The organism is Methylobacterium sp. ARG-1 (genome assembly GCF_001262595.1).
Lineage (GTDB): Bacteria > Pseudomonadota > Alphaproteobacteria > Rhizobiales > Beijerinckiaceae > Methylobacterium > Methylobacterium brachiatum.
On the sequence record NZ_LHCD01000040.1, the window covers coordinates 1 to 53974 of the forward strand.

62 protein-coding genes and 2 pseudogenes (1 of these 64 cut by a window edge) are annotated in these 53974 nt (G+C 66.8%); 25 read left to right on the forward strand and 39 right to left on the reverse strand.

Going from position 1 to position 53974, the window contains the following annotated elements; translation table 11 throughout:
• Positions 1–28 precede the first annotated feature (28 nt).
• Positions 29–1131, reverse strand: a protein-coding gene (locus AKJ13_RS25835) for an IS3 family transposase (protein WP_144426392.1) whose coding sequence is annotated in 2 segments (ribosomal slippage) — positions 29–870 and positions 870–1131 — 1104 coding nt in all. Because the reading frame shifts where the segments join, the coding sequence is not laid out codon by codon here.
• A gap of 439 nt (positions 1132–1570) precedes the next feature.
• Between AKJ13_RS25835 and AKJ13_RS25845 the strand changes: the two genes are divergently transcribed.
• From AKJ13_RS25845 to AKJ13_RS33175, 3 genes and pseudogenes are all read left to right on the forward strand, one after another.
• Positions 1571–3199, forward strand: coding sequence for an inorganic phosphate transporter (locus AKJ13_RS25845; protein WP_050735900.1), 1629 nt, complete (start codon positions 1571–1573; stop codon positions 3197–3199).
• Positions 3200–3362: 163 nt separating this feature from the next.
• Positions 3363–3839, forward strand: a pseudogene (locus tag AKJ13_RS33170) (CorA family divalent cation transporter); the annotation flags it as partial.
• A 157-nt stretch (positions 3840–3996) separates the two neighbouring features.
• Positions 3997–4128, forward strand: coding sequence for a hypothetical protein (locus tag AKJ13_RS33175; protein ID WP_280137130.1), 132 nt, complete (start codon positions 3997–3999; stop codon positions 4126–4128).
• Between the two features lie 15 nt (positions 4129–4143).
• On the opposite strand, the gene AKJ13_RS25855 is transcribed toward AKJ13_RS33175, so the two are convergent.
• Positions 4144–5634 (reverse strand): carbohydrate porin, encoded by a 1491-nt coding sequence (locus tag AKJ13_RS25855; protein ID WP_050735901.1) that lies wholly within the window; start codon positions 5632–5634, stop codon positions 4144–4146.
• 98 nt (positions 5635–5732) lie between these two features.
• Here AKJ13_RS25855 and AKJ13_RS25860 point away from each other — a divergent pair, with 98 nt between their 5' ends.
• Positions 5733–5984, forward strand: a complete 252-nt coding sequence (locus tag AKJ13_RS25860; RefSeq protein ID WP_144426393.1) for a hypothetical protein — start codon at positions 5733–5735, stop codon at positions 5982–5984.
• Between the two features lie 220 nt (positions 5985–6204).
• On the opposite strand, the gene AKJ13_RS30870 is transcribed toward AKJ13_RS25860, so the two are convergent.
• Positions 6205–6447 (reverse strand): hypothetical protein, encoded by a 243-nt coding sequence (locus AKJ13_RS30870; RefSeq protein ID WP_082317130.1) that lies wholly within the window; start codon positions 6445–6447, stop codon positions 6205–6207.
• Positions 6448–6963: 516 nt separating this feature from the next.
• Positions 6964–7437, reverse strand: coding sequence for a CYTH domain-containing protein (locus AKJ13_RS25865; RefSeq protein ID WP_050735903.1), 474 nt, complete (start codon positions 7435–7437; stop codon positions 6964–6966).
• A 474-nt stretch (positions 7438–7911) separates the two neighbouring features.
• On the opposite strand from AKJ13_RS25865, the gene AKJ13_RS25870 reads away from it, so the two are divergent.
• The 10 genes from AKJ13_RS25870 to AKJ13_RS25900 all read left to right on the forward strand — a co-directional run bounded on the left by AKJ13_RS25870 (position 7912) and on the right by AKJ13_RS25900 (position 15754).
• On the forward strand, positions 7912–9057 hold the full coding sequence (locus tag AKJ13_RS25870; RefSeq protein WP_244471731.1) for an adenylate/guanylate cyclase domain-containing protein: 1146 nt from the start codon (positions 7912–7914) through the stop codon (positions 9055–9057).
• Positions 9058–9178: 121 nt separating this feature from the next.
• Positions 9179–10252, forward strand: coding sequence for an acetylhydrolase (locus tag AKJ13_RS25875; RefSeq protein WP_050735904.1), 1074 nt, complete (start codon positions 9179–9181; stop codon positions 10250–10252).
• A gap of 93 nt (positions 10253–10345) precedes the next feature.
• Positions 10346–10735 carry a hypothetical protein gene (locus tag AKJ13_RS31655; RefSeq protein ID WP_144426394.1) on the forward strand — a complete coding sequence of 130 codons (390 nt, stop codon included), beginning with the start codon at positions 10346–10348 and terminating at the stop codon, positions 10733–10735.
• A gap of 56 nt (positions 10736–10791) precedes the next feature.
• Complete coding sequence (locus AKJ13_RS32880; RefSeq protein ID WP_244471732.1) at positions 10792–11118, forward strand: hypothetical protein; 327 nt, start codon at positions 10792–10794, stop codon at positions 11116–11118.
• A 57-nt stretch (positions 11119–11175) separates the two neighbouring features.
• Positions 11176–11808, forward strand: a complete 633-nt coding sequence (locus AKJ13_RS32885; protein ID WP_244471733.1) for a hypothetical protein — start codon at positions 11176–11178, stop codon at positions 11806–11808.
• A 436-nt stretch (positions 11809–12244) separates the two neighbouring features.
• Positions 12245–12640, forward strand: a complete 396-nt coding sequence (locus tag AKJ13_RS25885; RefSeq protein ID WP_050735905.1) for a hypothetical protein — start codon at positions 12245–12247, stop codon at positions 12638–12640.
• A 93-nt stretch (positions 12641–12733) separates the two neighbouring features.
• Complete coding sequence (locus AKJ13_RS25890) at positions 12734–13102, forward strand: DUF3768 domain-containing protein (RefSeq protein WP_050735906.1); 369 nt, start codon at positions 12734–12736, stop codon at positions 13100–13102.
• 64 nt (positions 13103–13166) lie between these two features.
• A complete protein-coding gene (locus tag AKJ13_RS33180) occupies positions 13167–13292 on the forward strand; it encodes a hypothetical protein (RefSeq protein ID WP_280137129.1) in 126 nt (41 codons plus the stop codon).
• Between the two features lie 250 nt (positions 13293–13542).
• Positions 13543–13935 carry a hypothetical protein gene (locus AKJ13_RS25895; protein WP_050735960.1) on the forward strand — a complete coding sequence of 131 codons (393 nt, stop codon included), beginning with the start codon at positions 13543–13545 and terminating at the stop codon, positions 13933–13935.
• Positions 13936–14503: 568 nt separating this feature from the next.
• Positions 14504–15754: an NAD(P)/FAD-dependent oxidoreductase gene (locus AKJ13_RS25900; protein WP_050735907.1), complete on the forward strand. Its 1251-nt coding sequence runs from the start codon at positions 14504–14506 to the stop codon at positions 15752–15754.
• 98 nt (positions 15755–15852) lie between these two features.
• On the opposite strand, the gene AKJ13_RS25905 is transcribed toward AKJ13_RS25900, so the two are convergent.
• The 18 genes and pseudogenes from AKJ13_RS25905 to AKJ13_RS25990 all read right to left on the reverse strand — a co-directional run bounded on the left by AKJ13_RS25905 (position 15853) and on the right by AKJ13_RS25990 (position 33375).
• On the reverse strand, positions 15853–16785 hold the full coding sequence (locus tag AKJ13_RS25905) for a glyoxylate/hydroxypyruvate reductase A (protein WP_082317131.1): 933 nt from the start codon (positions 16783–16785) through the stop codon (positions 15853–15855).
• Positions 16782–17237: a type II 3-dehydroquinate dehydratase gene (locus AKJ13_RS25910; protein ID WP_050735908.1), complete on the reverse strand. Its 456-nt coding sequence runs from the start codon at positions 17235–17237 to the stop codon at positions 16782–16784. Before AKJ13_RS25910 ends, AKJ13_RS25905 begins: the two co-directional genes overlap by 4 nt.
• Positions 17238–17299: 62 nt before the next feature.
• A complete protein-coding gene (locus AKJ13_RS25915; protein ID WP_050735909.1) occupies positions 17300–18247 on the reverse strand; it encodes a LysR family transcriptional regulator in 948 nt (315 codons plus the stop codon).
• A 59-nt stretch (positions 18248–18306) separates the two neighbouring features.
• On the reverse strand, positions 18307–18981 hold the full coding sequence (locus AKJ13_RS25920; RefSeq protein WP_050735910.1) for a DUF1028 domain-containing protein: 675 nt from the start codon (positions 18979–18981) through the stop codon (positions 18307–18309).
• Entirely contained in the window at positions 18978–19400 is a 423-nt protein-coding gene (locus tag AKJ13_RS25925) for a RidA family protein (RefSeq protein WP_012320171.1), read from the reverse strand. Before AKJ13_RS25925 ends, AKJ13_RS25920 begins: the two co-directional genes overlap by 4 nt.
• A gap of 447 nt (positions 19401–19847) precedes the next feature.
• Positions 19848–20456: a glutathione S-transferase N-terminal domain-containing protein gene (locus tag AKJ13_RS25930; protein WP_050735911.1), complete on the reverse strand. Its 609-nt coding sequence runs from the start codon at positions 20454–20456 to the stop codon at positions 19848–19850.
• Complete coding sequence (locus AKJ13_RS25935; RefSeq protein ID WP_050735912.1) at positions 20453–21679, reverse strand: ABC transporter ATP-binding protein; 1227 nt, start codon at positions 21677–21679, stop codon at positions 20453–20455. The genes AKJ13_RS25930 and AKJ13_RS25935 overlap by 4 nt, the downstream gene beginning before the upstream one ends.
• Complete coding sequence (locus AKJ13_RS25940; RefSeq protein WP_050735913.1) at positions 21660–22478, reverse strand: ABC transporter permease; 819 nt, start codon at positions 22476–22478, stop codon at positions 21660–21662. Before AKJ13_RS25940 ends, AKJ13_RS25935 begins: the two co-directional genes overlap by 20 nt.
• A complete protein-coding gene (locus tag AKJ13_RS25945; protein ID WP_082317132.1) occupies positions 22478–23341 on the reverse strand; it encodes an ABC transporter permease in 864 nt (287 codons plus the stop codon). The genes AKJ13_RS25940 and AKJ13_RS25945 overlap by 1 nt, the downstream gene beginning before the upstream one ends.
• Before the next feature lie 36 nt (positions 23342–23377).
• Complete coding sequence (locus AKJ13_RS25950; RefSeq protein WP_144426396.1) at positions 23378–24409, reverse strand: ABC transporter substrate-binding protein; 1032 nt, start codon at positions 24407–24409, stop codon at positions 23378–23380.
• Positions 24410–24841: 432 nt separating this feature from the next.
• A pseudogene (locus AKJ13_RS25955) lies at positions 24842–26052 on the reverse strand (alpha-hydroxy acid oxidase).
• Positions 26053–27088: 1036 nt separating this feature from the next.
• Complete coding sequence (locus AKJ13_RS25960; protein ID WP_050735914.1) at positions 27089–27364, reverse strand: hypothetical protein; 276 nt, start codon at positions 27362–27364, stop codon at positions 27089–27091.
• 1012 nt (positions 27365–28376) lie between these two features.
• Positions 28377–28823 (reverse strand): hypothetical protein, encoded by a 447-nt coding sequence (locus AKJ13_RS25965; RefSeq protein ID WP_064774672.1) that lies wholly within the window; start codon positions 28821–28823, stop codon positions 28377–28379.
• A gap of 293 nt (positions 28824–29116) precedes the next feature.
• The gene (locus AKJ13_RS25970) at positions 29117–29377 is read right to left on the reverse strand and encodes a hypothetical protein (RefSeq protein WP_050735916.1); all 261 of its coding nucleotides are present in this window, start codon (positions 29375–29377) and stop codon (positions 29117–29119) included.
• A gap of 130 nt (positions 29378–29507) precedes the next feature.
• Positions 29508–30398 carry an ImmA/IrrE family metallo-endopeptidase gene (locus tag AKJ13_RS25975; RefSeq protein WP_050735917.1) on the reverse strand — a complete coding sequence of 297 codons (891 nt, stop codon included), beginning with the start codon at positions 30396–30398 and terminating at the stop codon, positions 29508–29510.
• A 194-nt stretch (positions 30399–30592) separates the two neighbouring features.
• A complete protein-coding gene (locus AKJ13_RS25980; protein WP_003600567.1) occupies positions 30593–30775 on the reverse strand; it encodes a DUF3606 domain-containing protein in 183 nt (60 codons plus the stop codon).
• A 95-nt stretch (positions 30776–30870) separates the two neighbouring features.
• Entirely contained in the window at positions 30871–31131 is a 261-nt protein-coding gene (locus tag AKJ13_RS25985; protein ID WP_050735918.1) for a hypothetical protein, read from the reverse strand.
• Positions 31132–31170: 39 nt separating this feature from the next.
• Positions 31171–33375, reverse strand: a complete 2205-nt coding sequence (locus AKJ13_RS25990; RefSeq protein ID WP_200905706.1) for an ATP-dependent RecD-like DNA helicase — start codon at positions 33373–33375, stop codon at positions 31171–31173.
• A 155-nt stretch (positions 33376–33530) separates the two neighbouring features.
• On the opposite strand from AKJ13_RS25990, the gene AKJ13_RS25995 reads away from it, so the two are divergent.
• On the forward strand, positions 33531–34379 hold the full coding sequence (locus AKJ13_RS25995) for a hypothetical protein (protein ID WP_050735920.1): 849 nt from the start codon (positions 33531–33533) through the stop codon (positions 34377–34379).
• Between the two features lie 288 nt (positions 34380–34667).
• On the opposite strand, the gene AKJ13_RS31660 is transcribed toward AKJ13_RS25995, so the two are convergent.
• The 3 genes from AKJ13_RS31660 to AKJ13_RS26005 form a co-directional block, all read right to left on the reverse strand.
• The gene (locus AKJ13_RS31660) at positions 34668–34805 is read right to left on the reverse strand and encodes a helix-turn-helix domain-containing protein (RefSeq protein WP_244471734.1); all 138 of its coding nucleotides are present in this window, start codon (positions 34803–34805) and stop codon (positions 34668–34670) included.
• Between the two features lie 79 nt (positions 34806–34884).
• Positions 34885–36180 carry an MFS transporter gene (locus AKJ13_RS26000; protein ID WP_050735964.1) on the reverse strand — a complete coding sequence of 432 codons (1296 nt, stop codon included), beginning with the start codon at positions 36178–36180 and terminating at the stop codon, positions 34885–34887.
• A 90-nt stretch (positions 36181–36270) separates the two neighbouring features.
• A complete protein-coding gene (locus AKJ13_RS26005) occupies positions 36271–37863 on the reverse strand; it encodes a gamma-glutamyltransferase family protein (RefSeq protein WP_050735965.1) in 1593 nt (530 codons plus the stop codon).
• Between the two features lie 290 nt (positions 37864–38153).
• Between AKJ13_RS26005 and AKJ13_RS33320 the strand changes: the two genes are divergently transcribed.
• The 5 genes from AKJ13_RS33320 to AKJ13_RS26030 all read left to right on the forward strand — a co-directional run bounded on the left by AKJ13_RS33320 (position 38154) and on the right by AKJ13_RS26030 (position 41139).
• On the forward strand, positions 38154–38438 hold the full coding sequence (locus AKJ13_RS33320) for a hypothetical protein (RefSeq protein WP_348270977.1): 285 nt from the start codon (positions 38154–38156) through the stop codon (positions 38436–38438).
• Positions 38439–39355: 917 nt separating this feature from the next.
• Positions 39356–39616, forward strand: a complete 261-nt coding sequence (locus AKJ13_RS26015) for a hypothetical protein (protein ID WP_050735921.1) — start codon at positions 39356–39358, stop codon at positions 39614–39616.
• Between the two features lie 343 nt (positions 39617–39959).
• A complete protein-coding gene (locus tag AKJ13_RS26020) occupies positions 39960–40277 on the forward strand; it encodes a hypothetical protein (protein ID WP_050735922.1) in 318 nt (105 codons plus the stop codon).
• An 84-nt stretch (positions 40278–40361) separates the two neighbouring features.
• Entirely contained in the window at positions 40362–40553 is a 192-nt protein-coding gene (locus AKJ13_RS26025) for a DUF3606 domain-containing protein (RefSeq protein ID WP_007567267.1), read from the forward strand.
• Between the two features lie 262 nt (positions 40554–40815).
• Positions 40816–41139: a hypothetical protein gene (locus AKJ13_RS26030; RefSeq protein WP_050735923.1), complete on the forward strand. Its 324-nt coding sequence runs from the start codon at positions 40816–40818 to the stop codon at positions 41137–41139.
• Between the two features lie 122 nt (positions 41140–41261).
• Here AKJ13_RS26030 and AKJ13_RS26035 read toward each other — a convergent pair whose 3' ends face one another.
• From AKJ13_RS26035 to AKJ13_RS26055, 6 genes are all read right to left on the reverse strand, one after another.
• The gene (locus AKJ13_RS26035) at positions 41262–41513 is read right to left on the reverse strand and encodes a hypothetical protein (RefSeq protein ID WP_050735924.1); all 252 of its coding nucleotides are present in this window, start codon (positions 41511–41513) and stop codon (positions 41262–41264) included.
• A gap of 32 nt (positions 41514–41545) precedes the next feature.
• The gene (locus AKJ13_RS30875) at positions 41546–41707 is read right to left on the reverse strand and encodes a YqaE/Pmp3 family membrane protein (RefSeq protein WP_200905707.1); all 162 of its coding nucleotides are present in this window, start codon (positions 41705–41707) and stop codon (positions 41546–41548) included.
• Positions 41708–41881: 174 nt separating this feature from the next.
• Entirely contained in the window at positions 41882–42109 is a 228-nt protein-coding gene (locus tag AKJ13_RS26040; protein WP_050735925.1) for a hypothetical protein, read from the reverse strand.
• A gap of 59 nt (positions 42110–42168) precedes the next feature.
• Complete coding sequence (locus AKJ13_RS26045; protein ID WP_007567278.1) at positions 42169–42456, reverse strand: hypothetical protein; 288 nt, start codon at positions 42454–42456, stop codon at positions 42169–42171.
• Positions 42457–42668: 212 nt separating this feature from the next.
• Positions 42669–42926: a hypothetical protein gene (locus AKJ13_RS26050; protein ID WP_244471735.1), complete on the reverse strand. Its 258-nt coding sequence runs from the start codon at positions 42924–42926 to the stop codon at positions 42669–42671.
• Positions 42927–43181: 255 nt separating this feature from the next.
• Positions 43182–43442 carry a hypothetical protein gene (locus AKJ13_RS26055; protein ID WP_050735927.1) on the reverse strand — a complete coding sequence of 87 codons (261 nt, stop codon included), beginning with the start codon at positions 43440–43442 and terminating at the stop codon, positions 43182–43184.
• Between the two features lie 475 nt (positions 43443–43917).
• Here AKJ13_RS26055 and AKJ13_RS26060 point away from each other — a divergent pair, with 475 nt between their 5' ends.
• Positions 43918–46368, forward strand: a complete 2451-nt coding sequence (locus AKJ13_RS26060) for an EAL domain-containing protein (RefSeq protein WP_050735928.1) — start codon at positions 43918–43920, stop codon at positions 46366–46368.
• A gap of 85 nt (positions 46369–46453) precedes the next feature.
• On the opposite strand, the gene AKJ13_RS26065 is transcribed toward AKJ13_RS26060, so the two are convergent.
• Both AKJ13_RS26065 and AKJ13_RS26070 read right to left on the reverse strand, forming a co-directional pair.
• The gene (locus AKJ13_RS26065) at positions 46454–46735 is read right to left on the reverse strand and encodes a hypothetical protein (protein WP_050735929.1); all 282 of its coding nucleotides are present in this window, start codon (positions 46733–46735) and stop codon (positions 46454–46456) included.
• 301 nt (positions 46736–47036) lie between these two features.
• On the reverse strand, positions 47037–47339 hold the full coding sequence (locus AKJ13_RS26070; RefSeq protein WP_050735930.1) for a hypothetical protein: 303 nt from the start codon (positions 47337–47339) through the stop codon (positions 47037–47039).
• Between the two features lie 182 nt (positions 47340–47521).
• Between AKJ13_RS26070 and AKJ13_RS26075 the strand changes: the two genes are divergently transcribed.
• A complete protein-coding gene (locus tag AKJ13_RS26075; protein ID WP_050735931.1) occupies positions 47522–47761 on the forward strand; it encodes a hypothetical protein in 240 nt (79 codons plus the stop codon).
• 47 nt (positions 47762–47808) lie between these two features.
• On the opposite strand, the gene AKJ13_RS26080 is transcribed toward AKJ13_RS26075, so the two are convergent.
• Positions 47809–48123 (reverse strand): hypothetical protein, encoded by a 315-nt coding sequence (locus tag AKJ13_RS26080; protein WP_064774673.1) that lies wholly within the window; start codon positions 48121–48123, stop codon positions 47809–47811.
• Between the two features lie 464 nt (positions 48124–48587).
• On the opposite strand from AKJ13_RS26080, the gene AKJ13_RS26085 reads away from it, so the two are divergent.
• Complete coding sequence (locus tag AKJ13_RS26085) at positions 48588–49136, forward strand: hypothetical protein (RefSeq protein WP_050735932.1); 549 nt, start codon at positions 48588–48590, stop codon at positions 49134–49136.
• Between the two features lie 489 nt (positions 49137–49625).
• Here AKJ13_RS26085 and AKJ13_RS26090 read toward each other — a convergent pair whose 3' ends face one another.
• From AKJ13_RS26090 to groES, 5 genes are all read right to left on the reverse strand, one after another.
• Entirely contained in the window at positions 49626–49973 is a 348-nt protein-coding gene (locus AKJ13_RS26090; protein ID WP_244471736.1) for a hypothetical protein, read from the reverse strand.
• Between the two features lie 112 nt (positions 49974–50085).
• The gene (locus AKJ13_RS26095; protein ID WP_050735934.1) at positions 50086–50328 is read right to left on the reverse strand and encodes a DUF6522 family protein; all 243 of its coding nucleotides are present in this window, start codon (positions 50326–50328) and stop codon (positions 50086–50088) included.
• 63 nt (positions 50329–50391) lie between these two features.
• A complete protein-coding gene (locus tag AKJ13_RS26100; RefSeq protein ID WP_082317133.1) occupies positions 50392–50736 on the reverse strand; it encodes a hypothetical protein in 345 nt (114 codons plus the stop codon).
• A 158-nt stretch (positions 50737–50894) separates the two neighbouring features.
• A complete protein-coding gene (groL, locus tag AKJ13_RS26105) occupies positions 50895–52538 on the reverse strand; it encodes a chaperonin GroEL (protein ID WP_050735935.1) in 1644 nt (547 codons plus the stop codon).
• A 90-nt stretch (positions 52539–52628) separates the two neighbouring features.
• The gene (gene groES, locus AKJ13_RS26110; protein ID WP_007565402.1) at positions 52629–52916 is read right to left on the reverse strand and encodes a co-chaperone GroES; all 288 of its coding nucleotides are present in this window, start codon (positions 52914–52916) and stop codon (positions 52629–52631) included.
• Positions 52917–53568: 652 nt separating this feature from the next.
• Between groES and AKJ13_RS26115 the strand changes: the two genes are divergently transcribed.
• On the forward strand, positions 53569–53778 hold the full coding sequence (locus tag AKJ13_RS26115) for a cold-shock protein (protein ID WP_007565404.1): 210 nt from the start codon (positions 53569–53571) through the stop codon (positions 53776–53778).
• A gap of 99 nt (positions 53779–53877) precedes the next feature.
• Positions 53878–53974, forward strand: the start of a protein-coding gene (locus AKJ13_RS26120) for a DUF6481 family protein (protein ID WP_200905708.1). 266 nt of this gene lie beyond the right edge of the window; only the first 97 of its 363 coding nucleotides appear in the window; the start codon lies at positions 53878–53880; its stop codon lies beyond the right edge, outside the window.

Genomic DNA, 53974 nt, shown 5'->3' on the forward strand with positions numbered 1-53974 from the left:
GGAGTTGACCCTGTTTGTGGTCCACGGCCTATGCAAGTTCTCGGGCTGTGACAGCTTGGTTGGCGAAGGCTCGGGGCGTCAAGCCGCCCAGGGCCGTATGGGGTCGATCTTCGTTATAGTGGCACCTCCAGTCCTCGATGCACTCGCGGGCATCGGCCAGCGACAGGAACCACGAAGCGTTCAAGCACTCTGCCCGTAGGCGGCCGTTGAATGACTCGATGTAGGCGTTGTCGGTCGGCTTGCCCGGTCGTGAGAAGTCGATCTCGACCCCGTTCAGGTACGCCCACTGGTCGAGCATGCGCCCGGCAAACTCCGGTCCATTGTCGACCCGCAGGCTCTTGGGCTGCCCCCGCAGCCGGACCAAGGCGTCCAGGGCCTCGGTCACCTGGTAGGCGCGGAAGTTGGCTCTCGGTGTGAGCGAGAGCGCCTCTCGCGTATGGCAATCGACGACCGTCAGGATTCGGAACGTACGTCCGTCGAACAGGCGATCAAACATAAAGTCCATGGCCCAGACCTCGTTGGGGCCGCCGATCGCCGGCCGCCCTTGCCGGTAGCGCCAAGCCCGTTTGCGTTTGGGCAGCTTGGGCCGGATCGACAGTCCCTCGTCGCGATAGATCCGGTAGGTGCGCTTGTGGTTCACCTCCCAGCCCTCCCGTCGCAGTAGGATATGCAGCCGTCGGTAGCCGTAGCGCACCCGCGCGGCAGCGAGTTCCTTCAGCCGCATCCGCAGCGCAACCTGCGGGTCGGCGCGCTTCCTGTAACGCTGGGACGAGCGGCCAAAACCGGTGGCCTGGCAGGCCCGACGCTCGCTGATGCCGTAGGCCACCTGCAGGTGGCCGGCGACTTCACGGCGAGCGCCGGGCCCTACCACTTTCGCTTCAGGACATCCTGCAACATCGAGCGGTCCAGCGTCAGGTCGGCCACCAATCGTTTGAGCTTGCTGTTCTCGTCCTCCAGCTGCTTCAGCCGCCGGATCTCCGGCACGCCCATGCCGACGAACTGCTTCTTCCAGCGGTAGAACGTCGGCTCGGACACACCCATCTTCCGGCAGACCTCGTCCACCGTCGCGCCGTTCTCCGCCTGTCGCAGGGCGAAGGCGATCTGCTCGTTCGTGAAGCGTTTGCGGGGCATGGCATCCACCCTCCTTCAGGGTTCAGGATGCCCGAAAAACTTGCGCTCAGCGCGGACCAGTTTGCTGGGTCAGGGTCACTGGTGAAGGCCACCCTGCATGGGATGAGGAAGACCTCGTGGAACAGCTTCCGTGTTCACGACGGACCTCCTGCCGCTCCACGTCTTGAAGCGTGCCATGCCCTGGCTCGGCCAGGTCGATCACGAGCAGGGCGCCGCGCCAATGGCCGCTCTTGACGCCTGCAATCGTCGTTTCGGGCGCGGAGCGGCCGTCCCAGTCGCCGCCAGGTTCGCGCCGGCGCCTGCATGGTCGACCGGGAACTCACGGAGCCTAAGTCCGCGAGCTGCCCACGAGCATCGACAAAGCACAATGCTGCGTCACCCGACCGTCATCGACGAGACTTAATCCCGGATCGAACATAAATATTTCCCGGGGACGACAATGGTCGATGCAGCACTCACCTCGGCCGTCCCGGCCGGGCCAATGACAGGTGGGAAGCCTAAGCTCGACCACGGTATGCATGCCGGAGGTGTCATCGCTTTCCTGCTCGTGCTCGTCGCCGGCCTAGGCTACGCCGTCATCAGCCTGATCGCCGACATGAATGCAGTGCACCAAGAACCGCTGGCAATCGGCGCCTTCGTCCTCCTCGGCCTCGCGCTGCTGATCGCGCTGGGCTTCGAGTTCGTGAACGGCTTCCACGACACCGCCAACGCGGTGGCGACCGTGATATACACCCACTCGATGCCGCCGATGGTGGCGGTGATCTGGTCCGGGACCTTCAACTTCCTCGGCGTTCTGCTGTCCTCGGGCGCCGTAGCCTACGCCATCGTCACGCTGCTGCCAGTGGAGCTGATCCTGCAGGTCGGTTCCGGGGCCGGCTACGCGATGATCTTCTCGCTGCTGATCGCAGCCATCATCTGGAACCTTGGAACCTGGGCGCTCGGGCTGCCGAACTCGTCCTCGCACGCGCTGATCGGCTCGGTGCTCGGCGTCGGTCTCGCCAACCAGCTCATGGGCGGCCAGGACGGCACCTCCGGCGTCGACTGGAACCAGGCGCTCGGCGTTTTCAAGGCTCTGGCCTTCAGCCCGCTCTGCGGCTTCGTGGCGGCCGCACTGCTTCTGCTCGTTCTCAAGTTCAGTGTGCGGCGCAAGGACCTGTACGAGGCGCCCAAAGGCGACGCGCCGCCCCCGCTCTGGATCCGCGGCGTTCTGATCCTGACCTGCACCCTGGTGTCGTTCTTCCACGGCGGCAACGACGGGCAGAAGGGCATGGGTCTGATCATGCTGATCCTGATCGGCGCCGCACCCACCGCCTATGCCCTGAACCGCACCATGAACGCCGACGCCACGCCGGCCTTCGTCCAGACCTCTGAGGCGGCCAGCAAGGTGTTCTCGTCCCATGCCGAGGGCGGCGCACGCCCCGACGCGGCCCAGGCTCGAAAGACGGTCGCCGACGCGCTGAAGGCGAAGGAGCTCAACAAGCCGGAGGTGTTCGGTGCGCTCTCGGCGCTCTCGACCGACATCGCGGCCTCGGTGAAGGGCTATGGCTCGCTCCAACAGGTCCCGGCCGGGGCGACCTCGAACGTGCGCAACGACATGTACCTCGCCTCCGACGCGATCCGCCTGCTGCCGAAGTCCGGGGCCACCCTGTCCGAGGCCGACGCCAAGACGCTCAAAGGCTATACGGAGCTCCTCAACGAAGGCACTCGCTACATCCCGAGCTGGGTGAAGGTCTGCGTCGCCCTGGCGCTCGGCCTCGGCACCATGGTCGGCTGGAAGCGCATCGTCGTGACGGTCGGCGAGAAGATCGGCAAGACGCATCTGACCTACGCGCAGGGCGCCTCGGCCGAGATCGTCGCCGCGGGCACCATCGGTCTGGCCGAGCTCTACGGCCTGCCGGTCTCGACCACACACATCCTGTCCTCGGGCGTGGCTGGCACTATGGCGGCCAACGGCTCAGGCCTGCAGATGTCGACCGTTCGGAACATGGCGCTCGCCTGGGTTACGACGCTGCCGGCCGCCATCCTCATCGCCGGTACGTTGTTCTTCATCCTGCGCCACGTGTTCTGAGCCGGATGGAGGCCGCTGTTGCGGCTCCCGCTCGCCGTCTGTGCGACGGCGCGACGCTTCCAGGCTTGTTGTGGGCGATGCGCTTCGACGAGACCGGCTGCGGGCACCTCGCCGAGCACGGCGAGGCGCTGTCCGCCCCGGGGAGCTTCGGTGAGGCGTTCACCTGGCTGCACTTCAACCTGAACGACGCGCGCTTGCCGGCCCTGATCGACGGGGGCGCCTCGGCCCCCCTCGGCTTGCCGCGGCGGCACTCGCCAGCGATCCGCATCAACGCCTCGTCGTCGAGGCTGGCCATATCGGCGGCGTCGTGGCCGACCTCGTCCGGCAGACGAGAGAAGACCTCAGGATTGACGCCGGCGGGCGCCTGCATTTCGTCATGGGCCCACGCTTGCTCGCGAGCGGCCGACGGCATCCACTCCTCGGGCCGGACCTCGCCCGCGACGCTGCCGTGGAAGGCCGCGGCATCCTGGCTCCGATCCAGCTGCTCGACGTCATCGTCGAGCGTGTCGTGACATCAATGGCGGAGACCGGCGCCCGCTTGGCCGATGAGCTCGACGAGATCGAGGATCACATCCTCGACGAGCGCGTTCGTGGGGAGCGGCGGCGGCTCGGGCCGATCTGCCGGGACGCGGTCCGGCTGCACCGACAGCTCCCTGGCCTGCGCGCGGTCTTCCATCGCTTGGAGACCGCTTCGGCCGACGAGCAGGTTCCGGACGTGGCCATCGCCGCGGCCACACACGCTGTCCGTGTTGACCGCGCTGTTCCTGCCCCCGACGCTCGTGACCGGGCTCTTCGGCATGAACACCCAAGGCTTGCCGCTCGCGGAGAACGAGGCCGGCTCGTCCGTGGCCATCGCCATCGCGTGCCTCTCGGCGCTCATGGCCTTCGTGTTGATCCGCGGCCTGGGCATCCGGCCGCCGCGGGATTAAGAGACGGCGCCTTGCTCAGTAGCGGGTGATGGCGCGTAGGCCGAACACGGTGGCGTTGCGCACTCGTTTGCCGTCGGGATCGCGGGGATTGGCGATCCCGCCCCCCGGTTGGACGACGTACTGCAAAGTCGGCTGCAGGGCGATGCCGGGAGCGAGAACGGCCTGATAGGTCGCCTCAAGCAGTATCTCGGCGCTGCGGCGAGGGGTGGGTGTCGAGCTCTGGAACGCGGCAATCGCATCGAGCCGCCTCGCCGCTGGGGATATGTGCGCGATGCCGACGCCGAACCCGAGGGTGTCGTCCGAGCGACCGGGGAAAAGGCCGCGATAGGCGACGCCACCGTCGAGGTAGAGGTCCACGAGGTTGCGGTCCCCTGGTGAGGCCGAGGCTCGAAGGAACACGCTGGCACCGTCGTTGGGATCGTTCGGCTCCTGATAGATCGTCTGGTCAATCAACCCGTAGATGCCGGAATCGCCGGTGACCCTTCGGCCCAGGCCGCTCACCGGGTCGGGCATGGAGGCATCGACGCGGCCGAACCGATGCCAGCCCCCGAACGTCACGGTGCCGGGCAGCCCCGTGTCGCCGGGGCGGGCGTTGTAGGCGTAGGAGACCTCGGCGATGGCGAGCGGTGGATCCGAGAGCGGGAAGCGGGTGCCGTTCGGGTTGCGCCGCTGCGGATCGACCCCCGAGCGCGGGTTGCCGCCGCCAGGCGTGCCGTCGATCAGGCTCGCCTGGAACGAGAATTCCCGGGTCGGCACGTACTTCAAGCGGACGGTCGGCGCTGACAGCGGATAGGCAGGTCCCCCGTCGGTCATGTTCGCGGCGAAGATCGCCGGCCAGCCGAAGGTGCCGTTGGTGAACAGGATGCTGGTCTGGCTCACCATGTACTCGGTGTCAGCGGAAAGCTGGCCGACACGGAGGAACAGCTGGTCGTCGAACAGGCTCTGTTCCAGCCACAGTTCCGATAGGCGCGAGGCAGGCAGGGCCTCGATCTCGCTGATGGTCATGAGGTTGCCGACGCGGGAGCGGGAGGTGCCGCTCCCCTGGATCTGGTAGACCGTGGCGTGAGCCGTGATCCCTTTCCACCCGGCCAGGGTTTCGAGATCGACGTCGACGTCGAGGTCGAGCAGCGTCAGGCCCGTCGAGCCACGCCGTAGGCCGCCGCGGACATCGCGGTAGGTCTCCGCCACCGCGATCAATCCGAAGGTGATGCCACGCCGTTCTAGGAAGGCGCGGTATCCGCCGGGATCGCCCACGGGCCCAAGCAAGGGCTGAAACGAGGTCGTCACCTCCGCCGCCCGGCCCGCCGAAAAAACGGGTTGTGCAACCGAGGTCTGTGGATCGCCGCCGGCGCCAGACGGCGAGCCGATAGCGAGGCCTTCGGCTGCGAGCCGTGCAGTCGTGGCTAGCGCTTCTCCTCCCTGGCCCTGGGCCGCAACGAAGCCTGGCTGCAGCCAGAGGGCGAGCGCAACGACGGTGACGAAGATGGTGCGGTAAAAGGAACGCACCTCGGTCTCCGATCCGCAGGGAAAACTGAGCCCGGCACGGCTAGGCAGACCGACTTACCAGCGTCGCCGAGCCGCCCTAAGGCGATGCAATGCCCGGGATGATGACGCTGGACCTTCTGGAGACCCTAAGGATCGTGGATGACGATGTGACGGCGGTGGTGGACGCCTACCTGGCCAATCCATCATGCGGCACCGTCTATTTTGGCGAGGGGTATCGGATCGATCCGGCGTTGGCCGTCGCCGAGCATCCCTTTGCCGGCACCCTGATGCGCCAGCCCTGGGCCGGAGAAGAACTCAGGCGGGCCGCCGTACGGGCGGCAGTCATGTTGGCCGTACCCGAACGGGACTGATCGCCACTCCTGTCCGATCTTTTCTTTAATCACGACGCAAGGCTCGTTGCCCAGGATGTCGCCGGAACCACCGGCGATCCTAGTCAAATCCGTTTTGGGCCGGCCCGCTTCTAGACGATGGATGCATCGAAGCGGACTTGGCCGCGGGTACAGATCACGACATCTTGGGAACAGAGCTGACCGTAAAGCTAAGACGCTAGTCGTCTCGTTGTGGAAGACGTTATTTCAGATGTTTTGCTGCATCCGCGTACAGCTCGAAACGACGTAGCAGAATAGATCGCTTTTCGGGCTTCCGTGTTGCCTCCATCTTTGCTTTTGCTTTGTCGGCACGCTCGCGCATTTTCTTGGCAAGCTTCCCAAAAGCCTCGTCGATCTTGGTGCTGGCCTTCTCAGTCTCGGCCTTCACCGCATCTTGGTGGTCTCGTATGGAGCCGGGAAACGTACTCTTGCCGTCTTTGGTCATTGCCGGCCTCAATCAATCTGCGTGCGACCTCTTATGCGATGCGGCACGACGATGCGATCTCTGTCGCGCTTGATGCCGATCAGCGGGTCAAGATGCGCGACCGAACCGACAAGGCAAACTGAGCGGTGGGATAAACGGCCAAGGTCATCTCGGTGTCGTGACACCGACGTATAGTGCGCACTCTCCAAAGGCATAACCTGACGTGAGCGCGTGATTGATTGGCTCAAGGACCCAGAAGTTGGTCGGCCCTTCTCGGAAGTCAGACAGAGCTGATGAGGTTGTACATCGTAGCAGGATTGATCGGGATCGGGACACTCGGCGTAATTGGCGGAATGCTGCACGTCCTGCCGGCCTGAAGAACATAAACAAACGCCCGCCGCGGCAGTGCCGGGCGGGCTAAGCGACGGCATAGGGTCTAGGAGGTTCGCCGCAGACAGCGGCGCTACCATCTCGCATGCGACAACCGCATGACCAGCACAGCCGTTGATACAAGCCGACTTGGTTAGGGTGCGCGCGTCAAGCCGCCAGCAGGTTTGGCATCGCGCCCATGGCCAGCCGCGAGTTGCGATAGCGCTGATCCGACGTGACCTCGCGCCCGAGCCAGAACGGCAGCGCCACGAGTTCGTCCTCGTGGGCCATCTCGATCTCGGCCAGCATCAGTCCATCGAGAGCGCCCTCGAACACATCGACGTCCCAGATCGACCCTGCGTGCTCGACCCGATAGCGCACCTTCTGAACGCGCTCGTTCAACGGCACATCGGCGAGCAGCGCCTCGCCCATCTGCAGGGGCACCTCACACTCCACCTCTTCGCGGACGGCGCCGCTCTTCGGCCCCTTCCAGGTCAGGAATGCCCGATCGCCCGCCCGGCGGACCCGGAGGGTATGATGCGCATCGGTGAAGAGATAGCCCTGAACGAGGAGGGTGCCGGACCTGCAGCAGGGCAGCACGGCGGAGGTGGCCAGGAACTTCCGCTCGATCTCAAGGGCCATGCAGCTGGGGCTCGAACCGTTGGTGTCGCGCCCTCCTAACCCATGTGATGCTGTACGGGGCACGGACGGGATCGTGGATCACCCGTTCGGAGCATGCATGGCGAGCCGATTGACTCCTGCCCAAACCATCGCCTTCGCATTTGAACACCGCACGAGCTGCGTGTTGGCTCGTGCACCAGAGGTGTCTGCTTCCGGGAGAAGCATCGATGCGCTCCTGCGACCGAGTTGGGTCGGAAGCGGGATGGCTGCTCCGGTTGGATTTCAGCCCGTCTGCTCGTGGGCGGCATGGGCCTGAGAGCAGACAACGCTGTCCCGTGAGGCCGTATGGCCCTTATCCCAATATTCAAAACCTGCTAGTCGCTGCGTTTGAATGGTCCCAGAGCGGCCGCCATTCGAGGTAGCCAACGGGCGAGATCACTTCGCTGCGTGCATTATCGCACACAGCCAGATGAGCATAAGTACTACGAAAGAGCGGTGATCACTGTGTCGCCGCGCGCGGATGAGCAAGCCTGTATGGGCAATCCCGAGCCGAAGATCACTATGTCGAACGGCGCTGCGGGTTTCTGGATCGTCATCGCCGCGATCAGCGCCTCGTTTGGCGCGTTGCACGGCCTGCTGTTCAACGACGGCCCGACCCTCCTGGGCGTGATCTACGGAGCCTGCGTCGGCACGATCGTGGTCGCCTACGAGCGGAGTGCCGCCTTTGCCCCCTATCGCGAGCGCCTGAGACGTCTGCCCACTCCCGCCTTCATGTTGGCCGCCACACTCAGCCTCGTGGCGGTCATCGTGTCGGCAATTTCCGCCACCGGCTCGGCCGTCTGGGCGCTCGGCGTCACGGACAAGATGCTGCCGGAGGCTATGATGCCCAAGTTCTCCACGATCCCCTTTGCGCTCGCCGTGTCGATGCTCCTCGTCTCGGTCCTGCGCGTGCGCGACCTGATCGGCAGCGAAACCTTCGCCAACTTCATTCTTGGGCGTTACCACCGCCCGGTCAGCGAGGAGCGCATCTTCCTCTTCCTCGATCTCGTCGGTTCGACGACCTACGCGGAGCGGCACGGCGACTTGGCGGCGCAGACGCTTCTGAAGTCCGTCTTCTCCGTCATCGCCGAGCCGGTTCGCCACTACCGCGGGCGGGTCGACGACTATGTCGGTGACCAAGTCATCATCTCTTGGCCGTTCGCACGGGGCATCGAGGACGCGCGATGCGTCGCCTGCGTCTTTGCAATCCGCCGCACCATCGAGGACGCCCGCGATCAGTGGGTGGAGCGGTTCGGCTTTATGCCCGAACTGCGCGCTGCCCTGCACGGAGGCAGCATCGTGACTGCGGACATCGGCGTTGATCGGCACAAGATCGCCTACTTCGGCGACGTGATGAACGCGACCGCTCGACTGGAAGGCCTTTGCCGGGAGACGAAGCGGTCCGTGCTCGTCTCGGAAGCTGTACTCTGCAAGATACCCGCTCTTCCAAACGGCATCGAAGCGGAGGCCCTTGGGCGGCATGTCCTGAGGGGGCGTAGCGGGGAAATGGTAGTTCACGCGCTTGCCGAACGGCGAAGGTTCGCAGTCGTCGGTCGCCCCAATCATGGCTGCGAGGTGGCCGCTTCCCATCGCATGGCTTGAACGAGGCACGCTGTCGGCGCGTCTCAATGACCGCTAAGCGTCCAGCGCTGTCTCAGAAGGCGTCCAACGAAGGCCACACGGCTCCCGCCCAATCACTCCGATCGAACACCGTGAGACGTCCATGACTGACATTCCCGACGTCCCGATACGTTCGACCGCATACCTGGAACCGGCTACCCATGGCTTCAGCCGCCGCCATCTCGGTGCAATGGCGCTGGCTTCAGTTGCCGGAGCTTGGCTTTCGTCTGCACCAGCTCGTGCGCAGCCCGCTTCCGGGGATACTCAGATCATCGACTTTGAGTGGATCGATCCATCGCGCAACCGAAAGGTTCCGGCGCGGCTCTACTGGCCAACCGCTGCGACCCGTAAGGGGCCGGTCCCGCTGATCGTCTTCTCCCATGGGCTCGGCGGTTCGCGGAAGGGCTACAGTTACCTCGGCGAGGGATGGGCGGCGCGCGGGACCGCCAGCCTGCACATCCAGCATGTCGGCAGCGATCAGACGCTGTGGCAGGGCAATCCGATCTTGCTCCTCGACCGCCTCGACGGCGCGGCGGACGAGCATGAGGCCATCGAGCGGACGCGGGACGTGAGCTTCGGCCTCGACCGCCTGCTCGACCGTGAGAGTCCCTTCCATGCTGCCATCGATCGGAAACGCATCGTCGCGGCCGGCCACTCCTACGGGGCGAACACCACCCTGATCCTCACCGGCGCCCAGGTGATCCGCGACGGTAAGCCCATCGGGTACCGGGATCCGCGCTTCACGGCGAGCATCGTCATCTCGGCCCCACCCTTCTACGGCGAAACCGACCTCGCAGCGGTTCTGGCATCGGTCGACGTCCCCACCCTCCACGTGACCACGACGGAAGACACGATCCGCATCCCCGGCCGCTTCTCGCCGGTCCAGGACCGCATCGACGTTTTCAACGCCGTCCCCACGGCGAGAAAGGCCCTCGTCGTGTTCCAGGGCGGTTCGCACAGCGTGTTCACCGACCGGTCCCTTAAGAACGGCGGGCCGCTGAACCCCCTGGTGAAGCGCGCCACGGCAGAGGTGGGACTCGCTTTCCTCGACCTCGTGCATCGCTCCGATCCCGCTCCACTGGAAGCTTGGAACGCGACCTGGAAGCCGATCCTGGCCGCGGCACCGGTGCCTTTCCAGATGCCGGCGCGACAGGCGGACCGTAGACGTCGCGCCTGAGGCCCGCGCTGCAACACCGCTTGATGCGCAGCGGCCGAATCGACCTGTCCCCCGGCCGGCGGACGCTCAGAGCCGCTTTAGGGTGGAAGGACGATGGCTTCTTCGATCGCATTGGCTCGGCAAAGGGCCGTTTGCTTTTGCTACAAGCCTACTTCTAAACAGTCATTCTGCTATCGGCCGATTTTGTTGAAAAACTCTGGGCAGTGCCAACGCAACGCGGCGAGGCGCATTGACCGGAGAAAATTCTACTACCTGATGGCTGAGAACCCGCCGCCATCGCGAGATCATGTCGTCGGCTTAAGACGAACATTCTCCAGCGTGCTGCCTCAGGCGACACTTGAAGTGCCGCCTCGGAGTTTTTCAACACAATCGGCCATAACCGGTCATTCGGCACCGCACCGCCTGCCATCAAAAACTTCCGCGGTGATCGCCTGCCAGAATTTGATGCAAGCTTCCGATTGGCCATTGCGCCGGCAACAATGACTATAAATTAGAAGTTGATTGACACACCTATTGCGGCAATTGACAATGTAGCCGGCATGAAGTTTATTCTTAGTGATGCAAATCAATCTAGCATTGATCCATTGAATCATCTTTATCGCGTGGTTGAACCTGCGCTTGCCGTCGCTCCGGCTACCTTTCTAAACCACCTACAGGCCCATCAAAAATCAAACGGTGTTTTGCAAGCGGTCGCGAGTTGCGACAGCGCTCCGATCTTCGACTGGATGGTGAGCCTCGTGCCGCTACAGGGTATCTCCGATCAGATCGCATCCCGCTACGCCGAACAGCATGGCGGGGTGACAAAGGCCGAAATTCAGGGGGACTTGCCGGTACCTCAGGGTTGCTCGCGCCTTACGAGCTACTAGCATTTCACTGAGTGCAGGTATCGCAAGGTCGGACGGACCTGCGCTGAACCGGATCACATGGACGGCTGCGCCGTACCCCTCCCGAGGCTGAGGAAAGGATCGCTCAACCAAGCAGCCTACAGCCTTGCCTTATTCATTCGCGACGTCTGTGACGGCGACTTCGTCGGCTGGATCGATACACGTCTCACCGAGGCCGATCCCGGCCCGAGGGCACCCGAGCGTGGTCCGCTCATGCGGGAGGCCGTTCTCAAACCCCTCTGCGAGAACTACGGCATCGGCCCGAAGCTTTGGGCGATGATGCTGGCCGACCTTCTGCTCGGCGCCGACCCGAACCGGGAACGCTGGGTAACGGCCGGATCATGGATGATCGCCGTGGACTCTTTGGTCCATAATTTTCTGCGTCGGACTGGCACCCTGGCGCGCTTTGACGCCGAACACGCTTTCGGGCCGACTTGTACGGCACCGGGTGGCTGCGCGGAGATCATCGGTGGCTTGGCCTGCCGTATCGATGCCCAAGCCTACAACTCGGACTTCCCGGCGACATTCCCGCGTTTTGTTCAAGCGGCGCTGTGGGGCTTTTGCGCAAAAGCTGGCTGGGACATCTGCAACGGCAATCGCATCAACGATCAGGTCGGCTGTCAGCATCAGCAGTGCCCAGCTTTTGAGGTCTGCGACCGTCGGCAGAATTAATATGCGATGTCGCCGCCTTACTGAACTATTTTACAGTAAGATTAAATACCTATATAAGCTGTGGCGGGCGATGCGAAGCTGCTTAAGGCCCGAGGCCATGATGATTCGACCGCCACCCAATCGAAAGCCACCACATCATCGGCAATGGTCACGGTCCGCATCGAGCCTCACCCACCCATCCACAACGAGCAAGGGGTCCCATCCGGGGCCCCTTTCGCATTTCAGGAGCCAGCCATGACCGCGATCGTCACGAGAGTCGGGGAACAGTCTAAAGATCCCGACTCCGCGAAGGGCACTGACACCGACACCAAGCTGATACTTCGGCTGCCAAACCCACCCCCGCGCTGATTGTGTTCGGCGCCGATAAGGACAGGAAACCGCAGGCCTCCTGGTTTACCGAGTTCGACACTGCCCTCCGACGAAGGCCGCCGGGGTGATGAACATGCAGACGCTGGCGCTCAGCACCGAGGCGCATCGAAATCTTGCGGCGGAGCTACTCCAGGGCCGGGTGTTCGCCTCGGGCCGGGCCTTCGTGCCGTTCGTTAAGAAGGGCCTGTACGACCGCCTGAGTGCTTTAGCTGAGCCAGCCGGGTCTACAGCAACCGCGGCAGGCGAAACCGCTGCGCTGGCGGCTGCTACAGCTTCGGGCGATTTCGGCGACCAAACCTCCAGGGCAATCGCAACCGGCGAAGCCCGATATCCGCGGAGCTGGGCTGGCGTCGCGGCTGGTAGCTTGGTGTTGATCACGGAAGGCGAGCAGGACGGTTGGTACGAGGCCGAGGTCGTCGAAGCGAAGACTGGCGGGATCTACACCCTGCGCTGGCGCGACTAGCCGGACCTGCCCCTCCTCGTGCGTCGCCGCGAGCACATGGCCCTGCTGCCCCCCAATACCGCCGTGATCGAAGTGACCTGAGGGGGATCTGCCATGAACACCCAGATCGATAACGCTGGGTCGAACCCCGCGGCGGCTGACCCCGTCGCGCGGGTGCGGGTCCTGAACGATGCATTCCGGCGCAGCTTCGCCGGGGGGCAGGTCGTCGAAACACCGGGGGTGGTCGAGCTGCGGGAAACCGATCGCATCGCCCTGTTGCTGGCCGTGCGCCGCTTCGACGCCTTCGATGCCGACAACGATCCCCACGGAGAGCACGACTTCGGAGCGATCGAAGTCGGAGGCGAGCGCTTCTTTTGGAAGATCGACACCTACGACCGGGCGCTGCTCGGTCATTCGCCGAACCCAACCGATCCTGCGGTGACGACCCGCGTGCTGACCATCATGCGCGCCGAAGAGTACTGACGTGGCAACCCCTTTCAAGGTGCCGCGCCCACTTCGAGACGGTCCGCCCCACGGCGACGAGGGCATGCGTTCTCAGCCGCGCGGCGCGACCGAGCTCAATGCCGGCACCGAGTGGGACGAGGACTGGCCCGCTGATGACGATGGCGACTGGTCCGGTTGCGCCAACGATGGCGATCAGGAGGGTGGCTGATGATGAGCCGCCCTGCCGACGCGGCCGATCCAATGACCCTGGCCTTCGGCACCGACGCCGTAGCAGTCGATGGCCAGTTGGCCACGACGGCTTCCTCGCCGACAAAGGCAGTCGTCAACGGTCAAGCTGGGCTTCACACAACGCCGCTGAGGCGTGGCTTCGCAGATCGTCTCCAACCTTAACGATTCGTAATTAGCTGCTGTTCGAAGCAGAGATAACGTCGGTCAGCAAAACAGGACGGAGCTTGATCGTGCGGTTCAACCATGTCGCCAACCGGGTGAACCCGGATCATTTCCAGACCGTAGTGGACATGTTCGCCGTGCAGTTGGGGTTTGTGGAGCTGCGACGGACCGAACGCGCCGTTTGGCTGCGCCAGCCCGGTGCCAATGTAGACCTACAGCTAAGCCGTAGTGACACCGGGCACCGGGATCACGACCGGGAGCGCTCGCAGATCTCGTTCCTCAGCGACGCCCCGGAAGCCGACCTCGACCGGCTGGCCTCTTGGTTCATTGCACAAGGGCTACCAGCTCATGTCGGTGCCTATTCCGATCGCGAGTTCTACCTCGACGTGCCAGCGGCATTCGTGGATTTCGTGATCGAGGCGATGCTGCCCAAGCTCGCTGCTTACGATGTCGTGGTATGACCCTTGGCGGACCTTCAGAAGGTCCGCTTGCCGGCAATCTGGGCGGCTTTGAATGACTGAGGCTGGCCGATTGTGGTGTGTCCGCTTCGAGGCTCGATCGTGAGTAAGCGGACGCTCGCTGAGGCTCAGGTGGAAATCCCAGAGTGCCCCAGAGGGGACCTTCGGAATATCTGCCTCCAGGCACTCTTGTCGGGTAGGACGAGGCGGATCGGCGGAGGCCGTCGCCGATATGGGGGCTCGCGAGCGCACACGGCAAGACGAGGGCGCTCGGAGTTTGTCGGGCGATTATGCAACTTCGACGAACCGTCGGTATTGGCTGCGTCCGTGTTGCGTCGCGCAAGCCCGTGCCGGCAGAACGAACCCGAACCGCAGCCTCAAGCCAGGGTCCGGCAATTCGCATTTTCCGAGGCACATCATAAAATAATCGTACTTCTCAACTGCTGCCCATTCCAGCAGACCTGACTCTCCAATCACCGTCACTGACCCCGTGTGTAACAGATCGAATCCCACCGGTTCTGACGCCGGCGGATTTCGTGATCGGAGGGTCTGCAAGTTTTCTGGAGCTGACATGGCAGTCGAGACCACCGATACCCTGGTCGTGGGGGCGGGCCAGTCGGGTATCGCGATGAGCGAGCATCTCAGCGCATTGAAGATCCCACACATCGTGCTGGAGCGGAGCCGTATCGCGGAGAACTGGAGCTCCATGCGCTGGGACTCGCTTGTGGCCAACGGGCCGGCTTGGCACGACCGGTTCCCGAACATGAAGTTCGAGGATGTGCATCCGGACGCTTTCCCGGGTAAAGATCGCGTTGCGAGATACTTCAACGATTACGCCGCGATGATCGAGGCTCCCATTCGGACCGGCGTGGAGGTCAAGCTCGTCCGACAATGCCAGGGTCGCCCAGGATACACCGTTACGACGTCGGACGGCATCTTCGAGGCGCGGCGCGTCGTTGCGGCCACCGGCCCGTTCCAGATGCCCTCGTTCCCGGATATCGTTCCCCGGGAGGCTGCGGTCGATCAGCTGCACTCCTCGACCTACAAGAACCCTGGCCATTTGGCGGACGGCGCCGTACTGGTCGTCGGATGCGGCGCTTCCGGCTCGCAGATCGCGGAGGAGCTCTGCAAGGCTGGACGGCAAGTCTATCTGTCCGTGGGCGAGCACTACCGGCCGCCCCGCGCCTATCGCCAGCGGGACTATTGCTGGTGGCTGGGTGCGCTCGGCCTCTGGGACGAAGTCAAGTCGAAGCGCAAGAAGCGGCATGTCGCCTTCGCGGTAAGCGGATATGAGGGTGGCCGGACCGTCGATTTCCGGCGCCTGGCACATATGGGCGTCACGCTGGTCGGCGTGACCCGCACTTACGAGAACGGCACGCTCCACTTCGAGGACGACCTCGTGCGGAATATCTCCGCGGGTGACGAGGCCTATTTTGAAGTCCTGCGGGACGCTGACGCCTATATCGCGCGCAAGGGCATGGACCTGCCGCCCGAGCCCGAGGCGTGGCAGCGCTACGAGGACCCGGACTGCCTCAAGGAGCCGATCCTCAGCCTCGACTTGGGCAAGTCCGGCATCGGAACCATCCTATGGGCGACCGGCTTCAAGTACGATTTCAGCTGGTTGGACGTCGACGCGTTCGACGAGCAGGGCGTGCCCCTGCACAAGCGCGGCGTCTCCGCCGAGAACGGCATCTACTTCCTCGGCCTCCCCGACCTGACCAACCGCGCCTCCGCCTTCATCTACGGCTGCTGGCAGGATGCGAAGCACATCGCCGACCACATCGTCATCCAGCGCAACTACGACGCCTATACTCGGGTCTGACGGGCCGAAACCGCGCTGGAGGCGCCTGACGAAACACCCGTTTGCTGGTCCGTCTGCCGCTGCGCCAAGCGGCGCAGCGAGTTTCTCGGGCGAGACTCTTAGTAGCCCCGCTTCAGGTCCACGCGGTGCTCAGGCGCGCGGCCCGTGCGCACACGGTGGATGTTCTCGGCGATCTGCCGGGCCGCGGAGGCGGGGATCGCGACCGAAGCGAGGTGCGGCGTGACGAGAACACTCTCCATTGCCCAGAGCGGGTGTCCCTCCGCGAGCGGCTCCGCTTCGAACACGTCGAGGGTCGCCCCACCTATGTGACCAGCCGCCAAAGCCGCAACGAGCGCTGACTCGTCGATCACGGCCCCGCGCGACACGTTGATGAGCGCGGCGCCCCGCGGCAGCGAAGCGATCTCGTCCGCTCCGACCAGGCGCCGGGTCTCAGGGGTCAGCGGCAGCATCACCACCAGGATCTCGCTCCGCGCGAGAAATGGGATCAGCGCGTCCGGTCCCGCGTGACAGTCAATCCCGGGAAGCGCCTTCGGCGTGCGCGACCAGCCAGCGACGGAGAAACCCTGACGCGCAAGTTCGAGCGCCGCCGCGCCGCCGAGCTCGCCGAGGCCCAGCACGCCGACCCGGATCTCCCGGGCCTCGCGCGGATGGACGTAGTGCCAGCGGCCGGCCCGCTGGGCCGCCTCGAAGGCCGGGATGTCGCGGGCGTAGCGCAGCACCGCGAACAGCACGTAATGGGTCATCATCCGTGCCATCTCGGGGTCGGACAGGCGGGTGATCGGCACGTTGGGCAGGTCGTCCCGGCCGACGAGCGCGTCGGCGCCCGCGCCCAAGATGGTGACGAGCCGCAGGCCCGGATGCCGCGCGAAGAAGCCGGTCGGTGGCTTCCAGACCAGCGCGTAGCGAACATCGTCCCCGGACCCGACCTCTTCCGGTGTCCTGATGCGCACGTCCGGCAGCAGCGCCTCCAGCGCCTCGCGCCAGGGCTCGATCGGGTCGACGGCGCTCGCGAAGACGAGGGTCTCGGTCACGCGCGGACCTCCTGCACCAGGGTGGCGAGGGCGGTGATGGCCAGCTCGTAGCCGAGGCCGCCGAGTCCCGCGACCACGCCAGTCGCCGCCCGCGAGACGTAGGAATGGTGACGGAAAGGCTCCCGCTTCCAGATGTTGCTCATGTGAACCTCGACGATGGGGCCGGGAAAGGCCAGCAGCGCGTCGAGGATCGCCACGGAGGTGTAGGTGAGCCCGGCTGCGTTGATGGCGAGGCCCGCGGCCGTGCCCCGCGCCTCCTGGATCCAATCGACGAGCACGCCCTCGTGGTTCGACTGCCGGAAGTCGAGGCCGACCCCGACGCTTTCGGCGTGCAGCTCGCAGCGCGTCTTGAGCGCGGGGAAGCTCTCCGTGCCGTAGGTGCCGCTCGGGTCGAGCCCGTACAGGTTGGCGTTCGGACCGTTCAGGAAGAGGATCGGGATCGGCGCGGTCATGGAGCTTTCCTCGGTGCTTTCCTTGGGGCGTTCCTCAGGGGCTCGCTGCGCCGGGCACGGCTTCAGCGCGGCACCCGCCGCTCGATGGCGGGTGCGACCATGCCGGGGATGTAGGCGTCCGAGATGAAGGCCCGGCAATGGGTCTCGAAGGCCTCCACGAGGCGCGAGCGGTTGAGCTGCTTCAGGCGCGCTAGGCCGATGCGCATCGGGCGGTGCGTGCCGGCGAGCCGCACCCGCCGGAGCCGCTTCCCGTCAAGCGCGAGGTCGGAGCGCGGACGCACGTTGAACAGGGTGTAGCCGTGGCCGTTGGCCACCATCGTGCGCACCACCTCCTGATGGGCGGAGCGCGCGGCGATCTTCGGCTGCAGGCCCTCGGCCATGAAGAGGGCGAGGAAGTATTCGCGGCTCAGCGGCAGGTCGAGGAGGATCATCGGCTCGTCCACAATGTCGGCCATCGCAACGGCGGTTTGCTCCGCCAGCGGATGTCCCTCCGCCACCAGGACGTGCGGCGGCAGGTCGACGAGCGGGGTGAAGTGGATGTCGTCCGGCACGTGTAGGTCGTAGGTCAGCACGACCTCGGTCTCGGAACGGCGCAGGCCGATGATGAGCTGTTCCTGGTCGCCCTCGACGTAGCGGATCTGCGTGGCCGGGAAGGCGGTGGTGAAGGCGTGGGCGAGTTCGGGCACGAGCATCGGCGCGAGCGTCACCATGCAGCCGAGCGAGAGGGGCCCCCGCACCTGTCCCCCCGCCTCGGACGCCAGGGTGTAGAGCCCCTCGGCCTGCTCCACGAGGGCCTTGGCTTCGCGCAGCACCTCGCGGCCGATCGGCGTCAGCGTGAGCCCCTGCGCGTGGTGACGGACGAAGAGCTGCACGGAGAGTTCCCGCTCCAGATGCGCGATGGCCGTCGAGATCGAGGGCTGCGAGATGTGGATGCGCTCGGAAGCGAGCGTGATGCTGCCGGTCTGGCCGGCGGCGATGAAGTATTCGAGCTGGCGCAGGGTGAACCGCATTCGCTGCCTTCAGCGAGCGGCCGGCCCGACCTCGATGCCGCCTCGCGTCCCGTCCTCGATCATAGGTCGCCCGGGACTCCGTAACTCGGGGCCGAGACCGGGTCGAGGGCGCGGGTGACGTAGGCGTCCAGCTGCGGCCGGTAGAGGTCCCACAGCGCGGCGAGGCCGGCAATCGGGCAATCCTCCGTCCAGTCGACGCGCAGGTCCGCGACGGGCCACGCGACCTCGCGCACGAGCATCAGGCCGGCCGACCGCACCGGGCCGGCCTCCCCGCCGGCGGCGAGGGCCGCCCGCATCGCGACGAGCAGACGATCGCCGAGATGGCCGGACGTGCCGAGGAAAGCCTCGACCATGGCGGCGGGCACGCGCGCGTCAGCCAGCAGGTTGCCGCCGCAGGCGACGTTCTCGGCGCGCGCCTCGGCCCAGGTCCCGAGCGCCTTGGGCCCGGAATGGATCGCCGTGCCGCCAGCCGCGTCCACGACGAGCACTTGGCGGTACGCCATCGGGCCGCCGGTCCGCCGCAGGACGGCGACAGTCTCCTCGGCGTCGGCACCGAGCGACATCAGGTCCAGGGCGCGCCGGCCGAGCCGCGGGTCGGTCACGTTCTGGCTCGCGACCGCGCCGATCCCCGCACGGGCATGGGCGCACCGCGCCGCGACGGCGGGTGAGGAGGACGAGACCGCGACGCCGAACATGCCGGTCGACGCGCAGCGCGCCACGATCGAGAACGTCATGCCGCCTCCGGGATGACCGCGATGGCGTCGATCTCGACCAGCCACTCGGGCCGGGCGAGCGCGGAGACCACGATCCCGGTCGAGACCGGATAGACGCCCTTCAACCAGCGGCCGACCGTGCGGTAGACCGGCTCGCGGTAGCGCGGGTCGACGAGGTAGATCGTGATCTTGCAGATGTGCTCGAGCCGCGATCCGGCCTCTTCCAGCAGCATCGCGATATTGGCCATCGCCTTCTCGGCCTGACCGGCGGCGTCGCCGATCGCGACGCTCTCGGAGCTGTCGAGGTCCTGACCGATCTGGCCGCGCACGAAGACCATCTGGCCCCGGGCGACCACGGTCTGGCAGAGATCGTTGTCGAGCTGCTGCTCCGGATAGGTGTCGCGGGTGTTGAAGGGACGGATCCGCTTGTGGACGGTCATCGGGTCGTTCCTACCTCGGGCAAGAGCGCAGGCTGCCTGTCGCTGCGGCGCCGAGGGGCGCCCCGAGAACAGGGCGGCCCGCCATGGCAGGCAGAGGGCACGCACCCGGCCGCGCGACGCGTCGGGATCGAACGGTGGCGCCCGCCTTCAGGCTTGAGCGCAACGAGGATATCAATCCGGTCGGTCTCAACAACAAGCACTTGCTGGGGTCGTAGTTCGGAAAATACGAAGCCGCCGAGGGCTCGGGGGGCGGGCGCGATCGCCGCGTTTCAGGTCGCCTCGGGCCGCGTGCCCACCGTGACGATCCGGTTGATCCAGTGAGGCGGGAGATTCACCGCGCGTCACCCCTGTCACGGCAGCCCGGATGCGCGCCGAGACGCTGGACATGCTCGTCGGCTTCGAGTCGGTCCGCGCGCGTCGTTCGCTGCCCCGCGCTGAGGCCGCGCATCAATCCTCCGGCTTCGTGCGCTGCATCGACGGACGCCGCGCGAACGCCTCGTACCACGCCGCCGCAGCGGGCCGTCCGGTGCGCCAGCCGAGGTCGGGAAAGCGGAAATCGAGGTAGCCGAGAGCGCAGGCCGTGGCGACCGTGCCGATGTCGAGCGCGCCCGCAGGCCCGACGCGGGTCGCCTCGATCCGGTCGAGGGCGCCGGCGACCTTCGCGATCTGCCCCACCTCCCAGGCATCCCAGCGCGACGAGGCCGGCCGCATCACGCGCTCGTAGCGGAGCAGCAGCGCGGCATCGAGCAACCCATCGGCGAGGGCTTGACGGGTGAGTGCGTCCCAACGGGCCTCCCCCTCCGGGAAGAGGCGAGGACCGACGGAGCGCGCGTCGAGGTACTCGCAGATCACCCGGCTGTCGAACAGCGCGGTTCCATCGGCCAGCACCAGGACCGGGATCTTGCCGAGCGGGTTGTGGCCCACCGTCTCAAGATTCCGTTCTGTCGGCGATGCCGTGACCGGAACGATCTCGATCGCCTCGGCCTGACCGGTCTCGTGGGCCAGGACCAGGACCTTGCGGACATAGGGCGAGGTTCGCGCGTAGAGGAGCTTCATCGGGCCGGATCGTCCTGTCCCGAGCCCGTCTGGCCCGCTTGTCCATTCGGGCTACCCGGCTCGGCCGGGAAGGCGACGAGGCCTGCCTGTGGCACGAGCAGGGCCACCGGCGATCCGGGGGCGTAGGTGGCGAGCGCCCCGTGCCCCGGCATCCGCACCACCACCCGCCCGCCGCTCATGGGACCGGAACGGAGGTCGGCGTGCAGGTCGATATGCAGGTCGATGTGCGAGCCCTGGTAGACGAGGGCCGCGACCCGGGCCGGCAGGGTGCCGCTCTCGCCCGCCGGGCGCACGCCGAGGTGATCCGGCCGCACGAACACGTCGACCGCGGCGCCGGTCGCACAGTCCCGCAGGGTGTCGGCCTCGACCTCGCGGCGCAGGTCACCGATCGCGACCGTCGCGCGCTCGCCGGCCCGCGCTTCGAGGCGGCCGGGCAGGAGGTTCACGTCGCCGATGAAGCCCGCCACGAAGCGGTCCTGCGGGTGACGGTACACCTGATCCGGCGTGCCGATCTGCCGGACGCGACCGGCCGACATCACGACGATCCGGTCCGACATGCTCAGCGCCTCGCCCTGGTCGTGCGTGACGAAGACCGTCGTCACGCCGAGCCGGCGCTGGATCTCCTTCAGCTCGACCTGCATCGCCCCGCGCAAGTTCTTGTCGAGCGCCGAGAACGGCTCGTCGAGGAGCAGGACCTTCGGGCGGATGACGAGGGCGCGGGCGAGCGCGACGCGCTGCTGCTGCCCGCCGGAGAGTTGCCGGGGCGAGCGGTCCGCGAAGCCCGAGAGCTTCACGAGGGCGAGAACCTCCTCCACGCGCGCGGCGATCTCCCGTCTAGGCACGCCGCGCACGCGCAGACCGTAGCCGACGTTCTTCGCGACGCTCATGTGCGGGAACAGGGCGTAGTTCTGGAAGACGATGCCGACCTCGCGCTCGTAGGGCGGGGTGGCGGTCACGAGGTCGTCCCCGATGAAGATCTCGCCCGCATCCGCCTCCAGGAAGCCCGCCATCAGGTTGAGCAGGGTGGTCTTGCCGCAGCCCGAGGGTCCGAGCAGCGTCAGGAACTCGCCCTGCTCCACCTGCAGCCAGCTCTCCTCCAGCGCGGTGACCGCGCCGAAGCGCTTGACCACGCCGTCGAGGCGGACCGCCGGTCTTGCCCGGGGCGCCGCGGCCGTGGCGGGCCGGGGTGCCGCCGCGGTGAGATCAAGAGCCTTGCTCAACATTCAGAACCTTGCCGAGCCCGAGGAACGTGTTGGCGAAGATCAGGGCGAGGGCCGTGACCGCGATGTAGATCACCGAGACGGCCGCGAGCGTCGGGTCCGCGAACTCGCGGACGTAGCCGTACATCGCCACCGGCAGGGTCTGGGTCGCCTGCCCCGTCACGAAGAGCGAGGCGGTGAACTCGTTGAAGGACAGGATCGCCGCGAACAGCCAGCCGCTGGCGAGGCCGGGCGCGAGGAGCGGCAGGGTCACGGTGGTGAGCACGCGGCCCGGCCGGGCGCCGAGGCTCGCGGCGGCCAGCTCCAGCCGCTCGTCGATGTTCTGCAGCGAGATGTAGACCGAGCGGATCACGAAGGGCAGCACCACCACGACGTGGGTGAGGACCACGACGGAGAAGCCCCGCGCCGCGCCGATGCCGGTGGCCAGGACCAGGAGGCCGAGGCCGATGGTGAAGTGCGGCACGATCAGCGGCGAGAGCAGCACGCCCTCCAGCGCCGCCTTGAAGCGGAATGCGTATCGCTTCAGGGCGATCGCGAAGCCGGTGCCCACGGCGAGCGCGAGCGTGGAGGCCCAGGCGGTGACGACGAGGCTGTTCCACAGGCCCGTCTGGAAATCCCGGTAGGTCAGGGCCCGGGTGAACCAGCGCGTCGAGTACTTGGCCGGCGGGAAGCTCAGGATCGCCCGGTCGTTGAACGCGGCGAGCGTCACCACGAAGGCCGGCAGCACGATGAAGGCGAGGATCAGCCCGACGAGGACCCGGCCGGAGATCCCGAGAAGCCGGGTGCGGAGGCCGCGGCGCATCAGTGGCCTCCGAGCGCTTCGAGCGGGCGGGCGCAGCGGCGCACAAGCCACATCGTTCCGAGCGCCAGGACGAGGCCGGCGAGGCTCAGGGACGCCGCGACCGGGAAATTGAAGGAGGACAGGCCGAGCTGGTAGACCAGCGTCGAGACGACCCCGACCTTTCCGCCGCCGATCACCTGGGGCGTCGCGAAGGCGCTGAACGTCCAGGCGAAGGCGGTGGTGAAGCCCGCCACCACGCCGGGCATCGAGAGCGGCAGCGTCACGGTGAGGAACGCGCGCACCGGCCCGGCGCCGAGGCTCTGGGCCGCGCGCTCGTAGTCGCGGTCGATATGCGCGAGGGCCGCGGCCAGCATGATGACCATCACCGGCAGCGTGACGTGCACGAGGGCGACGATCACCCCGAGCTCGGTGAACATGAGCTGGATCGGCCGCTCGATCAGGCCGAGCTGGCGCAAGGTGGCGTTCACGAAGCCGGAATTGCCGAGCACCACCGTCCAGGCATAGGTGCGCACCACCTCGCCGAGGAAGAGCGGGGTCACCGCGACGATCAGGATGACGGACTTCAGCAGCAGCGAGCGGGTGCGCACCAGGGCGTAGGCGACGGGGTAGCCGACGACCAGGGTGATCAGCGCCGTCTCGAAGCAGATCAGCACCGTGTCGCGCAGCGCCCGGAGCACGATCGGGCGGTTGAGATCGGAGAAGTTCTCCAGCGTGAGACCGCCGACGTCGAGGGATCCCGGCACGTAGGCGTGCAGGCTGTAGCGCAGGATCGCCGCCATGGCGGCCACGATGGCGGCGGCGACCAGCACCGCCGGCGTCACGAACAGCGGCAGGAAGGGCCGGCGGCGGATCGCGGGTGTCATGAGGCTTCCCGTCGAGCGAGGCGCATGGCGGGGGCCCTAGCGCGCCATGATGTTCTCGGCGAACCACTTGCGCCAGAGCGCGGTCTTCTCGGCCCGGAGCTTCGGGTCGATGTTGATCGCCTGGGTCTTCCACTGCTCGGCGGTGGTGAACACGCCCGGCAGCTTGGCGATCTCGGGATCGACCTTGGCGTTGGTGACGGTCGGGCTGCCCTTCTTCAGCTGCGCGATCTTGGCCTGTACTTCGGGATCGAGAGCGATGTTGATGAACTTGTAGGCGAGCTCCGCCTTCTTGGAACCCTTGTTGATCGCGACCGTGTCGATGCCGAGAACCCCACCCTCCTTCGGGATCACCACGGTGACCGGCACGTCCTGGCCCTTCATGTAGTAGGCGTTCATGGTCAGCACGACCTGAACGGGCGTCTCACCGGTGGCGATCAGCTGCTGGCTGTTGGCGTCGTTGGTGTAGAAGGCCCGGAAGTTCGGCTTCAGCGCCTCGAGCTTGGCCTGCCCCTTCTCCCAGGTCGCCGGGTCGCCGCCCGAGAGCAGCGCCGAGACGGCGATGATGTGGCTCGGGTCGAAATCGGGCGCGGCGAGGCTGTTCTTGAGCTTCGGGTCCCAGAGATCGGCCCAGGAGCCGAAGGTCATGCCCTTGGGCGTCAGGTCCGCGCGGTAGCCGATCGTGTAGACGTAGCCCCAAGTGCCGAGATGCGCGGGGCTGACCCGGGCCTGCTCGACGAGGTTCGTCGCATTCGGGATCTTGGCCATGTCGAGCGTCTCGAACAGGCCGTCATTGACGTAGAGCCAGCCGACATGGGCGGTCGTGAAGGTCACATCGCTCTCAGGCGCGTCTTTGGCGAGCTTGGCCTTGTTGAGCCGGTCGATGGTACCGCCGGTGATGTACTCGACCTCGGCACCGGTCTCCGCCCTGAACTTCGTGGCGATGGCCTCGTCGATCAAATCGCGGAAGCTGCCCCCCCAGGTGCTGACGACGAGCTTCTCGGACGCCTGAACCGGGAAGATCGATGCGACCAGGGCGGAGGCAGCGAGGAGCGGGGTCAGAACACGCATCACGTCGACAGTCCCTTTCTCTGTAGTCTCGCGCGTCTGGCAAATCGAATGCCAGCCGCACATCCCAGTCCGAGGCGTTGTTCTAGATTTCGATCGAAATACGCCCTGTCGAGACACGTTCTCGGTTATCGATCATTCCTTGCAGATCCGTCGCTTAAGCGGCGATCGAAACCGGACGCACGGAGCAATGGCGCCCCTCCCCGATACTTCTCTTCAGAGGCGCGCCCCGCGCGAGCACCGACGATCTGGGTCGTGCTTTTGCAAGACGTCCTGTCAACGTCACGCGAAGAGCTGTCTGTACTCGCGTCGAGGCGTATCTCGCCGAGAAAGGCTAAATGGCCGCACCGGCTCATAAAGCACGATTTCCGGAAGCCTCTGGATCGGAAATCCTGAGGCAGCCGAGTTTGGGTTGCGGATTCGGCCCAAGCCCGGTCAGGAGGTGGTGGACCGACGGGGCGATGCGCCGAGCAGGGCACCTAGCTCGAAGGCCTGCGCGGGCGGCGCCCAGAGGATCGATCGGTTAACGGCGCGGATGTCACGCGGCCGCACAGAGCCATCGTGGTGTCGAGTTCCTGGCGGATGATCGCCAGCGACTTGGCGACTCCGGCCTGACCATAGGCGCCGAGCCCGTACAGGAAGGCGCGGCCGATAAAGACGCCTTTGCCCCCAAGGCGACGGCTTTGAGGACGTCCTGCCCTGAGCGGATACCGCCGTCCATCAAAACCTCGATGCGGGATCCCACCGCGTCTGCGATCTCGGGGAGCGCGGCAATGGTCGAGGGCGCCCCGTCAAGCTGACGACCGCCGTGATTCGAGACGATCAGTGCCTCGGCTCCTGTGGTGGCCGCCTTCTCTGCGTCCTCCGCATCGAGGATGCCCTTCAGGATGAGCCGGCCCTGCCAGCGGTCGCGTATCCGCCGAACGTCGTCCCAGTCGAGGCGCTGGTCGAACTGGTCCGCGGCCCAGGCGGAGATGGATCGAGTGTCGCGCACGCCCCCCACGTGGCCGACGATGTTGCGGAACGTCCGCCGTTTCATGCCGAGCATCGACCAGCACCAGCGGGGTTTGGTCAGGAGGTTCAACGCGGTGCCGAGCGTGAGCTTCGGGGGGCGGGGCGGCGGAGAGGCCGTTGCGGAGATCCTTGTGCCGTTGCCCAAGGATCTGGAGGTCCAAGGTGAGGACGAGCGCGGAGCAACCTGCCGCCTTCGCTCGATCGATCAGCCTGTCGTTGAAGGCACGGTCGCGCATGAAGTATAGCTGAAACCAGAACGGCTTGGTCACGTTCTCCGCCACATCCTCGATGCTGCAGATGCTCATGGTGGAGAGCGTGAACGGTGCGCCGGCTTCCTCCGCGGCGCGTGCGGCCAGGATCTCGCCATCGGCATGCTGCATGCCCGTCAGCCCTGTCGGCCCTAGACCCACGGGCATCGCCACCGGCTGGCCCGCCATCGTCGTGGCGAGCGAGCGGTTGGTAATGTCGACCGCCACGCGCTGGCGCAGCTTGATCGCGGCGAAGTCGGCCTCGTTGCCGCGGTAGGTGGATTCGGTCCAGGAACCGGAATCGCAGTAGTCGTAGAACATCCGCGGCACGCGCCGCTCGGCGATCCGTCGCATGTCCGCGATGGTTGTAATGATGGGCGCCATCGTCTGATCAACCTCGAGTCAGAGGGCGGGGCAGCCCCTGCGATCAACCGTTTGTCGAGGACCGCACCTGATCAGCATCGGCCTGTTGCTCGACGGGGATGCAATGCGGCGGGAGCGAGAGGTCGTGCGACCTGATGACCCGACAAATGTCCTGATCGGGTGGCCAGAACCGTCTCGCCGAAACCATGGGCTTCTTCGCCGAGGGCACGCTTTGGCCGGCGCGGTGCTCGCTGAGATGTCCATCTGATCCGGCGCGGAGCAGTGCGCCACGAGACGTCGCCAAGCGCAACAGTACCGCGTGTCTCATAGCCGCCTCGACCGCGCTCGATGTCGCTTCCTCGGGTCCGCCGAGATGCGCCGCGAAGATCCCGGCGCGGCCTGCGTCACGCGCCGAGATGGGCGGGAACCGGTACGTCCGCCTCCCGGACCTATGCCGGGATCCGCCCGTGGCGCGATCTGGACCAGCGCCTATCTGTGCTCAACATCCGCTTCCGGGATGCGGTCACGGACCACGGTACGGCGGCAATGGGCGCAAAGCCGAAGGTCCGGTTTCGAGCAGCGTGCTGATGTCAGCTCATGGCGCATTTCAGGAGTGGGGCGAGCACGTGTAGCTCAGCCTTCGGCTCGCTCAGCCAGTCGAAGCTTTGCTCGCGTGGAGCACTTCCTTGCCTTTCAAGCGCCGTCGAAGCCCCGCGACCTCGGAACTCAGAACACCGGTAATCTTAAAACGGTGCCGACCCTTCCGGGAGCCGTCCGGCCGCCGCGTCGTGATCGTCACCTCGTGGATCAGCGCACGCTGCCGTGCCTCAATTCTCGCTTGCCGCGCAGCTGCGATGGCGTTCTTTGGTGAGGCAGCCGCTCGCTTCGACGCCGTGCCCTGCCGCGCCCAAGCGTGAAGCCCTTGACCTGGAGTCGCCGCCAGCGTCTGAACCCGGCTCGGCAGCACGTTGGCTGATTCAAGGTACTGAATCGCCCTCACATCCCGGCTGATGAGCTTGCGCGCCGCTAAGCGCTCGGCGAGCGTCTCGCCGCCGTACTAGACGAACCGCTCGACGATGAGGTGCAGGTCATGGGTAGTGCGTGATCGCTTGCGCCCGCTCAACGTTTCAAGCTCGGCCATGAGCGCAGCACGCAGCGGGCTAGCGCTGATTCGGACGTAGGTCGCATAGGCCAGCGCGATGGCTTCAAGGTGCTGTGCGTCCGACGCCTTACGGATGCTCAAACCGGCCCGCTGCAACCAACCCGTGCTGCCGAGCGGCTGCGACCCGGCACCCTTGGCCTGATGCAGGAAGCGTTCAGCGTCGGCGGCCACAGCGTCACGGCTACTGGCGTGAGCGCCGGTTCGACCTGCTTCGGCGACCTTGGTTGCGAGCTTACCCGCATTTTGCCCATCAGGCGCTTCCGCCGACTCGTTGCGACGGGGCGGCCAGTTTAAAGGGGAGGGGGAACGTGGTCGGTTAAACCGAAAAGACGGAACTGTGTCATTGAACATGGCCTCGATCCATTCCGAGCAAACGGCCGCGCTTTGAGGCAGCACGACACTTCGTCGATATGAATTGGCGGCACGCCGAACCGAGTCATCAACTCGCTTGATAGAATTTCATATTCGAATGCGCACTTGCGGTCACATCGAGGTTTAGACCCGCCCAGATGCTCGTCACATCGATCCGATTCGAACCGAATGTGACTTAAAGCATAAGGCGAGATGTTGCGTCACGTCAGGGCATACCCCGATGTTTGCTGGGCGACTTATAGGGGCAACTTTGCAGTCAATCTAGCGACTGCGACCTGTTTCTCTCCTCTGAAGAGATTGGGCGACCGGTTCAAAATTCGCCTGACCCGAAACTGTTTCCAGCCTCGCGCAGGGTCAACCAGCACGAGAAGCGCGACCGGCTCCCGTCGGCGGCTGCGCTAGCTCGGGCGCGTGAGCCAATCCTGACGTGGTGGCATGCGGCTTTGGGCACCGACGCGGCGCTGATCGACAGGTTCTAGGCCGAGGCTCGGGCAGCGCTGCCGATTGCGACGGATGCCTCGTATGAAGCTGCGTTCGCCGACCTGGAATAGCAGCGCCTACGCGTCAGCCAGGATCAGCAGCCGCCGGAATGGCCAGGACGAGCGACCGCTGTTCCGTAATACAACGCAGCCTATGTCCCGCTGGCCTTTTGCAACCAACCATCGCTGCTTGAACTTGCCGGCCTTCGCGGACTGCGGCCCGATCATGCCAGGATGGCGGCGCAGGGTCGCGCCACTGCGATCTGTCGTCCAAAAACAAAGACAGCGTGGGATCGAGCTCATCACGCCGAAGGCAGAAACATCCAGCGGCTCTATGGCTTGCCCGCAGCTTTCTTCGACGGCTCGGCGGGTTTGATGCTTCCCGTCTCGGATACTCGATCACGAGCCTGATCGAAGCGCTTCTTCGAAGCGGCTAGCTCGCGCTGTGAACCGGCAAGCTGCCCCTTCGCCGCGTCGCGGACCGCAATAGCTTGGCCGAGTTCCTCGCGGGCAGAGGCAAGTTTGCCTTGCCACACGCGAACGAGGTCGATGTTGGCCTGCTCCAACTCCTTCTGACGACTCACCAACCCGTATTGCTCCGCCTGAAGGAGGCTGACCTGCGTTGTGAGCTCGCGGTTAGCAGAAGACTTATTCGCGTAGGCTCCCCAACCCGCTAGGGCGTAAACCCCCAAAACCAGGGGCAGCAACTGAGCCCGTGTTGGCTTCCATGCAAAAAGCACGTGAAGTTTCCAGCGCAGAGCTTCGAGTAGGCGAGGCATGGGCCCGTTGTCTCCCGTCGCAACCGTGCGGACCTCATTGATCCGAACGGCTGATCGATCAGACTCACAATCGTGCCCACGCAGCGTTAATGGTTGCTTACGGCACACATCACCAAGCGACTAAGGATGTGTCGCGAGTCCGCTTCGGATGACCGCCGGCTTGAACGTGCACCCATAATGGGCAGATCCGGGGCGACGACGCAGTAGCCGGCCTCAGGGGACGGCAGCCATGGATCCAAGCGCCCTCCACCCTGCAGGCCACGCTATCTAAAGCGAGACCAGTTCGGGCCGAGCTAGGACGGCGTGGCCAGCCCGAGCTTGTCGTGTGCCTCTGCTGGCGTCATCTGCCGAATGGATTCTTCGGAAAAGCCAAGTTCACGAAGCGCCGCCCGCTGACGGTTTGTGATCATCAACGACACGGCCGGAGGCGTTGAATGCGCGGCGCCCGTAGCGTTCAGCTCGGCGTCCTCGGCGCGGCCAACCGGGTCGAGGAACGCTTCCTCTACCGCGACCTGATCGAGGAGCAGCCGAAGATCGTCGTCAGTTCCCGCCATTCACGACCCTCATTGCTCCTCTGCCGACCTCAGGAGTACGCCGGATCAGCAACGGGACGGCGGTACAGCCCTTTCTGACGAAGCGGCAAGCTATGGCCGTCAGGGCTGTTCCGTTTGAGCTCGATCTTGCCTACCGTCGCCCCGAGTGGAAGCGGTGACGCCAGCCCTCATTTAGCCTGCGCTCCTCCGCGCTCTCCTCTAGGACGGCTTCCAAACGCACCAGGATCATCGCGAAGCCGTTCTGCTGATGGTACACCTGCTCGTATAGGGCCGGCGCGCGGAGATCGCGCTTCACGTCGATCCAGAGATCGGAACTGCACTCGGCGATGTCGCTCGCGATGTTCAGCCGATGCGGACTGCTGTGATAGAGCGAGCCTGTCGGAACCGGGCTGCCGACCGCGGAGATGATGGCCGGAAAGGAGAGGCTGCGGTAGCACCGCTGCACCCGACCATTGCCGGCCACGACGATGGCGATCCGCTCGGGATGGTATTGCACGTAGGCCCGAGCCGCCGTCTCTTTACCGACCGCGAAGTCGCGCGCGAGCACAAGCACGTGCTGCAGATCGGGCTGGAGAAAAGCCGCCATGGCTCCCCGCAGCAGGTGCGGGGGCATCAGCATCAGGGCGGCAAAGCGGTTGGCCTCGACCTCCCTAAGCTGCCGCTGGTCGCCCGCCTTGGCCGTGAACCGGAGCAGATCAGAGCTCTTGCACAGGAAACGGTCGGGCTGATCCGGAATGTGGTGCGCCATCAGGAAGTGGCCGAGTTCGTGTGCGATGGTGAACCGGCGACGCGGCTCACCCCCGCGCTTGGCCAAGATGGTGCCTACAGACCGCTTCGCGTCGATGACGAGGCCACCCTCGAACGCGTCGGTGTCGAGGTCTTCGATCCTGCTGATGCCTAGGCGCGCGCACAGCTCCTGGATAGGCACGGGCACCGGAAGGTTCGGCTCGGTCTGCAGGATGCGTTTGACGAGCGCCTCCGGTGAGCCAGCGTCCGCGACGTCTATCCTGCTGATCAGCATTCACGCAGCCCCTCTCCGTTCCTGGGCTGACCCGTCAAGCCACCACGTACCCGCGATCCGAAGACCAGGGCTATGGGGAATTTGCGCGGGCGGTAACCCACCTTGGGTTCAGCACGAAGGCTAGGCGCAGCTTGCGGCGGCTTCACCATCGACGACATCTCCAGACGAGCTGTCCCGTTGCGGTGAGCACGCAACTAACGCTTCTTGCCCAGTTCGGCGGCGATGTCCTTCGTCATTCGACCAACCTTCCGATGCGCCGCCGTCAGTTGGTCCTGCGTGACACCCCAGCGCTTCATCCAGAACTCAACAGCCTTGCGTTCCGACAAATCGAGTCGGTCCTTATCGATGAAGCCACGCTTGTCCTTGAGGCCGGCCATTGGAGGTCCTACTGGTTTAGTGGCATGCAATCTGGGAAGGATCTCGCGGCCTTCCCGACAGGGTCCGGTTTAAATGGATGCGAGGAAGCGGAACGTCAGCCTGCCCATCGGCACTTCGGCATCCGCCTGAGTCGTTTAGAGCCGCGCTCGATGGTACCGGCCTCCGCGACCGGGGGCATCACTTCGCGCCAAGGATAAGCCAACACGGGAAAACTCTGCAGCAGCAGGCAGGGCTGGCTGGGCTCCTCGTGCTCGGCGTCGAGCAGGTGCACGAGCGGGCCGTTCACGCCCTCGACGAAGTGCGAACTGATGCTGGCAGAGGGACCAACGAGCCGCAGCGGAGGCAGGTCGGACATGCATCAAACATTCGATTGCATGTCCGTTCGTGACAGCCATCACTGAGGTTGTGCCGTTGCCCTGAGCCATTCACGCAGCTTGGTCCAGCGCGGCCGCATGTTGCCGCCGCGGACCGCGATCCCGAGCGCCTTGCGCTGTACCAGCAGCACGACGAGTCGCTTGCCGCGGGTCACCCCCGTGTACAGGAGGTTCCTCGCCAGCATGGTCCAATGCTGCATGGCGAGCGGGATCACCACCGCCGGGTACTCCGAGCCCTGCGACTTGTGGATGGTCGTGGCGTAGGCGGGTACCAGCGTGTCGAGTTCGCCGTAGGGGTAGATCACCTCCCGCCCCTCGAAATCGACGATCACCGCACCCTCGTCCTCATCGATGCGTGCCACCGTGCCGAGATCACCGTTGAACACCTCCCGGTCGTAGTCGTTTTGGCTCTCCATTACCCGGTCCCCCGGAGAGAAGCGCCAGCCGAACCGCTCCACCGAAATCAAGGGGTTCGGGTTCAGCACCGCCTGAAGCTCATGGTTGAGGTTGCGCGCGCCGAGCACGCCGCGCTGCATCGGGGTAAGCACCTGCACGTCGCGCACTGGATCGAGGCCGAAGCGGGCTGGGATACGCTTGGTCACCACCTCGATCAGCGTCGTCACCGCCGTCTCGGGCTCGTCAATCTCGATCAGGTGGAAGTCACTGTCCGCGCCCCGTGCGGCCGGTTCGGGCATTTTGCCGGCATTGATCCGGTGCGCGTTCATGACGATCCGGCTCTCGGCCGCCTGCCGAAACACCTCGGTCAGCCGCGCCACCGGGACGGCTTCCGAAGCGATGACGTCCGCCAAAATTTGCCCAGGTCCGACAGAAGGCAGCTGATCAACGTCACCGACGAGAAGTAGCGCCGCGTGCTCGGGGATCGCCTTGGTCAGGGCATTCATCAGCGGCACATCGACCATCGAAGTCTCGTCGATCACCAGCATGTCACAGGCGAGCGGGTTGTCCTCGTTGCGCAAGAAGCCGCCGTGCTTCGGGTCGATCTCCAGCAGGCGGTGGATCGTCTTGGCTTCCAACCCCGTCTGCTCATTCATGCGCTTGGCCGCCCGGCCTGTCGGGGCGGCGAGCAGCACCTGCACGCCCTTCGCCCGCAGGATGCGCAGGATCGTGTCGAGCGTCGAAGTTTTACCCACGCCCGGACCGCCGGTGATCACCGCGAGCTTGGCGCCGAGCACGAGCCGCACGGCTTCCCCTTGCGAGGGCGAGAGCGTCCTCCCGGTCTTCTCTTGGACCCAGGGCAGCGCGCGGGCGAGGTCGATCTCAGGCCAGGGCGGCGCCCCCTTCGTTCGGCGGAGCAACCGCTCAGCGATCATTCGCTCGGCGGCGTGCAGCCCGGCCAGGAAGATGCACGCCTTGTCGCCGAGGATGTCCTGCACGACTTCGCCCGTCTCCAGTACGTCGAGCAACGCCGAGCGGATCAGCGTCGCCTCGACGCCGAGCAGTTCGCCCGCGAGCTTGATCAGCTCCGCCACAGGTAGCGCACAGTGGCCGCCATCGGTCGCGGTCTGAAGGGCAAACGAGATGCCCGCACGCAGCCGCTGCGGCGCCTCTGGGGTTAGCCCGAGCTTCATCGCGATGGCGTCGGCGGTCTTGAAGCCGATGCCGCGGATGTCCTTGGCCAGCCGATAAGGATCCTCGGTCATGACCACGATGGCGTCGTGGCCGTAGGTCTTGAAGATCCGCACTGCCCGCGCCGTTCCAACACCGTGGGCGTGTAGAAACAGCATGATCTCGCGCACGGCCTTCTGCTCGGCCCAGCCGGCGATGATGCGGGCGGCGCGCTTCCGGCCGATGCCGGCGACCTCGGGCAGGCGCTGCGGCTCAGCCTCGATGATCTCGAACGTGCCTTCCCCGAAGGCCGCGACGATGCGCTTGGCCATGGCGGGGCCGATGCCGCGCATGTGTCCGGAGGCGAGGTACTTCTCGATGCCCTCGACCCCGGTGGGCGGTGTGACCTTGAGGGTGTCGGCCTTGAATTGCACGCCGTGCTGGCGATCCGTGTGCCAGATGCCGGTGGCGGTGATCCACTCGCCGGCCGCGATGGCGGGGGCATGCCCGATTACCGGCACGAGATCGCGTTTGCCCCGCGCCTGGACTTTGAGCACGCAGAAGCCGGTTTCCGGGCTGTGGAAGGTGACGCGCTCGATGGTACCGGCCAGCGCCTCGATTTCTGGACCGGACGAGCCGGAGAATGCGCGTGCAGCCACGGCCGCTATGAGATCCTATGAGCCTGCCTCGGTGATTGACGCCTCGATACTGTACGAGTCGGTTCTGCAATATGGGCCGTCGCTTACTCGATGTCATGGTGCTGATCGACACAGCGGGCAGTGTCGGCGTTCATTCAGTCTGCGGGATACCGGCCATGTTCGATGTGACGAAGATGCTGGCGGACGCGCTGGGTGAGCACCTCGCGCTCACCTACCAGCGCACCTTCGGCAGTCGGGAGCCACGTTTTGCCGAGGTGATCGAGGCGTCCGCGCGCCTGACCATCGAACGCATCGTCGGCAGCGATGCGCTCTACCACGACGGCGACCACACAGCCCTCGTCACCCTCGTCGCTCAGGACATCCTGCGCGGCCGGTTCCTCGACAAGGGCATCACGCCGGAGGATTGGCTGCACATGATCCTGGCGGCGCTGTACCACGACATCGGCTACGTGCGCGGCGTCTGCTCGGGCGACCGGGCGAACGCCTTCGTCATCGACGCCCAGGGCACCACTATCGGTCTTCCACGGGGCGCCTCCGACGCGGCGCTGGCGCCCTACCACATCGAGCGCTCGAAGCTGGCGGTGCAGGAGCGCTTCGGCACGCATGATCTCGTAGATGCGCAGCGGGTGATGGGCGCCATCGAGCTGACCCGCTTCCCCGTGCCCGCGGACGACGAGCACCGGGAAACCGGGACGGAAGCCGGCCTGATGCGTGCGGCCGACCTGATCGGACAACTCGGCGATCCACTCTACCCCCGCAAACTGAACGCACTGTTCCACGAGTTCGCCGAGGTCGGCCTCGACAGGCAGCTTGGCTACGCAGGCCCAGCTGACCTAGCGGAGCGGTACCCGGCCTTTTTCTGGGGCAAGATCGAGCCGGTCATCGGGGATGCAATTCACTTCCTCGATCTCACGGTCGAGGGACGTAGCTGGGTGGCAAACCTGTACAGTCATGTGTTCGCCATCGAGCATGACCGCCGCCGCATGGGTCCCCACCCCGGCTGAGCTATTAGAATGGCTCTCGGCACTATCGACCTTGGTGATAGTAGCGATCAACGAGTTTCGCCCTCGCGCGCGCGGGCGCATCGTCCATCTACGTCCGGTACAAGCCGTTGCAAAATATGGGGTACAACGCGGGCTGACCGCCTCAGTCGTACCAATTTTAAGAGTTATAACAGTAACTTAAGCCACCCAGGTGGCGGAGACGGAGGGATGACCGACATTGCCCGGCGCCAGGGCCGGGACGAGGATGTCCGGTGAGGCAGCGCTGGAAGACCGCGGGGCTGTCCGTCGTCACGCCGCGGGCAGCCGCCACGTCGACACGCAGGATGGGCTGATCTGCAGCGCGGCAGCGATCGGCCGGATGCTCTCGCCAGCTTCGTAGCGCGCCACCGCACGGGCTCGCAGGTCGTCCGCGTAAGGCCGCGTCACCCCTCCCTCCAGGCGCCGACGCACCGGAGGATCGGATGACCCGACGCCTGAAGCCCCGATTCTAAAACCGAGGCACGTTCTAGCGCAGCCCGAATTTCCGGCGAACCAGGACGATGCAGAGCAGGCTGACGCTGGCCGCGAACATCAGGAAGAAGCTCGGGGCGAGCGCCGTGTGGGTGATGGCGATCAGGCTCTCGATCCAGAACGGCGCGAAGCCGCCGAACAGCGTCACGCCGACATTGTAGCTGATGTTCATGCCGGTGCTGCGTGTGCGCGTCGGGAAGATCTCGGCCATGAGCGCCGGAAGCGCCGCGCTGTAGCTGGCCTTGAGGGCGCCGATCAGCGCGAGCACCGGCACGATGACGAGGAGCGCCGGATAGCTGATCAGCAGCGCGAAGGCCGGAAACATCAGCACGAAGACCGCGATCACCACGGCCCGCATGATCGGCGTCCGGCCGATGCTGTCCGACCAGTGCCCGACCAGCGGCGCCACCGTCATCAGCATGACGGCCCCGACGAACGAGGCGACGAAGCCGATCCAGGAGGGCAGGCCGAGCTGGTTGACCGCGTAGGTCGGCGTGTAGCTGATCATGTAGTTCAGCGCCGTGGAGGTCGCCACGAGCCCGGTCGCCAGCAGGATGTTCAGCCATTGCTGCACGAACAGGTCGCGCATGGGCGAGTTGGTCGCCTCCCCTTCGGTCGAGTCCTCGAATTCGGGGGTCTCCGCAATGTTGCGCCGGATGTAGAGGCCGACGGGCCCGATCAGCAATCCGAACGCGAAGGGCAGGCGCCACCCCCAGGAGGCGATCTGGTCCGCGCTGAGCGTGGCGCTCAGGATGACCCCGGACAGGGCCGCCATCACGCTGGCCAGGCCCTGGCTGGCGAACTGGAAGCTCGCGAAGAACCCTTTCCGCGCCGGACCGTGCTCGACCATGAAGGCGGTCGAGGCGCCGAACTCGCCGCCGACGGAAAAGCCCTGGATCAGCCGGGCGGCCAGCACGCCGATCGACGCGAAGATGCCGATCGACTCGTAGGACGGCATCACCACCATCATGAAGGTGCCGACCATCATGAGCAGGATCGACAGCATCAGCGCCGGCTTGCGGCCGACCCTGTCGGCGTACAGGCCGAGCACGATCGCGCCCAGCGGACGCATCAGATAGGAGATGCCGAAGCTGCCCAGCGCCAGCAGCAGCGAGGTGGTCGGGTTGCTGCTCGGGAAGAACAACTTCGAGATCGTGACCGCGAAATACAGGTACAGGGTCAGGTCGTAGAATTCGAGGGCATTGCCGATCGAGGACGCGATCACCGCCTTGTACATCTGCGAGGCGTCGCGGGAGGGTGTTGCGCGCGCGGCCGCGACCGGTGCTGACATGATGAACCTGATGCTGGTGCGGGGCGACAAAGGTTGCTGTCCGGCGCGCTCGCTGGCGCCGAACCGTCGTCCATTCCGAGGGCGAGGGCGCTAGAAACCGCCCGCGTGGCCGTCCTTGCGGGGATCGGAGCCGCCGACGTAGCCGCCGTCGATCCGGCGCACGAGCTGCGCGCCGCCGAAGCCGAAGGCGGAATCCGGCGGCTCACGCACGAGCTCGTGGCCCCGCGCCTCCAGCTCGCCCAGCACCGGGGCCGGGAAGGCGGTCTCGACCGCGACCTGCAATCCGGCGACGTGGCGCCAGCGGGGCGCATCCACGGCGGTCTGAGGGTCCTGCCCCCAGAGCTGGGTCCGCACGAGAACCTGCACGTGCCCCTGCGCCTGGATGGGGCCACCCATGAAGCCGAAAGCCATCAGCGGCGCCCCGTCCTGCATGACGAAGCCCGGGATGATCGTGTTGAACGGGCGCTTGCGCGGACCGACCTGGTTGGGATGGCCCTCGGCCAGGGTGAAGCCGTAGCCGCGGTTCTGCAGGCTGATGCCGGTCTCCGGCACCACCACCCCGGAGCCGAAGCCCGAATAGTTCGACTGGATGTAGGAAACCATCATGCCGCCGGCATCGCCGGTGGCGAGGCACACGGTGCCGCCCTCGTTCGGCGCCCCGTGCCCGAAGACCTGCGCGCGCCGGCGGTCGATCAGGGCCGCCCGGGAGGCGAGATAGGCGGGATCCAGCAGGTGGTCGTGGGTGACCTTGGTCATGTAGCGCAGGTCGGCCGCGTAGGCGTAGACGTCCGCGAAGGCGAGCTTCATCGCCTCGATCTGGAGATGGAGCGCGTCCGGGCTGTCCGCCGGCAGGTCCGCGAGGCCGGTCGAGCGCAGGATCCCCAGCGCCATCAAGGCCGCGATGCCCTGCCCGTTCGGCGGGATCTCGTGCAGGCTCGCCCCGCCAAAATCCTGCCGGATGGTGCCGCACCAATCCGTGCTGTGCTCCGCCAAGTCACCCTCGTCGAGGGCAGCGCCGTGCTGGCGGGCGAAATCCGCGATCCGCTGCGCCAGCTCGCCCCGGTAGAAGGCCTCGCCCCGCGTCTCGGCGATCAACCGGAGCGTGCGGGCATGGCCGGGGGCCCGGAACAGCTCACCGGCGGCCGGCGTCCGCCCGTCGGGCATGAAGGTCGCCGCGAAGCCGGGCTGGGTCTTCAGCTCCGCCGCACCCCGTCGCCACAGCTCGGCGATGACCGGCGAGACCAGGAAGCCTTCCTCCGCGTAGCCGATGGCCGGCTCGAACAGGCGCGCGAAGGGCAAACGGCCGAACCGCCGCGACAGCTCCACCCAGGCGGAGACCGCGCCGGGCACCGTGACGGTGTCCCAGCCGCGATGCGGAAACGCGCCGTGATGGGCGAAGCGCTCCGGCGTCCAGCCGGCCGGCGAGCGCCCCGAGGCGTTGAGCCCGTGCAGCTGGCCCTCGTGCCAGAGGATGCAGAAGGCATCCGACCCGATGCCGTTGCCGGTGGGCTCGACCACGGTCAGTGCGATGGCCGCAGCCAGCGCCGCGTCGAGGGCGTTTCCGCCCTGATGCAGCATCCTCAGCCCGGCTTGCGTGGCGAGGGGCTGCGAGGTGGCGACGAGGTTCCGGGCGAAGACCGGCGAGCGCCGGGAAGCGTAGATCGCGTCGTGTCGGTATTGCATCATCGATCTCGTGGACGGCCAGGCTCCCGGAGCCCGTCTTGGCAAGCCTTATGCCCTTTATTCAGGGCTGCGTTGAGCCGGGAGTGCACTGTCCGAATGGCCGTGACCGGAATCCCCCGGCCGAACAGCCGTATTCGGCGGCGCATCCAGAACGGTGCCGCCGAATACGGCCTTCGCCTGGGGTCCGGACGCGTGCGGGCTCGCGTCCCGCCGACGTTCCGCAACCAAACAGCTAGGCGGCCGATACATGCTCGAGGCCCATCCGCTCATCCTGGCCGATCTGCGCGCGGTTGGCCGAACCGCAACGCGTTTACCATGGGCAGTCGCATGTCGACGCGCTCTTGGATGATTTCCGGGCCCAGCGCGATGCCTTTTACATGCCCGACGCCGTCGAACTGGCGATCTGGTTCCACGACGCCGTCTACGTGCCGGGAGCACGAGACAACGAGGAGCGCAGCGCCGCCTTGCTGCGCAAATCCCTTGATCCCGCCCGAGCGCTGTTCCTCACGGCCTGGACCTCTCTGGAAGGGCCGGCACGGTCGAACATGCAGCGGGAGTGGGTCAGTCTTTCCTGACGACAAACGCCAGGCCGGCCATCCGTGTGGGGTCGTTCTCGGCCTGCAGAGAATGCCAGGCCTTCCTTACCGAAGGTCCCAGCGCATAAGGGGCCCGACCACGCCGATCGCGTCGTCGATATCGACGAGCCAGCCGCTGCCGATCGCGATCTGTGACACCGCCCAGATCGCGGCACCGTCCTTCCGAGCGAGAACAGCGTGCCCGTGAGTTCCCGCAAACCCGGCACGCCGTGCGGTGGCTTCAGCAACCGCGGCGGCTTCCCGCGCTGAGAGCCGGGTCGCCGGGAGGCGCAGCTTTCGAAGCAGTCGTACGAGGAGCAAGCGTCAGACCTTTATGCGGCTGATCTCATTTGCAGGCGCCAGGTCGACCAGATAATGGCGCGGGCATCGCCACGTGTCGAAAGCCGGTTCCTGGCCCATAGTTCGGCGGCCGGATGCGCCGCCGATGCTGATCTGCCCCCACGCGGTGGTCCGGTGTCAAAGTTCGCGGAGGATCGGCCTCTGCTCCAGTCGCTCGAGAAGCAGCGCGTTCTCGCCCAGGACGGTCTCGATCGCGAGAAGACGTCCCGCCTGCGCGTACGATACATGAGCATCCATCGGCAGCCCCGCAGCGTCCGGCTTTTCAATTTTGCAAGTCCAATCCGGTTGCCTTCGGCCACTAACATTCGATCATGCGCTAATCACGACTTAAATCGACTTTGCATCGCAAACTATTACTACTAAACACCCACAAGGCGAGGTCAATCGAGCTTCGGAGGCCATCCTGACGGGCGACCATGAGGCAGCCTGGCTTTAATCCGTCCCGCCGCGTGCGGGGCGGCACGGCGCGATGGCGTCGGGGGCCCCATCTTCGTCTCGTACAAGAACAAACCGGCCATATTGACCGGCTTGTAGTGTGTAGGAGCTCAGTTTTATCCATGAAGACCCGTATCGCTGCCGCCGTCACCGCGCTTGTCCTTGGCGTCGCTCCGATCTCGTCGGCCATGGCCTCAGATGGTGCGCGCTGGACCGGCCTCGCCCCCTATGACGTCGAGACCACCGGAGCGCTGGGGCTCGGCGTCCACGACGCGCCCCTATACGACCGTTGCCCGATGAGCTCGGCGGCAGAGGGCAATGCCGACCAGCAGACCCGCCCGGTGAAACAGTACGGTCAGACCACCGGCGGCTATCGCTGCTGATCCGGCAGGCGACGCGTGCCCATGGCCCTCAAGGCCCTCTCCTACGCGATGATCGGCGTCTTCGTCGGCGGCCTCCTGATGACCCTGTTCGGTTCGGCCAGCATGCTGCTGGGCCTGTAGCCGAGCGGCCCGGGCTGTCGCGCGGACCGATCTGATCGACCTGCGGCGGGGTGCGAGCCCCGCCGCTTTTTCATGGGGCGCCGAAACCACACCGCGATCGTGCCGCGTCCCGTTCACCATCAGGTTGATGAACGGTCGAGCCGGAAGGGGTTCAGGGCGCGGATCGCATCCTCCTGGCATCCGGTCCGGCCAGCGCGGGCCGACGGTTTCAGGAGTTGGTGTCATGATGCGCTTCAAGACGCTCTGGATGGCCGCGATCCTCGCCGCAGGGCTCGGCACCGCCACCGCGGCGAACGCTGCCCCGTTCGGCTACGGCCCCCTCGGCGGCGGCGGGCTGATCGAGCGCGTGGCCGGCGGCTGCGGCCCGGGCTTTCACCCGAACCCGTGGGGCCATTGCCGGCCCAACGACCGCGGCTGGGGCTATGGCGGTCCCCGCGGCCCCTATGGCGGCCGCCCGGGTTACGGATACGGATACGGCGGCGGCTACGAGCGCGGCCCCGGGGGCTACGACGGCCCGCGCCGCTTCTACGGCGGCTGGTAGCCGCCATCGGGCGTCGCGCGGCGGGGCCCGACATCGCCTCTGAACCGGCCGGGCTTCCGGACGGTTCTCCCGCCGGAGGTTCCCATGTCCGATCTGTCCCAAGAGCCCAAGCGCGTGAATGTCGAGGATCCGAGTTCGGCCGCCTACTGGGCCCGACGCCTCCAGGTGCCGGTCGAGGATGTGACCGCGGCCGTGCATGCGGTCGGCGATGAGCCGGCCGCCGTCGCGGCACATCTCGACCGGCCGTGGCCCTACGACGGCAGCGGCATCGTCTGAGCCGGCCCGCGCTGGCGCCGAACCGGTCTCCGGCGCGGCGGCGAACGCTTCAGGTCACCGGCCCCGCTCGTCGCGACCGCGCGGGCGGGGCACCGATCCGATCGTGTCGCAAGCACAACCCGGGGGCGCATTGCCGCAGAATTATTACCTCAAAAGTAGTATTACTGTTCGAATGGCCCAGCTGATACGCAGTCTTTACAGCTGGGTGCGCCGCAATAAGTGAGACATGCTCAGGCACGGGCGACGTGCAGGGCGTGATGTGATGATCGATGAATTCCCGGACGACCAAGTCGGCAGTCCCGAGCCGGGCTCCGAACTGGCGCAGGAAGCCAACGGCGTCGCCTTTCTACTCGCCAGCGCGGCCTACCTGGCCCTCGCAGACGCTTATCTGCGCCGCGAGGGCCCACCCGGGCTGACGGTGATGGACGAGATCGAGGACAGGATCGAGGAGGCGCTCCAGAGCTTCGTCGCGGAGACCTCCTACCACGATGCGCGCCCCGATATCCTCGCGCACGCGACTGCCAAGATCCGCGCCCTGCTCGAGGCCGGACGCTCCATGTCGCCCGGCCCCGGATCGCTCCAGTGAGGCATGCGGCCCCCGGGTGCCGCACCGATCGGCTTCCGAGACGGGCTCGCCCCCTGACCCGGGACTGCCAAGGCGCGGCGACAATGCCCGGCCTTGAGGGCGGCTGCCCCCCTCGACGGACGCTACGGACGGGACGCGGGCGCCTCGGGTGACGGCTTCGGCTCGCCCGGTGCCTGCGGGGCCGGATCCTGGGGGACTGGCTGGGTCTGCTGCGGCGCCGGAGCGGGTGCGGTCTGGTCGGTTTGCAGGGACTGGTTCGCCTTGGTCTGGATCTGGTCGGCGGTCTGCTGGCTGATGACGCCGTAGGACACGGCAGCCGCGAGGGCGACCGCGATGATCGCCCCGATGATCGTCTTCGTGAGCTTGGGCGGCATGGGGGCCTCCTCTTGCGTGGCGGTCGACCGTGTCAGGCGGCTTCCTTGCGCGTGACGACCAGGGCCCAGATCGTCGCCGGGATCCAGCCGATGATCGTCAGGTGGAGGATGATGCAGAGGATGCCTTGGAAAATCTTCCCGCGCAGGAACATGGCGAGCCATGGCGCGAGGAAGCAGATGAGGATCATGATCATGGTTGGAACGGCTCCTTGCCCCTGACATAGGCGGCCGGTCCCGTACAGCTAGACCTTGGCGGACGGGCCCGCGACGCAGCCGGTCGGGCCGGACCGTCCCGATACCGGGTACGCCCGGATCGCGACGCGGAAACCCGCCCGGGCGGGCGGCGCCGGTCACCTACCAGGGGTCACCTACCAGGCATGGATGAGGTGGCCGCCGGCCAGAACGAGGACCGCGAGGGTCACGAGCGAGATCAGAACCTTCCGGCCCGCCTCCACCGCGCGCCCCGCCGCGCGCGAGGGCCTGCGTCGGCCGTCCGGCGTCCTGAGGATGTGGATCTTCGGATCGGAGAGATGCTGTGTCAGGCTCTCAGGCAGCGCGCGCTTCGATGCGCCAGACTTCGACCGAATCCTGCGCATCCGAGATCCCCAACCAAAACCGCTTCGCACCGGCCCCTCGTCCACGAGGCGGCGGGCCGCTATCCGAGGGTGACCGCACCGTCGACCGGGTTCACCGCGACCACGCGCGGCCCGCGGATATCGGGATCCCGCTGCTCCCACGCCGACAAGGCCGCGTTGGCGGCCTCGACGATCGCGCCCGGCGCGCCTCTGCCGATCTGGGGACGGATCGCCTCGACGAGCCGCGCCAGGATCGTCTGCTCCTCGAGCGGATGGGCGGGCATCGTCGCGCGCCGGCAGAAGGCGGCATAGACGTTCTCGGCGATCACACGGGCGACGCGATCGGCGTCCGGTGTATCCTGTGCCATCCATCCGTCTCCTGAGAGCGTGTTGCCGTCGGCGCCTGTTCTAGAGCGCGCGCCGCCGAAGGGGAGACCGGGTCGGCCTCAGCAGGGGGCGCGACAGCGACGACCGGCATGACGAATCGCGATCGGTGTCCGTCCAACCCACCGTCCTCACCCCGCGGCGCCTGTGAGCCCGGGGGCGGCGGATCGGCCCGGACGCCGTCGAGGCGGCCAGCTCAATCGTCGTCGAGATCGGCCGGCGAGCCGGGCGGCAGGGGGCCGTCGTCGATGACGCCGCGATCGCCATCGTTGAAGGGCGGCCCGTCGAAGCCGACGACGCCGTCGGGATTGTCCGGCGTCACGTTCGGATCGACCCGGCGGATGCCGTCGCGGCCCAGGCGTCGGTCGATCCGGTCCATTCGCCTGAGGTCGCGCTCAACCGGGACGTCCCGGGAATCCTGGGCCAGCGCCTCCGGCGAAACTGCAAGGGCCATCAAGGCGCCGAAAGCCAGTAGCCGCATGTCGGAGAGCCCTTCGTTCTGAGGTGCCCGGCAAGAAGCGTCGCCGACCGTCCGGGCTGGGCGGGCATCGGCCACGGCCAATCCTCGGCGACTGTGCCGGTAATGGCTCGGCGGATCAACGCTACGTGGCAGACGCTCCCGGAGTTCGTTCCGGATCCGAATCTTCCGAACTTGGGCGCCCCAACGTGCCGCCGTCTCCGGTCTGACGATGGGTTCCGTAGCCGGCTGTCAATCGACTGGGCAGCCCTCGGCCCGCTCCCGCCGGCGGCGCTCGGCGTTCTGCTGGGCCTGCTCCTGCCAGCTCTCCTCGGGCGGCGTCATCTCGGCCCGGCTGGTTGCGGGACCCAGGGCCGTCGAACCGCGCGGTCCCGCCGGCAGCGAACCCGTCGTCCGCGGGTCATCGCAACCCAGGTGGGGCTCGTCGCTCTCGGCCAGGGCCGGGGTCGCGCACACGATCAGGGTCGCGACGGTCGCCAGGAATCTGTTCATGCGTGCGGTCACAGGCTGCCGGCAAAATATCCGTTGGCGGCGGGCGGAGCGTCGGATCGCGGACACCGGCCAGGCGTATGGCGAAACGCTTAACGAAAAAGAGCCCGCCGCAGCTGGTGCCGAGCGGGCTCGAAGGGGTCGTCTTGGGAGGAGGCTTTACCTAGCCCAGATGCGCCGCCGCGAGCATTGGCGATCCGGCATGGCCGAGGCGCGCTGGCGGCATGTAACTGCTACGCTCGCACGGTCGTGACTTGTGATCGGGCCCGCGCGGACATCGCGGGCGATAACCAGCCGGCGAAAACCGCGTCGCGAACGGCCTGTATTGGTCGTGGGCCAAAAACGCTTCGTGCCTCGTCCAGGACGCAGTCACCCGAGCATCCGGCACCGTGCAGGCGAAATCCTATTCTGATATGCAACTTCTGATTAGTGTCGCCGGACTAACATGCTTTGATGTTGCCGTCCGGCGAGGCGTCCGATGTACCGTGCTCTGGCCTGCCTAACCGAGGAGCACACGCCGTGGGTGCTCCCCCTGGCCGCCTGCGTCTGCTGGATCTCCTGCTACGTCGCCCTGCTGTTGGAGCAGCGCGTCCGGAAGGGCGGCGCCTGGGCGCCGACCTGGCTGCTCGCCGCCGCCTTCTCGGCGGGCGCCGGCATCTGGAGCACCCATTTCATCGGCATGCTCGGCTACGATCCCGGCATCGTCGTCGGCTACGAGACGGCCACGACGGCGCTGTCGCTGGTCGTGGCCGTCGCGGCGGCCCTGGTCGCCTTCACGCTCCTGCGCGCCGCGCGCCGGGACACGCCGTGGGTCGGGGCTTTGGCCGGCCTGATCCTCGGCGGCGGCATCGCCTGCATGCACTTCCTCGGCATCGCCGGCGTGGTCCTGCCCGGACGGTTCGACTGGGACCTGGCCCTGGCGCTGGTCGCGACGGCGATCGGCTGCGGCCTCTCCGGCGCCGCCCTGGTGGTGCATGTCCGCGGCGGCGATGCGCGAACCCGGATGGCCGCGGCCACCATTCTGACGGCGGCCATCGCCGGGCTGCACTTCCTGGCCATGGCGGCGGCACGGGCGATCCCGGATCCGGCCCTGGACATGCCGGATCTCGGCCTCGCCCGCGGCGCCGTGGCGGGCGGCATCGCCGTGATGATGGCGGTGATCCTGGCCTTCGCGGCGCTCGCACTGATGCTGGATCACCTGCACACGATCAACGCCGCCCTCGCCCGTCAGGGTCTGGCCCTGCGCGAGAAGACGCTGCTGCTGGACAGGACCCTGGGCAGCATGGACCAGGGGCTGATCATGGTCGACGGACGCGGCCTGGTTCAGGTCTGCAACGAGCGGGCCCTGGTGCTCCTCGACCTGCCCCGCGCGATGATGCGCTCCAGCCCCAGCTACAAATCCGTCCTGCGCCATCAGCTGCAGAACCGCGAGCGCAACCGGACCGACCGCTCGTACCGGGACTGGATCGAGCGGGGCGGGCTGGAGCAGGCCCATGTCCACGAGCGCGTGCGCCCGAACGGCCTCGTGCTCGAGATCCGGACCGTGCCGCTGCCCGATGGCGGCTTCGTGCGGACTTTCACCGACATCACCCAGCGCAAGGCCGCGGAGGCCGAGGTGACGCGGCTCGCCCGCCACGACATCCTGACCGGCCTGCCGAACCGCGGCCTGTTCCGCGAATATCTCGACGGGCGGCTGGCCGACATCGCGCTCCGGGGCGGCACCGGCGCCGTCCTGTATCTCGATCTCGACGGCTTCAAGGGCGTGAACGACACGCTCGGCCATCAGGCCGGCGACGACCTGCTGCGCAGCGTCGCCGACCGTCTGCGCTCGGTGGTGGGCGACGGCGTCGTGGCGCGTCTGGGCGGCGACGAGTTCGCGGTCCTGCTCGACGGCGGGCGCGACGAGGCGACCGGGATCGCCGAGCGTCTCACCGGCCTGTTCCGATCGCCGCTGCAGGTCGGCGGCCAGCGGATCGGCGTCGGCCTGAGCGTGGGCATCGCGCTTGCCCCGGAGCACGGCGCCAGCGCGGAATGCCTGTACCGGCGCGCCGACCTCGCCCTCTACCGGGCCAAGGCGGAGGGCCGGGGCACCTACCGGGTGTTCGCGGCCGACATGGACGAGGAGGCGGAGGAGCGCCGGGTCCTGGAGAGCGACCTGCGCCAGGCGCTCGCCGACAACGCCCTGAACCTCTACTACCAGCCGCAGGTTGACGGCGCGTCCGGCGTGCTGGTGGGGTTCGAGGCGCTGGTGCGCTGGACCCATCCGGTCCGCGGCGAGATCCCGCCCAGCGTGTTCGTCGCCCTGGCCGAGGAGACCGGGCTGATCATCACGCTCGGCGATTGGGTCCTGCGCGAGGCCTGTCGGGAGGCCGCGACCTGGGCGCCGCCCCTGAAGGTGGCCGTGAACCTGTCGCCGCGGCAATTCCAGAAGCCGGACCTGCCCGAGACCGTGCTCGCCGTGCTGGCCCAGACCGGCCTGTCGCCGGACCGGCTCGAGCTGGAGGTGACCGAGAGCGTGATCATCAACGACATGGCCCGGGCGATCAGCATCCTGCGGCGCCTGAAGGGGTTCGGCGTCCGGATCAGCATGGACGATTTCGGCACTGGCTACGCGTCGCTCGCGACCCTGCAGGCCTTCCCGTTCGACAAGATGAAGATCGACCGCTCATTCGTGGCGCAGCTCGGTGTCGACCCGCAGGCCGCGGTGATCGTGCGCGCGGTGCTGAGCCTGGGTCGCAGCCTGCGGATGGGCGTGGTCGCCGAGGGCGTGGAAACCTCTGCGCAGCGGCGCTTCCTGGCGGACGAGGCCTGCGGGGAGATGCAGGGCTACCTGTTCGGCAAGCCGCGCCCGATCGGCGACTATGCCGAGATGCTGTGTTGCCCCGACGCATCCAAGGAGAGGCTCCACAGCGCCCGAGCGCGGGCCTGACCGTCCGCGCCGAACGGCGCGGCAGCCCGGCGATTATCCGGAGCCCCCCGCCGCGGCGCCGGGCCGGCCTATGTCCGGGGCCGGGTCAGCCGTGGGGCGAGCGCCGCCGCACTGCGGATCGCGCATCCGCCCGCCGTGATGCAGCCACGGCGCGGATGCGCGCGGCCCGGGCGCGCTCGATCTCGGCGACGCCCGCCGGCCGGGGCGCGGCCTCGACGGTGAACGGCATCCGGCTGCGGATGTCGCCGTAATAGTCCGAGCCGCTCATGCCGAAACCGCCGCCCACGACGGGACCATCCATGAGCGGCTCCCCGGCCGAGGCGGCCGTGGCACAGCAGACGAGGAGGGCGGCGTAGATCAAGCGCATGCAGGAACTCTGGCAGGACGGGACGGCGGTTTTACGACCACGGGCGTCACGGTGACGCGAGCGCCGGACATCACGGCCGCTCGGCCCCGCCCCGATCTGCTCACGGGGCGGGGGAGCGTCCGATCTCACCAGCGGTCGAGCCCATACGCAACGCGGCTCGGACGCGAGAATGCCGGACTTGGGTTAGCGGACCCTACGCCCGCACCGGCCGGGTGATCCCGACACGGGACTCGCGCATGAGAAAGCCCGCCGCGGCTCTGGGCCGGGCGGGCTGACGAAGCATGCAGGCGTGTCGGACGCGCTAGAAATCGCCGCGCCGGCCGAAGCCCCGCGGGCCACCGTAACCACGGCCATAGCCACGACCGTAGCCGCGCCCATAGCCGTAGCCATGACCCCGGCCATAGCCGCGCGGGCCGCCATAGCCGTGGCGGCGGCCGAAGCCGGGCCCGAAGCGGGGACCGCCGTAGCCGTACTGGACCTGTTCCGCGGCCGGGGCGGCCTCGGTGACGGCTCCGAGGCCGATCTGGGCAGCGGAGGCGGGGACAGGCGCGAGAAACAGGCTGGCTGCGAACAGGCCACCCGTCAGAGTCGGAATCTTGAACACACGGTCTCTCCTCGCCAAGGCCGCCGGTATGCACCCCTGGCGTGTGGAAACCCCTCGGCATCTCAGACCGTTCCTGACACGGTGCATCGGCCACGCGCGTCCGGCGGGCCGAGCCCCACGCCGGCGCCTCCCCGGGGCCGTCCCGCCGGGGGATGCCGGGCGGTACGACGATGAGAGCTGCAATGGTGAAATGGCTCCTGGTCGCGGTCGCGATCGTCGGCAGCACCCCGGCCCTTGCCCAGCGCCATCGGGCCAACAGGCCGCAGGGTCGCGGACCGATCGCGGCCCCGGAATTCGGCGTGCCGCGTCTGCCGACCACGACGCTGCGCCCCGCCGACGACGGCATCATCCACTGGAACACGCCCAACAAGGACGGCAATCTCGGCGGCCCGGGGGCGGGCGGCGGCGGCGGGGGCGGCTAGCAGGCCGCCTCAGGGTTCAGCGGGCCGCGCTATGACGGCGCAATCGCTCAGCCGCCGCCATTGTCGCCGCCGCCGCCGGCGCCGGTCTGGGGAACGGCGCGCTCCGGCTGGTTGGCGTTGCCGCCCGCCGCGGTGTCGGTGGTGATCGTCGCCGCGCCCGTACCGGTCGGGGCGATCACGGCCGTGCTGCCCGGACCGCTATTCTCCCGTCCGCCGGGCACGACCACGGTCCCCTCCGGCGTGCCGGGCGGGACCTGACGGGGCGGCCCAGGCTGGACGATCGGGGCGGGACCGGTGTTGGTCTGCGCGAGAGCCGGTGTCGCGAGGCTGAGCGCAAGAACAGCAAAGACAGCATGACGCATCAGAGGCTCCTTTATCTTGGCTGTGCCGTGCGCGTTGCACACGGGCTTCGTGCCAAAACGTACGATCGGAGCGGTGGTTTCCGATCGACAGGCCTCCGGATACGCCGGCCCGATCTCGCGTCCGGCTCTCCGGGATCGTGAACCGGAACCGCTCCTTGGGAAGCTGGCGCCGGGATACATCCGCCGCCGGGGGCGGGCGATCGGGACGTTCGAGCGCTCCCGCCTGCCGGCTGGCGGCGTTGCTGCGCAGGGCGGGCCGCGGCGGCGCTCCCGAGGCTTCGAAGCCAGTACTTCGACAATGCCGCGGCGCGGTGGCACTTGAGGTCGTCACAAAGGCTTGTGTTAGTCGAACAGGATTGTTGATCTCTGCGCTCGACAATGCGCGGCTCGGTCCTCTATGGTGCTCAAATGGTGCCGGCACATGTCGAGCCGTTCAGCACGTTGTTTCCAGGAATTCTGCACACATGAAGCGCCGGAGCGCGCGGCCGTTCACGGTCGAAGTCAAGAATACCCGTCCCTCCCGCGTCGCGTTGGCCGATACGACGATGCGGCCCCGCGAAAGCCAGACCCTCTGGTGGGACCTTCCCACGGAGACCGCCGAGAAGCCGGCCGTGGCGCAGCCCGCCGCCCCGGTCGCGTCCGCTCCGCCCGAGGCCCCGGCGCGCCGGGTGCTGCCGAGCCTCATGCCGATGTTCACCACCGAGGACGAGCCGGACACGGCGGCGGCGGACGAGGTTCCGTCGATCGAGCGCCTGCCGCGGGTGCGTCGCGCCAAGGTTGCGGCGACGCCGGCAACCAAGCGCGCGCCGAAGGCCGAGGCGGCGCGGCCCATCTTCACCCCGGCCCCGGCGGTTTCGCGCCCGGCACCAGCCCCGAGCGCACCCGCTCCGGCCCAGGCCGCCGTGAATCAGCCGGCCGCGATGCCGACGCGCGCGATACGCCTGTCCCGCCAGGCCGACACTCTGAAGGCCGGCGAGCGCTGGAAGCGGCGGCTGCCGCGCCACCTGTGGTGACCTGAGCGGCGGGCACGGCCCATCACAGAGCATGGCGGGCGCCCGTCCGGTCGTGATCGGTGGCCCCCAACCCACCCCCTCCTCCTTCGGGGCCCCGCACCGCTTCGGCGCCTGGGGGCGGGGGTGGGATAGACCCTGCGTCATGGATCGGCGGGCACAGCCCATCGGCATGGCCGCCTTTCTCGGCGACAGCTACGATGGCGCATGTGGGCTTATGCAGGCCGCGACGCGCCCCCGCTCTCGCACGGGAGAGGGGACCTGCGTCCCATCCTGTATTGCGTGAACCCGCTAGCGCGGTGGAATAGGTCTGCTCTTGCGGACAATCGGGTTGAGGCGTGCGCCGTCCCCAGACAGCCAGACTCCTTCCCTTGAAGAGCGGAGAGGGCGCATCGCGCTCCGCAAGGACGGCAAAATCACCGATCCACGCCGCTGCAGATGCGCGTCTCCCGTGACCGCCGCGTCCTGAAGGCGTGAGGCCGTGTCCGTCCCTCAGATGCCGACGCTCGCCGCGCCCGCCTCCGCGGCCTGGCTGACGGTCGCGCCGTTGCGCAACGCCATCGCGATCGCGGTCGAGGCCGTGTCGACGGCGCCGGCACGATCCTCGCCGTAATCGTACATGCTGTTGGTCTGCGAGCCCAACCGGGCGTGGAAATTATCGGGAAAGCTCTTGTCCATCCGCTGCTTCAGCAGGTTGGTCGCCGCATGATAATCGCCCTCGAAGCCCGCCGATTGATAGGCGGAACCGGCCTCGTAGGTGCCGCCCTCCCGATCGGCGGCGGCTTTGCGGTTCTTGTGGTCGATCGTCTGCGAGAACAGGAAACCGATAACCTTGGACATAAGCCATCTGACGGTGTTCATCTCGGTCCTCGACGGTAGAAGCGGCGGAAGCACTTCGGTTCTGTACCACGCCTGGCCCGAAGACCGCGGCTTTCTTCACGCGGATCCGGCCTCACCATCGCTCTTCGGCGATGAGCGCCCCGCTCCGGTCGAAGGTGCCTCGCCAGCCCTTGTCGTTCAGGCGGACGGTCACGCGGGTCTCGTCGGCATCCGCTCCGGATCCGGATTTGATGCGGGCCTCGACCTGGCCGAGCCGCTCGTGGCGCTTGAGCGCGGCGACGCTGACGCCCAGGCGCAGCGCCAGTTCGCGGGGATCGACGATCCAATCGCCTCTGTGACCGAGATCGAGCCGCACGGAGCATCCTCCATCGACGCGGCACCGAGGTTAAAGCCGTCGGCCTCGGCCTGGAAGCCGGTTCTAGCGCCCGGCCGCGTGGCGGTGGTGGGGGCCCCTGTGGTGGGCCCGTCCCGGGTGACGCCTCGCCTTGATCCGTGGTGGCGGCGCAGCCGGTGGTGCGACCGCCGGGACGCCGTCATGCTCGGCGATGACCTGGCGGGCGCGCTCGACGCTCATGTCGCAGGCGCTGGTCATGCCCTGAAGCGCGCCGAGGGCGCGGTTGTATTCGGGCAGGTTGGTGCATCCGGGGACGCCCCAGGCCCGGGCCGAGGTGGGACCTGCGAGGATCGTCACCAGAGCCAGCAGGGCGGCGCCGGTCATGCGGGTCGCAGGTCCGTTCAGATCCGGATCGAGATGCGCGCCCATGGAAACCTCTCGACCCGTTCGCGAGGTCAACCCGCATCGCCCCGGTTGGTGCGATCGCGAGGACGTTACGGGCTCGGCGAGCCCCGGTCGAAACGCGGCGACGGCCCGGCGCGGCTTCGGCGCCGCGTCGGACCGTCCTGTCTGCGGCTGGGCCGGCCTTAGAAGTCCATGCCGCCCATGCCACCCATGCCGCCGCCGCCCGGCATGGCCGGGGCTTCCTTGCGCGGCAGCTCGGAGATCATCGCCTCGGTGGTGACCAGCAGGCCGGCGATGGACGCCGCGCCCTGGAGCGCCGCCCGGACGACCTTGGCCGGATCGACGATGCCGGCCTGGAGCATGTCGACATACTCCTCGGTCTGGGCGTTGAAGCCGTAGGTCTCGGAGGCATTGGCCAGGATGTTGCCGACCACGATCGAGCCTTCCACGCCCGAGTTGGACGCGATCTGGCGGATCGGGGCTTCCAGCGCCTTCAGCACGATCTTGATGCCGGCCTGGACGTCGGGATTGTCGTTGGTGAGCCCCTGGGCGGCCTTCTTGGCGCGCAGCAGCGCGGTGCCGCCGCCCGGGACGATGCCTTCCTCGACCGCCGCGCGGGTGGCATGGAGCGCGTCGTCGACCCGATCCTTCTTCTCCTTGACCTCGACCTCGGTCGAACCGCCGACGCGGATCACCGCGACGCCGCCCGCGAGCTTGGCCAGGCGCTCCTGGAGCTTCTCGCGGTCGTAATCCGAGGTGGTCTCCTCGACCTGCGCCTTGATCTGCGAAATCCGGCTCTCGATGTCGGACTTCTCGCCGGACCCGTCGATGATCGTGGTGTTCTCCTTGTCGATGCGCACGCGCTTGGCGCGGCCGAGCATGGGGAGCGTCACGTTCTCGAGCTTGATGCCCAGATCCTCGGCGATCATCTGGCCCTTGGTCAGGATCGCGATATCCTCGAGCATCGCCTTGCGGCGGTCACCGAAGCCCGGCGCCTTCACGGCCGCGACCTTCAGGCCGCCGCGCAGCTTGTTGACCACGAGGGTCGCCAGGGCCTCGCCCTCGATGTCCTCGGCGATGATCAGCAGCGGCTTGCCGGTCTGGACCACGGCCTCGAGCACCGGCAGCATCGCCTGGAGCGACGACAGCTTCTTCTCGTGGATGAGGATGTAGGGATCCTCGAGCTCGGCGACCATCTTCTCCGCGTTCGTGATGAAGTACGGAGAGAGGTAGCCGCGGTCGAACTGCATGCCCTCGACGACGTCGAGCTCGGTCTCGGCGGTCTTGGCCTCCTCGACGGTGATGACGCCCTCGTTGCCGACCTTCTGCATGGCGTGGGCGATCATCTCGCCGATCTCCTTGTCGCCGTTGGCGGAGATCGTGCCGACCTGGGCGATCTCCTCGGACGAGGCGACCTTGCGAGCCCGCGCCACGATGTCCTGCACGACCGTGGCGACCGCGAGGTCGATGCCGCGCTTCAGGTCCATCGGGTTCATGCCGGCGGCGACGTATTTCACGCCCTCGCGGACGATGGAGGCGGCCAGAACGGTGGCCGTGGTGGTGCCGTCACCCGCGATGTCGCTCGACTTCGAGGCCACTTCGCGCACCATCTGAGCGCCCATGTTCTCGAACTTGTCGGCGAGCTCGATCTCCTTGGCGACGGTCACGCCGTCCTTGGTGATGCGCGGCGCACCGAAGCTCTTCTCGATCACGACGTTGCGGCCCTTGGGACCGAGCGTGACCTTCACGGCGCTGGCGAGCAGCTCGACGCCGCGCAGCATCTTCTCGCGGGCATCGACGGAAAAACGAACGTCTTTGGCTGACATGGACAATCTCTTCTGTTGTCGTGCGGCCCCGAGGCGCGCCGGGGCGGCCGCCTCGAAGGGCTTGAGCAGCGTCGGAGGGGGCGGACGCCCTTAGGCGACGACACCCATGATGTCGGATTCCTTCATGATCAGGAGATCCTGGCCGTCGATCTTGACCTCGGTGCCGGACCACTTGCCGAACAGCACACGATCGCCGGGCTTCACCTCCAGCGGGTTGATCTTGCCGGCCTCGTCGCGGGCGCCGGGCCCGACGGCGACGACCTCGCCCTCCTGGGGCTTCTCCTTGACGGTATCGGGGATGATGATCCCGCCCTTGGTCTTCTCCTCGCCCTCGATGCGGCGTAGCACCACGCGGTCGTGCAGGGGGCGAAACTTCATGTGCGGCATCCTGGTCGTCCCGCCTGGGGCCTCGCGTCGACATGACCGAGCCCGTGCGGGAAAGGCGGCGGCAGACCGAATCGTCTGCGCCGGATCGACCCGGTCTTAGCACTCAATAGACAAGAGTGCTAACGCGTCTCACGGTCGATGCGCCGCGGAGGGTGATTTTCGAGCGGTTCTTCGCGTTCGGACAGATTGATATTCGAACGTAGGCGCGCGCTTCGATCCCGGTCCGGAGCTCGGAACCGGCATCCGTCCGGGTGCGGCCGCGCAACCGGCGGCCTTAAGATCCGTATTGATACACCAGAATAACGGCGCGAAAAATCGCACTTTACCGGTGGGCCGCACCGAATTTTCGCGCAACACATTTGACGATTGTGATTATCCCGTCGATGTGCTAGAGATCATAAATCGATCTTTGGCCAGATATTCGGCCGTCTCGCCACAACAGGGCGAGCGCTCTGCATCTCTCCCAGTTTCGACGACCACGGACGGGCGCACGCTCAGGCACGCGCTCGCCCCCTTCGATCGTCCAGAGTTCGCGGCTCGCGCAGCGCAACGGCGGCAGGCCCTGGATCTTTGTTACAGCATGGTGATCACGCAAGGCCGGTCTCCGGTCTCCGCACCATGCTCTGAAGCAGTTGGAATAGTTATGAGCATCGGCACCGTTAAGTGGTTCAACGAGACCAAGGGCTTCGGTTTCATCCAGCCTGACGATGGCGGCAAGGACGTGTTCGTGCACATCTCGGCCGTCGAGCGCGCCGGCATGCGCAACCTGATCGAGGGTCAGAAGCTCTCCTACGAGCTGGAAACCGACCGTCGCAGCGGCAAGCAATCCGCCGGCAGCCTCCAGGCCGCCTGAACCTCGCGCCTCAACCGAGGACGCGTTTCGAAGCCGTTCCCAGTGTGGAGCGGCTTCTTCTGTTTCTGATACGGGCGCTGCGGCGCGCGAGGAGTCTTCGTGGGTCAATTCAAAGAAACGCAGCTGTCTGATCGTCTCGAGGCCGGTGCCAAGGCCAAGGAAGAGCGGCTGGCCCAGTTCCGTGCGCGCCCCGCGG

Excerpts from the sequence above, each read along its gene's own strand:
- AKJ13_RS26115 (WP_007565404.1), top strand. The coding sequence starts at position 53,569 with ATGAGCATCGGCACCGTTAAGTGGTTCAACGAGACCAAGGGCTTCGGT.
- AKJ13_RS25995 (WP_050735920.1), top strand. The coding sequence starts at position 33,531 with ATGTTCGATGTGACGAAGATGCTGGCGGACGCGCTGGGTGAGCACCTC.
- AKJ13_RS25940 (WP_050735913.1), bottom strand. The coding sequence starts at position 22,478 with ATGCGCCGCGGCCTCCGCACCCGGCTTCTCGGGATCTCCGGCCGGGTC.
- AKJ13_RS26050 (WP_244471735.1), bottom strand. The coding sequence starts at position 42,926 with ATGGCCCTTGCAGTTTCGCCGGAGGCGCTGGCCCAGGATTCCCGGGAC.
- AKJ13_RS25980 (WP_003600567.1), bottom strand. The coding sequence starts at position 30,775 with ATGGCCGGCCTCAAGGACAAGCGTGGCTTCATCGATAAGGACCGACTC.
- AKJ13_RS26100 (WP_082317133.1), bottom strand. The coding sequence starts at position 50,736 with ATGGGCGCGCATCTCGATCCGGATCTGAACGGACCTGCGACCCGCATG.
- AKJ13_RS26080 (WP_064774673.1), bottom strand. The coding sequence starts at position 48,123 with ATGCGTCATGCTGTCTTTGCTGTTCTTGCGCTCAGCCTCGCGACACCG.
- AKJ13_RS25875 (WP_050735904.1), top strand. The coding sequence starts at position 9,179 with ATGACTGACATTCCCGACGTCCCGATACGTTCGACCGCATACCTGGAA.
- AKJ13_RS32880 (WP_244471732.1), top strand. The coding sequence starts at position 10,792 with ATGAAGTTTATTCTTAGTGATGCAAATCAATCTAGCATTGATCCATTG.
- AKJ13_RS26065 (WP_050735929.1), bottom strand. The coding sequence starts at position 46,735 with ATGCGCTTGATCTACGCCGCCCTCCTCGTCTGCTGTGCCACGGCCGCC.
- AKJ13_RS26015 (WP_050735921.1), top strand. The coding sequence starts at position 39,356 with ATGAAGACCCGTATCGCTGCCGCCGTCACCGCGCTTGTCCTTGGCGTC.
- AKJ13_RS25860 (WP_144426393.1), top strand. The coding sequence starts at position 5,733 with ATGATGACGCTGGACCTTCTGGAGACCCTAAGGATCGTGGATGACGAT.
- AKJ13_RS25950 (WP_144426396.1), bottom strand. The coding sequence starts at position 24,409 with ATGCGTGTTCTGACCCCGCTCCTCGCTGCCTCCGCCCTGGTCGCATCG.
- AKJ13_RS25890 (WP_050735906.1), top strand. The coding sequence starts at position 12,734 with ATGAACACCCAGATCGATAACGCTGGGTCGAACCCCGCGGCGGCTGAC.
- AKJ13_RS32885 (WP_244471733.1), top strand. The coding sequence starts at position 11,176 with ATGGACGGCTGCGCCGTACCCCTCCCGAGGCTGAGGAAAGGATCGCTC.
- AKJ13_RS25915 (WP_050735909.1), bottom strand. The coding sequence starts at position 18,247 with ATGCGGTTCACCCTGCGCCAGCTCGAATACTTCATCGCCGCCGGCCAG.
- AKJ13_RS30875 (WP_200905707.1), bottom strand. The coding sequence starts at position 41,707 with ATGATCATGATCCTCATCTGCTTCCTCGCGCCATGGCTCGCCATGTTC.
- AKJ13_RS26090 (WP_244471736.1), bottom strand. The coding sequence starts at position 49,973 with ATGTCCAAGGTTATCGGTTTCCTGTTCTCGCAGACGATCGACCACAAG.
- AKJ13_RS25945 (WP_082317132.1), bottom strand. The coding sequence starts at position 23,341 with ATGACACCCGCGATCCGCCGCCGGCCCTTCCTGCCGCTGTTCGTGACG.
- AKJ13_RS25970 (WP_050735916.1), bottom strand. The coding sequence starts at position 29,377 with ATGGCGGGAACTGACGACGATCTTCGGCTGCTCCTCGATCAGGTCGCG.
- AKJ13_RS26035 (WP_050735924.1), bottom strand. The coding sequence starts at position 41,513 with ATGCCGCCCAAGCTCACGAAGACGATCATCGGGGCGATCATCGCGGTC.
- AKJ13_RS30870 (WP_082317130.1), bottom strand. The coding sequence starts at position 6,447 with ATGACCAAAGACGGCAAGAGTACGTTTCCCGGCTCCATACGAGACCAC.
- AKJ13_RS25930 (WP_050735911.1), bottom strand. The coding sequence starts at position 20,456 with ATGAAGCTCCTCTACGCGCGAACCTCGCCCTATGTCCGCAAGGTCCTG.
- AKJ13_RS26005 (WP_050735965.1), bottom strand. The coding sequence starts at position 37,863 with ATGCAATACCGACACGACGCGATCTACGCTTCCCGGCGCTCGCCGGTC.
- AKJ13_RS26085 (WP_050735932.1), top strand. The coding sequence starts at position 48,588 with ATGAAGCGCCGGAGCGCGCGGCCGTTCACGGTCGAAGTCAAGAATACC.
- AKJ13_RS26060 (WP_050735928.1), top strand. The coding sequence starts at position 43,918 with ATGTACCGTGCTCTGGCCTGCCTAACCGAGGAGCACACGCCGTGGGTG.
- AKJ13_RS25885 (WP_050735905.1), top strand. The coding sequence starts at position 12,245 with ATGAACATGCAGACGCTGGCGCTCAGCACCGAGGCGCATCGAAATCTT.
- AKJ13_RS26025 (WP_007567267.1), top strand. The coding sequence starts at position 40,362 with ATGTCCGATCTGTCCCAAGAGCCCAAGCGCGTGAATGTCGAGGATCCG.
- AKJ13_RS26030 (WP_050735923.1), top strand. The coding sequence starts at position 40,816 with ATGATCGATGAATTCCCGGACGACCAAGTCGGCAGTCCCGAGCCGGGC.
- AKJ13_RS26040 (WP_050735925.1), bottom strand. The coding sequence starts at position 42,109 with ATGCGCAGGATTCGGTCGAAGTCTGGCGCATCGAAGCGCGCGCTGCCT.
- AKJ13_RS31655 (WP_144426394.1), top strand. The coding sequence starts at position 10,346 with ATGGCTTCTTCGATCGCATTGGCTCGGCAAAGGGCCGTTTGCTTTTGC.
- AKJ13_RS26045 (WP_007567278.1), bottom strand. The coding sequence starts at position 42,456 with ATGGCACAGGATACACCGGACGCCGATCGCGTCGCCCGTGTGATCGCC.
- AKJ13_RS25935 (WP_050735912.1), bottom strand. The coding sequence starts at position 21,679 with ATGTTGAGCAAGGCTCTTGATCTCACCGCGGCGGCACCCCGGCCCGCC.
- AKJ13_RS33175 (WP_280137130.1), top strand. The coding sequence starts at position 3,997 with ATGAACACCCAAGGCTTGCCGCTCGCGGAGAACGAGGCCGGCTCGTCC.
- AKJ13_RS25925 (WP_012320171.1), bottom strand. The coding sequence starts at position 19,400 with ATGACCGTCCACAAGCGGATCCGTCCCTTCAACACCCGCGACACCTAT.
- AKJ13_RS25920 (WP_050735910.1), bottom strand. The coding sequence starts at position 18,981 with ATGACGTTCTCGATCGTGGCGCGCTGCGCGTCGACCGGCATGTTCGGC.
- AKJ13_RS25865 (WP_050735903.1), bottom strand. The coding sequence starts at position 7,437 with ATGGCCCTTGAGATCGAGCGGAAGTTCCTGGCCACCTCCGCCGTGCTG.
- groL (WP_050735935.1), bottom strand. The coding sequence starts at position 52,538 with ATGTCAGCCAAAGACGTTCGTTTTTCCGTCGATGCCCGCGAGAAGATG.
- AKJ13_RS25965 (WP_064774672.1), bottom strand. The coding sequence starts at position 28,823 with ATGCCTCGCCTACTCGAAGCTCTGCGCTGGAAACTTCACGTGCTTTTT.
- AKJ13_RS26055 (WP_050735927.1), bottom strand. The coding sequence starts at position 43,442 with ATGAACAGATTCCTGGCGACCGTCGCGACCCTGATCGTGTGCGCGACC.
- AKJ13_RS25910 (WP_050735908.1), bottom strand. The coding sequence starts at position 17,237 with ATGACCGCGCCGATCCCGATCCTCTTCCTGAACGGTCCGAACGCCAAC.
- AKJ13_RS25900 (WP_050735907.1), top strand. The coding sequence starts at position 14,504 with ATGGCAGTCGAGACCACCGATACCCTGGTCGTGGGGGCGGGCCAGTCG.
- AKJ13_RS25985 (WP_050735918.1), bottom strand. The coding sequence starts at position 31,131 with ATGTCCGACCTGCCTCCGCTGCGGCTCGTTGGTCCCTCTGCCAGCATC.
- AKJ13_RS26020 (WP_050735922.1), top strand. The coding sequence starts at position 39,960 with ATGATGCGCTTCAAGACGCTCTGGATGGCCGCGATCCTCGCCGCAGGG.
- AKJ13_RS26000 (WP_050735964.1), bottom strand. The coding sequence starts at position 36,180 with ATGTCAGCACCGGTCGCGGCCGCGCGCGCAACACCCTCCCGCGACGCC.
- AKJ13_RS26075 (WP_050735931.1), top strand. The coding sequence starts at position 47,522 with ATGGTGAAATGGCTCCTGGTCGCGGTCGCGATCGTCGGCAGCACCCCG.
- groES (WP_007565402.1), bottom strand. The coding sequence starts at position 52,916 with ATGAAGTTTCGCCCCCTGCACGACCGCGTGGTGCTACGCCGCATCGAG.
- AKJ13_RS25845 (WP_050735900.1), top strand. The coding sequence starts at position 1,571 with ATGGTCGATGCAGCACTCACCTCGGCCGTCCCGGCCGGGCCAATGACA.
- AKJ13_RS25975 (WP_050735917.1), bottom strand. The coding sequence starts at position 30,398 with ATGCTGATCAGCAGGATAGACGTCGCGGACGCTGGCTCACCGGAGGCG.
- AKJ13_RS33180 (WP_280137129.1), top strand. The coding sequence starts at position 13,167 with ATGCGTTCTCAGCCGCGCGGCGCGACCGAGCTCAATGCCGGCACCGAG.